Origin of the sequence: Amycolatopsis sp. NPDC051128, from assembly GCF_040682715.1 — a bacterium.
In the GTDB taxonomy this organism is placed as follows: domain Bacteria; phylum Actinomycetota; class Actinomycetes; order Mycobacteriales; family Pseudonocardiaceae; genus Amycolatopsis.
In genome coordinates, this window is the sequence record NZ_JBFBBN010000041.1 from 9,100 (window position 1) to 66,770 (window position 57,671).

Annotated in this window: 23 protein-coding genes (1 of these 23 running past the window's edge); 13 read left to right on the forward strand and 10 right to left on the reverse strand. The window is 71.3% G+C overall.

The genetic code is table 11. The features are described from left to right. Positions 1-460: 460 nt before the first annotated feature. The 5 genes from AB0M82_RS32690 (at position 461) to AB0M82_RS32710 (ending at position 11,050) form a co-directional block, all read left to right on the forward strand. Positions 461-3,514, forward strand: coding sequence for a PD-(D/E)XK nuclease family protein (locus AB0M82_RS32690; RefSeq protein WP_364730247.1), 3,054 nt, complete (start codon positions 461-463; stop codon positions 3,512-3,514). Beyond that, positions 3,511-6,696, forward strand: a complete 3,186-nt coding sequence (locus AB0M82_RS32695; RefSeq protein ID WP_364730250.1) for a UvrD-helicase domain-containing protein — start codon at positions 3,511-3,513, stop codon at positions 6,694-6,696. Before AB0M82_RS32690 ends, AB0M82_RS32695 begins: the two co-directional genes overlap by 4 nt. A gap of 422 nt (positions 6,697-7,118) precedes the next feature. Continuing rightward, complete coding sequence (locus AB0M82_RS32700; protein WP_364730252.1) at positions 7,119-7,346, forward strand: hypothetical protein; 228 nt, start codon at positions 7,119-7,121, stop codon at positions 7,344-7,346. Positions 7,347-7,386: 40 nt separating this feature from the next. Beyond that, the gene (locus AB0M82_RS32705) at positions 7,387-9,486 is read left to right on the forward strand and encodes an ADP-ribosylglycohydrolase family protein (protein WP_364730255.1); all 2,100 of its coding nucleotides are present in this window, start codon (positions 7,387-7,389) and stop codon (positions 9,484-9,486) included. Positions 9,487-9,628: 142 nt separating this feature from the next. Beyond that, positions 9,629-11,050, forward strand: a complete 1,422-nt coding sequence (locus AB0M82_RS32710; protein WP_364730258.1) for an amidohydrolase family protein — start codon at positions 9,629-9,631, stop codon at positions 11,048-11,050. 71 nt (positions 11,051-11,121) lie between these two features. On the opposite strand, the gene AB0M82_RS32715 is transcribed toward AB0M82_RS32710, so the two are convergent. Continuing rightward, a complete protein-coding gene (locus tag AB0M82_RS32715) occupies positions 11,122-11,709 on the reverse strand; it encodes an amidohydrolase family protein (protein ID WP_364730260.1) in 588 nt (195 codons plus the stop codon). Between the two features lie 715 nt (positions 11,710-12,424). On the opposite strand from AB0M82_RS32715, the gene AB0M82_RS32720 reads away from it, so the two are divergent. Then, on the forward strand, positions 12,425-12,874 hold the full coding sequence (locus AB0M82_RS32720) for a MarR family winged helix-turn-helix transcriptional regulator (RefSeq protein ID WP_364730263.1): 450 nt from the start codon (positions 12,425-12,427) through the stop codon (positions 12,872-12,874). Between the two features lie 189 nt (positions 12,875-13,063). Here the strand turns inward: AB0M82_RS32720 and AB0M82_RS32725 are convergent, their stop codons facing one another. From AB0M82_RS32725 to AB0M82_RS32740, 4 genes are all read right to left on the reverse strand, one after another. Beyond that, the gene (locus AB0M82_RS32725; RefSeq protein WP_364730265.1) at positions 13,064-13,465 is read right to left on the reverse strand and encodes a hypothetical protein; all 402 of its coding nucleotides are present in this window, start codon (positions 13,463-13,465) and stop codon (positions 13,064-13,066) included. A gap of 21 nt (positions 13,466-13,486) precedes the next feature. Then, positions 13,487-14,245: an SDR family oxidoreductase gene (locus AB0M82_RS32730; RefSeq protein WP_364730268.1), complete on the reverse strand. Its 759-nt coding sequence runs from the start codon at positions 14,243-14,245 to the stop codon at positions 13,487-13,489. A 34-nt stretch (positions 14,246-14,279) separates the two neighbouring features. Next, positions 14,280-15,299 (reverse strand): sigma-70 family RNA polymerase sigma factor, encoded by a 1,020-nt coding sequence (locus AB0M82_RS32735; RefSeq protein ID WP_364730271.1) that lies wholly within the window; start codon positions 15,297-15,299, stop codon positions 14,280-14,282. Between the two features lie 254 nt (positions 15,300-15,553). Further along, positions 15,554-15,856 carry a hypothetical protein gene (locus AB0M82_RS32740; RefSeq protein ID WP_364730273.1) on the reverse strand — a complete coding sequence of 101 codons (303 nt, stop codon included), beginning with the start codon at positions 15,854-15,856 and terminating at the stop codon, positions 15,554-15,556. A gap of 649 nt (positions 15,857-16,505) precedes the next feature. Here AB0M82_RS32740 and AB0M82_RS32745 point away from each other — a divergent pair. From AB0M82_RS32745 to AB0M82_RS32755, 3 genes are read left to right on the forward strand one after another with little or no spacing between them, the layout of a single operon-like run. After that, on the forward strand, positions 16,506-32,786 hold the full coding sequence (locus AB0M82_RS32745; protein ID WP_364730276.1) for a type I polyketide synthase: 16,281 nt from the start codon (positions 16,506-16,508) through the stop codon (positions 32,784-32,786). Further along, positions 32,787-45,128, forward strand: coding sequence for an SDR family NAD(P)-dependent oxidoreductase (locus AB0M82_RS32750; RefSeq protein ID WP_364730279.1), 12,342 nt, complete (start codon positions 32,787-32,789; stop codon positions 45,126-45,128). It begins immediately after the preceding gene. Beyond that, a complete protein-coding gene (locus AB0M82_RS32755; protein WP_364730282.1) occupies positions 45,040-46,287 on the forward strand; it encodes an activator-dependent family glycosyltransferase in 1,248 nt (415 codons plus the stop codon). Before AB0M82_RS32750 ends, AB0M82_RS32755 begins: the two co-directional genes overlap by 89 nt. A gap of 223 nt (positions 46,288-46,510) precedes the next feature. On the opposite strand, the gene AB0M82_RS32760 is transcribed toward AB0M82_RS32755, so the two are convergent. Both AB0M82_RS32760 and AB0M82_RS32765 read right to left on the reverse strand, forming a co-directional pair. Continuing rightward, on the reverse strand, positions 46,511-46,939 hold the full coding sequence (locus tag AB0M82_RS32760; RefSeq protein ID WP_364730285.1) for a hypothetical protein: 429 nt from the start codon (positions 46,937-46,939) through the stop codon (positions 46,511-46,513). After that, positions 46,936-47,862 carry a diiron oxygenase gene (locus AB0M82_RS32765; protein ID WP_364730287.1) on the reverse strand — a complete coding sequence of 309 codons (927 nt, stop codon included), beginning with the start codon at positions 47,860-47,862 and terminating at the stop codon, positions 46,936-46,938. The genes AB0M82_RS32760 and AB0M82_RS32765 overlap by 4 nt, the downstream gene beginning before the upstream one ends. A 111-nt stretch (positions 47,863-47,973) precedes the next feature. On the opposite strand from AB0M82_RS32765, the gene asnB reads away from it, so the two are divergent. After that, positions 47,974-49,809: an asparagine synthase (glutamine-hydrolyzing) gene (gene asnB, locus AB0M82_RS32770; RefSeq protein ID WP_364730289.1), complete on the forward strand. Its 1,836-nt coding sequence runs from the start codon at positions 47,974-47,976 to the stop codon at positions 49,807-49,809. A gap of 90 nt (positions 49,810-49,899) precedes the next feature. Then, positions 49,900-50,262: a DUF6204 family protein gene (locus AB0M82_RS32775; protein WP_364730292.1), complete on the forward strand. Its 363-nt coding sequence runs from the start codon at positions 49,900-49,902 to the stop codon at positions 50,260-50,262. Positions 50,263-50,421: 159 nt separating this feature from the next. Here AB0M82_RS32775 and AB0M82_RS32780 read toward each other — a convergent pair whose 3' ends face one another. The 3 genes from AB0M82_RS32780 to AB0M82_RS32790 form a co-directional block, all read right to left on the reverse strand. Further along, entirely contained in the window at positions 50,422-51,861 is a 1,440-nt protein-coding gene (locus tag AB0M82_RS32780) for an NAD(P)/FAD-dependent oxidoreductase (protein WP_364730295.1), read from the reverse strand. A 2-nt stretch (positions 51,862-51,863) separates the two neighbouring features. Continuing rightward, on the reverse strand, positions 51,864-53,039 hold the full coding sequence (locus AB0M82_RS32785; protein ID WP_364730297.1) for an LLM class flavin-dependent oxidoreductase: 1,176 nt from the start codon (positions 53,037-53,039) through the stop codon (positions 51,864-51,866). 267 nt (positions 53,040-53,306) lie between these two features. Next, the gene (locus tag AB0M82_RS32790; RefSeq protein ID WP_364730300.1) at positions 53,307-55,592 is read right to left on the reverse strand and encodes an excinuclease ABC subunit UvrA; all 2,286 of its coding nucleotides are present in this window, start codon (positions 55,590-55,592) and stop codon (positions 53,307-53,309) included. Positions 55,593-55,807: 215 nt separating this feature from the next. Between AB0M82_RS32790 and AB0M82_RS32795 the strand changes: the two genes are divergently transcribed. Beyond that, positions 55,808-56,290 (forward strand): MarR family transcriptional regulator, encoded by a 483-nt coding sequence (locus AB0M82_RS32795; protein WP_364730303.1) that lies wholly within the window; start codon positions 55,808-55,810, stop codon positions 56,288-56,290. A 425-nt stretch (positions 56,291-56,715) separates the two neighbouring features. Beyond that, positions 56,716-57,671, forward strand: the 5' portion of a protein-coding gene (locus AB0M82_RS32800) for a non-ribosomal peptide synthetase (RefSeq protein ID WP_364730306.1). It continues 826 nt past the right edge of the window; only the first 956 of its 1,782 coding nucleotides appear in the window; the start codon lies at positions 56,716-56,718; the stop codon falls past the right edge of the window.

Below are 57,671 nucleotides of genomic sequence, written 5' to 3' on the forward strand. Positions count from 1 at the left end.
TCACACCCCTTGTCTGTTATTCTCTATTTGTCTCAATATCTCCCCAAAACGGCCCCACCCACGGCTGTGGGCGAGCGTCTGAAACCGGGCCAATCGGGCCAATCGGGCAGCTTGACAGCTTGCTGCCGCAGCTAACTGCCCGGCCTTGACCCAACGCCGCCTACTTCGTTCACGGGCAGCTCGTGAACGGCCGGACGCTGCGCCACATGACGGTCGATCGGCCGCGCTCACTCGGCTGATGGGAGACGTCACTCCTACGAGCGCGCGGCCATTCTGCCGTTGTGTGTTGGTCCGTGACGATCTGGCCATATCTGGCTTCGTGAAGCTGCCTGGAAGTGCGAGCCGAGATCCGCGCTGACCGATCGAGGATGTCACTCCTTTGAGGACGGGGCACAATCCTGCGTTTGCCCACAGTGGATGGTGCGGTGACGATGGGGCTGACTCAGGGGAGTTGGTGCTGATGGCGGTGACGGTGAGGGCGACCCCGTACGGTGCTGCCGCGTATCGGGTGCTGGCCGAGGTGGTGGCCGTCGCCAAGGCCGGCGATCCTTTGGCGACGGTGACGCTGGTCGTACCGGGCGAGTGGGTGGGTGTCGCCGCGCGGCGTTCGCTGGCCAGGGGAATGGGGACTGGCCCTCCCGGCGTGGCCGCGTTGCGGGTGGTGACTCTGCGTCGGCTGGCTGAAACCCTTGTGGGTGACCGGTTCGCCCGATGTGGTCGCCGCCCGCTCACCGGGCTGGTGCTGGCCGCGGCGGTCCGCTGGGCGCTCGCGTCCGATGCGGGAATCTTCGCTCCGGTGGCTGATCACATCGGGACGGTCCGGGCCATTGCCCGCGCGCACCGTCTGCTGCGCGCTCTTCCGGACACGCTGCTCGACGAAATCTCCGCCGGGAACGAGGTGACCGCCGAGACGGTTCGGGTGCACCGCGTCCTGGAAGAGCGGTGCGCGTCAGCGTTCTTCGACGAGGTGGACCTGCTCGAAGCGGCGGCCGGGATCGTGGGAGAGGGCGGTGTGTCCGGGACGGTGGTGGCGTTCCTGCCGCAGGACCTTGATGCGCCCGAGACGGCGTTGCTCTCGGCCGTTGGTCGTGTCACGACCGTGCATGTGGTGGTCGGCCTGACCGGTGAGAGGGCGGCGGACGAGGGCCCGCGTGCCGTGTGCGGGGCGTTGGGTGTCGACGCCGGTGCGGTTGTGGCCCGGCTGGTGGGTGACGTGGTCTTGCACGCCTCGGACCCGGATGACGAGGTGCGGTGCGTGGTGCGCCGGGTGGTGGCGGAACTGGTGGGTCGGCCTGGGCACCGCATCGCGGTGTTGTACGGGTCGGCTGACCCCTACGCCCGGCTGTTGCACGAGCACCTCGGCCGCGCGGGGGTCGAGCTGTGTGGCAGGGGAGTGCGGCCGGCCTCCGAGGGACGTGTCGGGCGGTCCGTTCTACGGTTGCTCTCTCTGTCGCGTAACGACTTCAGCCGCGGTGACGTCCTCGCGTTCATCGCTGACGCGCCGCTCCGTCACGCCGGTGGCAGAGCACCGGGCTCGGCGTGGGAGAGGGTGTCGCGTGCCGCGGGGGTGGTTCGCGGCGGCGACTGGGCGAGGCTGGAGGATTACGCCGCCCACCGCGACACGTGGATCGCCGACCACGCCGAGGCGGAGACGTGGCGGGTGGACCGCGCGCGGCGTGAGGCCGATACCGCCCGAGAACTACACACATTCGTCACGAGCGTCCGAACTGGACTGTCCGCTGTGGAGCACGCCGGCACGTGGCGAGAGTCAGGCGAGGCCGCATTGCGGATGTGGTCGACCGTCCTGGGCGGCGACGAGATCGGCACTCCGGCCCCGGAGGAGCAGCGCGCGACCGACCGGATCACCGCGACGCTGCGATCGTTGTCGGGTCTGGACGAGTTCGCCGGCGGGCCGGACCCGGTGCTGTTGCGTGAACTTCTCGAACTCGAACTCGCCGACGACCTCGACCGGGTGGGCCGCATGGGTACGGGAGTGCATGTGGGCCGAGTGTCCGAAGGGGTCGGGGAGGACCTGGACGTGGTGTTCATCGTCGGCGCCGCCGAGGGCATGCTGCCGTATCGGGCTGGTGACGACCCGTTGCTTCCCGACCACGTCCGAGAGCTCACCGATGGTGCGCTTCCCACGCTGCGCCACCAGTTGGACCGCCAGCACCGTCACGTGCTCGCCGCGTTCGCGGCCGCCTCCCCGGGAGGCCGGGTGGTGAGCTTCCCCAGGGGAGACTTGCGGCGGGGTGGCTCGCGGGTGCCGTCACGCTGGTTGGCGCCGACACTGAGCCGGCTCGCCGGTGAAGATCACGTGCGGACCGACCGGTGGGAGTCCGTGGCGGGACTGGTCGAATCGCCCTCCTACGCCGGAGCGGTGGAACGCGGGTGCAATCCGGCCACTGAGCAGGAGTGGCGTCAACGCGCGGCGGTCGATCACCTCGCGGACATCCCGGACGGCTCGATACTCGCGCGTGCCCTCGAAACCCGCCGTGCACGGGCAAGCGACGCGTTCACCGTGTTCGACGGCAATCTCGCGGGCGAGAGGCTGCCTGACCCCACGGACGGTGCGGTGGTGTCGGCCACGGCACTGGAAGCGTGGATGCAGTGCCCGCACGGCTATTTCACCAGGTATCTGCTGAGTGTCGTACCGGTCCAGCAGCCCGAGGAGATTGTGCGGATCTCTGCCATGGACCGGGGCACCGTGCTGCACGACGTACTGGAGCAGGTCGTCACCCGTGCCGTCGACGACGGATGGGCACCAGGGCCTGGACAGCCGTGGCCCGAGCAGGCGCTGACCGTTCTGACCCAAGCCGCCGACGAACGGTTCGACCGTGCTCAGGCCGAAGGAGTCACCGGTTTCCCGTTGCTGTGGGAGTACGACAAGACCGCGATGCGCGCGGACCTCGTCGAGTTCCTGGCCCGCGATGACGTGCGGCGTCGCGACTTCGGCGGCCTCGCACCGGTCGCTGCCGAATGGGCGTTCGACGGCGTGGAGTTCCCGCTGGGCGACGGCCGGACCCTGCGGCTCCGCGGCCGCATCGACCGCATCGACCGGTCGGCTGCCGGCATGCTCCTCGTCACCGACTACAAAACCGGCAAAGCCGATCCGTTCCGCCCGATCGTCGGGGACCCCTGCCACCATGGGCAGCGGCTTCAGCTACCGGTGTACGCGATCGCCGCGTGCGCGACATTCGGCGACGAAGCCACCGCGGTGAGATCGGAGTACTGGTTCACCACCCGGCGCGGAGGTTTCGAACGCATCGGGCACACCATCGACGAAGCGGTGCTGGACAGGGCCCGCCTGGCACTGCGCACCGCCGTCGACGGGATCGTCGGCGGTGTGTTCATCGCCCGCGCCAAGGGCAAATCCAACGTGCTCTACGACTGCCCCGGCTGTGACCCCGACGGCCTCGGCGAGTACGGCGTGGCGCAGGCATGGAGCAGGAAAGGCCGCGCACCAGAGCTCGTCGCGTTGCGCGCACTGCTCGGCGAGGCCGTGACACAGTGACACTCGCCGACCAGGCCGCGCGAGACATGATCGCCACCGACCTCGGCTGCTCACTGTTCGTCGAGGCGGGAGCGGGTTCGGGCAAAACCACCGTGCTGGTGCGTCGCATCGTCGCACTCGTCACCGCAGGCCTGCCGTTGCCCGCCATTGCCGCGGTCACCTTCACCGAGAAGGCCGCGGCCGAGCTGCGTGACCGCGTCCGCGTCGGGCTGGAGGAAGCTGGGCAGACCAGGGCACTGGACGACCTGGACGGCGCGGCGATCGGCACACTGCACTCCTTCGCGCGCCGGATCCTCACCGAGCACCCCATCGAGGCGGGCCTGCCCCCCTTGATCGACGTGCTCGACGAGGTGGGCTCGCGGGTCGCCGCCGACCGGCGCTGGGAGGACCTGCAGACCCGGCTGCTGCAGGACCCGGCCGTCGCACCGGTACTGCGGCTGGGGTTGGCCGCGGGACTCACCCTCGACCACCTGCACACCCTGGCACAGCAACTCGACGCCAACTGGGATCTGGTCGAGGAACGCATCGCAACGACGAACTCCCTCGAGCCACCGCGACTGAACCTCACCGCGCTCAGGACCCGGATCGCCACGGTGACCGACTGCCGCGGCGACTGCCGGGACCCCGGCGACAAGCTTCTGGCACAGATCCACAAACTCGACCAGTGGCTGTCGGACACCGGCGGTGCCGACCCCGCCGACCTGCTGGGCCTGCTGACCACCTTGCCCGGCCCCGGAAACGGCGGCAGGGCGGCAAACTGGGGCGGGCGACCAGTGGTCGACGGCATCAAGGACGAGATCAAGAACATCAAAGCCGACGGCGCCGCACTGCGCGGTCACGCCATAGATCGCATCCTGCGGTGTCTGCTGCCCGCGATCGCCGCCGACACCCTTCGAGCGGCCAGGCAACGAGCCGCGGCCGGCCGGCTGCAGTTCCACGACCTGCTCGTGCTCGCCCGGCGACTCGTCCGGCAGTCCGTTCCGGCCCGGACCCAGCTGAGCCGGCGCTACCGCAGGCTGCTGCTCGACGAGGCGCAGGACACCGACCCCATCCAGATCGAACTCGCCGTCCGCATCGCCGCGGGCCAGACCGCGACCGCCCACGACTGGCGCCACGTGGCGGTGCCGGCAGGAGCGTTGTTCTTCGTCGGCGACTCCAAGCAGTCGATCTACCGATTCCGGCGCGCGGACATCCGCACCTACCTCGACGCGAGAAACACACTCGGCGCCCCGGTCTCGCTGACCACGAACTTCCGTGCGACCACCGCTCTGCTGGGTTGGATCAACCGGGTCTTCGCGCGGCTCATCACCGAAACCCCTGGGGCACAACCAGCCTACGAGGCGCTACAGCCTGGCTCGGACGACGGTCACGTGCGCGGCCCGCACGTCGTGGTCCTGGGCGATGACGAACACGCTGACGGACCCAGCGCGGAGGTCGTGCGCACTCGCGAAGCGCACGACGTCGCCGGGTTGGTGGTGCGCGCGGTGCGTGAGGGATGGCAGGTGCGCGGCCGTGCCGGCGAACCGCGTCCGCTATCGCTTTCGGACATCACGATCCTGGCGCCCACAAGGACGTCCATCAGCGGTCTGGAACAGGCGCTCGACCAAGTGGCGGTGTCCTACCGGACCGAGGCGGCCACGTTCGTGTACTCCGCGCCCGAGGTGCGGGAGCTGATGCTGTGCGTGACGGCGGTCGACGACCCCACCGACGAACTCGCCGTCGTCAGCACACTGCGCACACCGATGTTCGGATGCTCCGACGCCGACCTGTGGCGGTGGAAACAGGCCCGTGGCTCGTGGAACCTGTTCGCCCCACCCGTGCACGACGGTGTCGTCGCCGACGGGCTCGCGCAACTGCGACGATGGGCGCGGCTGCGGTCCCGATGGTCACCGTCGAAACTGCTCGAAGACGTACTCGACCGCGGGCGCGTTCTCGAGGCCGCCGTGGACTCGCCGCACTATCGCGAGACCTGGCGGCGGCTGAGATTCGTGGTGGACCAAGCGCGAGCATGGTCGGAGGCCGAGCACGGCTCACTGCGCGAATACCTGCGCTGGGCGGCCGGGCAGGCTGCCGATTCCGCACGGGTGAGCGAGACCGTGCTGCCCGAGACCGACGCCGACGCGGTGCGGATCACCACGATCCACGCGTCGAAAGGACTAGAGTTTCCCTTCGTCATCGTCGCCGGCCTGTCGTCGCCCGGAGCGAAGACCCGGCCGCCGGTGCTGTGGCCGGCGGACGGTGGCTGCGAGGTGAAACTGGGCGCGGACCTCGAAACCCTCGGCTACCGCGACGCCGACGCCGCGGAAAAGACGATTGAGGACTGCGAAGACATCCGGCTGCTGTACGTGGCGTGCACGCGCGCCAAAGACCACCTGGCGGTCTCGCTGCACCGCGGCGGACGCGCGTGCCCGGCAGCGGTGCTCGCCGCAGCGTGCCGCGGAGCCGGCCACGAGAACTGGGCGGCACCCGACGTGCTGGAACCGCTCGACCGGAGGGTCCGGCCCGCGGCGGCCCCGCTGCCCGGATGGCCCGAGTGGACGAGCAACCGCGAGGTCGCACTCGCCAACAGCCGCCGCCGCGAAGCCGAGTCCGCTACCGACATCGCCCACGGCCGGGCAAGCAGCCCGTTGCCGACCTTCGCCCACCACGGCCTGGCCAAACAGCCACGGGATCTCGAACTGCCCGCGTGGGCGAAAGGCCGATACGGCACCGCGATCGGCCGTGCCGTCCACGCGGTCCTGCAAACCGTCGACCTCACCACCGGTGACGGCCTCGACGAATTGGCCGCCTCGCAGGCGCTCACCGAGGGCGTCGCCGACGCCGCGCCGGACATCGCCACGGCCGTCCGCGCCGCGCTCGACTCGCCCACCGTCACCCGCGCCGCCACCAAACCCCACTGGCGGGAAACCTACGTCGGGACAATCGTCGACAACGTCCAAGTCGAGGGCTACGTCGACCTGCTCTACCGCGACGACGACGGCCTGGTCCTCGTCGACTACAAGACCGACACCGCCATGAGCGCCGATGCCCTTGCGGCGTATGAAATACAGCTGCGCGTCTACGCCCGAGCCATCGAAGACGCCTCGACCGAACGGGTCGTTCGGTCGGTGCTGCTGTTCCTCCGCCCAACGGGCGCACTCGAACACGTCATCATGCACCCGGCTGCTCGCCCACGGCCGTGAATGGCACATTGAGGGACATAGAGTCCCTCAATGTGCCATTCACGGCCGTTCCGTTGACCGCTTGCGCGGCAGAGGAATCCTTGACTACCCGGCCTTGCTCGTTGGAGTGGTCTGCCCGCGATCTGCTCTGAACCCGCCGCAACTGCCGTAGCGTGAGCGTGTCCGATAGCAAGATGGTCGGGGTCCGGGGCGGCGGCGTACCGGCCGTGAACCTCCTCGACCGCTCGCCGCACAATGACGCGGTGGCTGTATGGCAGCAGCCCCGGGTTCAGCGCCACCAGCCGCGTTTGACCAGCTGCGAGCCCAGCCGGTCGAGCGGCACGACTTCGACGTAGGCGACGGAGAGCGCCGGGCACCTCGACCGGCAGACGGCCACGAAGCGCCTGGCGCCGCTGGAGGGGCAGCGGGATGCGCTGATCGGCGTGGGTGGGCAACCGCTCGTCCTGGAGGTGTTCGGCTCGTCCGCCGCGCTCGCGGCCCACCTGCCCGGGTTGCTGGACGCGGCGGCCCTCGACGCGGCTTTGCTCAACGCCACACCTGTGTCGGCCCGCGCGGGAATGACGGCGGTGACGGGCTCGCCATCGGCGCGTCCGGCCCGTACCTGGCGGCGCGCGGCATCGTTACCCGCGAGGGTCACCTGGCACACCTGAGCGTCCTGAACACCAAGCACCCCGTGTTGGAGATGACGGCATGAACCTCACCACCGCGCAACGGGACCGCGCCTACGGTGTCTTACTGGCCTCCGCGGCCGGAGACGCGCTGGGCGCCCCCTACGAGTTCGGACCGCCCCTCGGCCCGGAGCTGCCCGTGGGCATGGTCGGCGGCGGCTCCTTCGGCTGGGAACCGGGCGAGTGGACCGACGACACCGCGATGGCCATCGCCATCGCCGAGGTCGCCGCCACCGGAGCTGACCTGCGCGACGCCACCGCGCAGGACGCCATCGTGGCCCGCTGGCACGACTGGGCCACCACCGCTACGGACGTCGGCAACCAAACCCGCGCCGTCCTCACCGCCGCGGGACGGGCGGCACGCCGCGACAACGACGCGATCGGCGCCCGCCACGCCCGTACCGCGGCCGAACATCACCACCACCACGCGGGGCGGTCCGCGGGCAACGGGTCGCTGATGCGCACCGCGCCGGTCGCGCTGGCCTTCCTGCACGACGAACACGCCCTGATCGAGGCCGCCACCGCGATCAGCGCCCTGACCCACTACGACCCCGAAGCGGGCGAGGCATGCGTGCTGTGGTGCCTGGCCATCCGCAACGCCGTGCTCACCGGCAAGCTCGACCTGCGCGCCGGACTGCCGTTGCTGCCCGCCGCGCGCCGGGACGTGTGGGCCCAGCGCCTCGACGATGCCGAGTCGCGGCGTCCGGCGGCGTTCGACCGCAACGGATGGGTCGTGCAGGCACTGCAGGGCGCCTGGTCGGCCATCGCCGGCACGCCCGTGCCCGTCGATGATCCGGCCGCCGGGGTGTTCGTCGCCGACCATCTCCGCCTGGCGCTGGAGGCCGCGGTCCGTGGCGGGCGTGACACCGACACCGTCGCCGCCATCGCGGGTGGTCTGCTCGGGGCCGGGCACGGGGCCTCCGCCGTGCCGGCCGGGTGGCGGCGGGTGCTGCACGGCTGGCCCGGAAACCGCGCCCGCGACCTGATCACGCTGGCGACCTCGATCGTGGAAGGCGGCGCACCGGACCGGTTCGACTTCGGCTTCCGCGGCTTCGGGCGACTGGACGCCCTGGCCCGGCACCCCTACGACGAGGGCCTGTGGATCGGGGCGGTCGGCGCCCTGCACACGCTCCCCCCGGGGGTGGATGCGGTGGTGTCGCTGTGCCGCGTCGGCCCCGACGCCGTGCCGGCGGGCGTTGAACTGATCGAGGTCCGCCTGATCGACCAGGACGGCGCCGAGCAGAATCCGAACCTCGGGTTCGTCCTGCACGACACCACCACCCTCATCCAGCAACTGCGTCGCGAAGGACGGACCGTCCTGCTGCACTGTGTGCAGGCCCACAGCCGCACCCCGGCCGTGGCCGCGCTGTACGGGGCGCGGTGCCGCGCCGTCCCCGTCGACACCGCGTTGGCGGCCGTGTGCGCCGTACTGCCCGGGGCCAACCCGATCGCGAGTTTCCGCGACGCACTGCACGCCATGCACACACCGCCGATGTTCCCCGACGCCCTCGCTGCCGCGACCGGCTACGCCGCCCGGGCGCACGCTGATCAGATCCGCAAACGCGGCCCAGGCGACGACCGGCCCGGGATCCCCTACGTCAGTCACCTGCTCGGCGTGGCCGGCCTCGTCCTCGAAGACGGCGGGAGCACCGAGGAGGTCATCGCCGGGCTGCTGCACGACGTGCTGGAGGACCAGGACCCGCTCCACGTCCGCGCCGCCGAGATCGAGCACCACTTCGGGCTGGATGTCAGACTGCTGGTCGAGGCGTGTTCGGGACCCAAGGAACACGACCCGGGCATGGCCGAGTACCGGACCCGCAAACAACTGTACCTCGATTATCTCGCCGACCAGCACAGCACCGGGGCCATTCGCGTGTCGCTGGCCGACAAGGTGCACAACGCCCGGTGCACCGTCAACGATCTGGAAGCCGACGGGCCGGATGTCTGGGACCGCTTCAACGCCGGCTTCGGTGACCAGTTGTGGTGGTATCGCGCGCTGGTCGCCATCTTCGCCACCCACTCGGACGCCGGCCGCGCCGGCACGGCGCGCGTGGGCGAGCTTCGGCGGCTGGTCGCGCGCATGGCCGAGTTCGGACCCCGCGGGGGCAGCAATGGGAAGTAGATCGACAGCCTTACGGGTCGCCGGATTCATCTCCGAACACCCGGCCGTCCCGGTGCCGTCGCCGTACTAAAAAGGTCCCTTGCTCCCGTCCGAACGGCTAACGTGATCTTGCAACGCTGGTTCCGACTGGGGAGTTCGAACGATGCAACAGCGCAGATCCGTACTGTCCGTCTTCACGTTGACCCTCGCCGTGGTCCTCGGCGCGGCCCTGCTCACCAACCTCGGCCGCACCGCGGCCGAACCCGCGAGCGACGCGGAGTTCACCGGCAGCGGCCGGGTCGTCATCCGCGACGCCGCCATGGTGCTCACGATGGACTCGAAGCTCGGCGAAGGACCGCTCGGCGCGCTCGCCGACGCCGACGTCGTCATGGAAGGCAACAAGATCAAGGAGGTCGGCAAGGACCTCGACGCGCGCGGTGCCCGGGTCGTCGACGCCCGCGGCAAGATCGTGCTGCCCGGCTTCGTCGACATGCACAACCACCTGTGGCAGTCGCTGATCCGCGGCTGTGCGGCCGACAAGGAACTCGTCGGCTGGCTCGGCAAATGCGTCATCCCGCTCTACGGCGCTCCGGTGACCGACGCCGACGCGTATGCGGGAACGAAGCTTTCGGCCGCCGACGTCGTCTCGACCGGGATCACCACGGTCACCGACTGGTCGCACGCCTTCAACATCGACTTCGCCAAGGGCGGGCTCCGCGCGCTCGCCGAGTCGAAGCTGCGGTTCGTCTACTCCTACAACGGGACCACGAACGCCGCGCTGCAGGACGAGATCCGCCGCGTCAAGCGCGAGGTCATCGATCCGAACCCGTTGGCACACCTGCAGGTCGGCACGCATCCGTCGACCGGGAACTTCCCGAGCCTCGAGGCGTCCGAGAAGCTCGCGCGCGAACTCGGGGTTTCGCTGAACGTCCATCTGCTCGAGTCGAAGGCCGATCTGACCGAGGGGCAGATGGACGCGCTCCGCCGGGCGAACGCGCTGCATTCCGGGCTGGTGGCGAACCACGTCATCCAGACCACCGACGCCGACCTCGACGAGCTGGCACGCGCGGGTGTCAGCGTCGCGCACAACCCGCTGTCGAACATGCGGCTCGCTTCGGGCGTGATCCGGCTGCCGGAAATGAAGAAACGGGGCATGAAGGTCGGCCTCGGGCTCGACGGCGGCACCAACGACACGAGCGACATGTTCAACGTGATGCGTGCGGCGGTCGGTCTCCAGCGGGCGACCACCACGGATCCGGCGGTTTACCCGGCGACGGCGGACGTCCTGCGCATGGCCACCCTCGGCGGCGCCGAGGCGCTCGGGCTGGACCGGGAGATCGGCTCGCTGACGCCGGGCAAGAAGGCGGACCTGCAGGTGATCGACGCCCAGTCGGTCAACTTCGCGCCCAAGGTGGACTGGGTCAACCAGCTCGTCTTCAACACCCAGCCCGCCAACGTCTCGTGGGTGTTCGTCGACGGCCGCGCCCTCAAGCGCGACGGGCGCGTTGCCGGCATCGACACGGCGAAGGTCGTCGCCGACGCCCAACTCGCCGCCGACCACCTGAAGAAGCTCCTGCCCCAGTAACCCGCGCAACCTGGCACCAGGGTGCGGTAGTCGGTACGCCGAACTACCGCACCCTGGTGCCATCTTGCGGGTCACGAGACCAGCCGGCTGCCGCGTCGCCAAACCGCACGGATGTCGAGTGTGTCGCCGATGTTCGTCGTCGGGTCGCCGTCGACGAGCAGAAGGTCGGCGCGGAGCCCTTCGGCGATGCGTCCTCGGTCGCCGAGACCGAAGCGTCGGGCGGTGGTCGCCGTGGCGGCGCGCAGCGCTTGGACGGGGGTCAGGCCGGCCTGCACGAGGTACTGCAGTTCGTGGTGGAGGCTGGCTCCGTGCGCCAAGCCACCGAAGAAGGTCTCGGCCATGGAGGCGTCGGTGCCGGCCAGCAGGTCCACGCCCGCCGTGGCCAGGGCTCGGACGGTCTCCAGGACGTCGTCGAGCCTGCCCTGCGGGTAGCGGTTGTAGCTGGACCGCAGGGTCTTCTCCCATTTGTCGTCGAGGCGGCGGGCGACCCGGGGGTCGTCGGCGAGGGTGTTGCCGGTGATGCCCATCATCGACGCGTCGAGGCAGAGGCACGGCACGACGAACATCCCCGCCTCGGCGATCGAGTCCACGATCTCCGCCGTGTGCGGCCGGTCCATGAACACGTGGACGACGCCGTCGACCCCGGCCTCGGCGGCCATCCGGGTGGCGTCGAGGGTCAGGGTGCGCCACGGTGAGGGCGCCGTACTTCTTGGCCTCGGCGACGCCGGCGTTCAGCGTGGCCTGGTCGAGCATGGGCAGTCCGGGGTGTCCTTCGACGCTGCCGTCGTCGATCATGAACTTGATGTAGTCGGAGCCGCGCGCCAGTAGTTGCGGGACGTACGCGGCGGCCTCTTCCGGGGTGGTGGAAAACGGCATCAGCGGCAGTACCGGCGGCAGGTCGCCGGCCGGCCGGAACCCTTCGGGCATGAGCTCGCTGGGGTGACCGCCGGGCGGCGTGATGGCGAAGCCGGCGGATCGGACGTCGGCGACCGTGTCGTCCTCGGTGAGGTGCGCGCGGTTCTCGCGGGTGTTCATGCCCTGCATCTCCAGCTCGGTGGTGACGCCGAACCGCAGGGCCAGTGCCAGGGAGCCGGGACCGGAGTGGACGTGGGCGTCGATCAGCCCGGGCAGCAGGGTCGCGCCCCGGCCGTCGACGACTTCGGCGCCTTCGGGCACGTCGCCGCCGACCTGGCGGATCTTCCGGCCGTCCAGGACGACGGTCTGTACCCCCAGGGTCTTCTCGCCGTCGAAGAGCCGGGCGCCGGTGATGGCGGTGGTGGCCATGGTTGTCTCGCTTCCTCATCGCAGTTGCATACCCAATGCTATGCAGTTCACATCTGGCATGCAAATGCCCGGGGTACTACGATCCGCGGGGTGAGCGGTTCCGCTGAAGACGACCTGCTGGACCAGATCGGCCCGGCCCTGTCCCGGCTGCGCCGGCGCACCCCGGCCTCGGGCCGTGACCTGTCCCGCAACCTGGTGCTGAACGTGGTGGCCGACGCTCCGGGCGAGATGACGGTCGGGGGTCTCGCCACGGAGATGGGCGTCGCGCAACCGGTGGCCAGCCGCACGGTCGCGGCCTGCATCGCCGACGGCCTGCTCCGGCGGGCGGCTTCCCAGGCCGACGGCCGCCGGACGGTGCTCGAGCTCACCGAACGCGGCGAGGCCGAGCGAACCCGTTTCGCCACCGACCAGCGCGCGGCGTTCGAGGACATCACGGCCGGGTGGCCGGCGGAGGAACGCGTCCAGTTCGCGCGGCTCCTCGTCCGCTACACCGCTGACGCCGGCGCGTGGTCCCGCCGCCGCGCCGCGAAAGAGCGGTGACGGGATTTCGCGCGGGGTTTGCGGCTTCGGTGAAGAAGGCAGCGACGAGCGGATGCGGGAGCTCATCCCGCCGGTGCGGACCGCTGGAGCCGCGCTCCGACCGGCGGTTGAGCCTGCCCATCGGCGACGTGACGCTGGAAGTGGTGCTCTGACGTCGCCTGTGCGTGGCGGAAACCAGTCGTGCCCTGGTCAGCCGCCGTAGACTTCGGCTTGGTCTTCGACACGCTGGATGTCGTCGGCGAGGATGCCACCGTTGATCGCCACCGTCGTCAGCGAGTGCTCGTGGAAGAACACCGCGAAGTCCGGCAAGTCGTAGGCGTCGGCCACTGCTCCGTTGATCTTTTTCAGCATGACGCGCTTGGCGTCGATGTTGCCCCCTTGCGGGACGTGCACGACGAACACCGGGCGGGCAGGCTCCGCGCCGAGCAGACCGTTCTGGCTCACGCTTCCGAGCGGCCATTCGCGCAGGAAGATCCGGGTGTCGTCCGGGAACGGGTAGACCTCGCGCATGGCGTCGTAGATTTCCTTCACCAGCGTCTTCTTCGTGTCGACGTCCGCACCGGCGGGGACGTCGAGGTAACCGACAGGCATGTTCGGCCCTTTCTCGAGTGGTCAGGCAGGCGACGTGACGAGCGCTGCCATCTGCTTCTCCACGCTCTTGGGCGAGGACTGGAACTGCTCGCCGAAGGCCACGGCGAACGGGTCCGGGAAGATGTCCTCCTCGCCGGCCCGGACCCCGTCGAGGATCGCGTTGGCGACGGTCGTGGCGGGTGTCTTGGTGAACGCGGCGGGCAGATCCCTCGTCATGTCGGTGTCGACAGGCCCCGGGTAGACGCCGTGCACCGACACGCCCCGCGCGGCCAGCGACGCCCGCGATGCCTGGGTCAGCGAGTGCTGCGCGGCCTTCGAGGCGCTGTAGGTGGGCTGGAGCGGCACGTTGGTCAGGCCGGCGGCCGACCCGATGTAGACGAGCGTTCCGCGGTGGCGCACCAGCGTGTCCTCGAACGCGTGCAGCATTCGCAGCGCGCCGAAGTAGTTGACCTCCATCTCCCGCCGGGCCACCTCGACGATCGCGTGGTCGGCGAGATCGGTCGGCTCGAACGCGCCGGCGTTGTTGACCAGCACGTCGACGTCGGTGGCGGCCTGCGCGACGGCCGCGATCTGATCGGCGTCGGTCACGTCCAGCCGCAGCGGAACGACACGTTCTCCGTGCCGCTCCCGCAACGCCTCGACGGTCCGCTCATCCCGTGCCGTGGCGTAGATCTTCTTCACGCCGCGCGCCAGCAACGCTTCCGTGATGGCGCGTCCGATGCCGCGGTTGGCTCCGGTCACCAGGGCGACCGATCCTTCGAACCGGGTGGTTTCCTGCATTGTTTCCTTCTCCAGTGAGTGATTCGATCAAGGGTCAGCCGCGCTGCGCGCGGCCAGGTATCGAGCGGGGCAACCCGAACGACGGGAGAACGCCACTGTCGAAGCGGGTGAGGGCGCGGATGCGGTCGCCGCTGAGGGTCAGGACGACCAGCCCGGCACCGTGGCGGACACCGGTCGGAGCGCGCAGATAGGTGCCCAGCGCCGGCTGGCCGTTCGCTCGCGTCGGCACGAAGTCGTAGCCCCAGGCGGGATTCAGCATGGTGGTGTAGAAGCGCTCGACAGCCGCCAGGCCGTGGTACTCGAGCGGAATCGGCGGCATGGACACGCAGACGTCGTCGGTCAGCAGGGCCAGGAGGGCCTGGAGGTCGTAGGACGAGTACGCACGGACGAACTTCGTCACCAGCTCCTGCTCGGCCGGTGACCCAGGCGCCGGCGCGGGTTCCCGGCCTTCGTCCGGCGGCCGGCGCGGCAACCCGGCACGGGCGCGTTTCAGCGCGCTGGTGACCGATTCCATGGTCGTGCCGAGCATGTCCGCGACTTCCTTGGCGCGGTAGCCGAGCACGTCCCGCAGGATCAGCACCGCCAGCTGCCGGGGCGGCAGCGTCTGGAGCGCGGTCACGAACGCCAGCGAAATGGCCTCGAGTTGTTCGTACCGGACCGCCGGGCCGGGCTGCGCACCCGAGCCACCGTCGAGCAGCGCGTCCGGGTAGGGCTCGAGCCATGCGACCTCACCGAGCCGGCTCGGCTCCGGCAGCTCGGTGCCGGAAACGTCCCAGTCGACAGCGGGACGGCGGCTCGCCGAGCGCAGCACGTCGAGACACCGGTTGGTGGCGATGCGATACAGCCACGTCCGGATGGACGCCCGCTTCTCGAAGGCCCCGACGTTCTGCCACGCCGACAGCAGCGTGTCCTGAAGCGCGTCCTCGGCGTCTTGGAAAGACCCCAGCATCCGGTAGCAGTGCACGTGGAGCTCTCGGCGATACGGTTCGATCAGCTCACGAAACGCTTCGCCATCCCCGGCACGAGCCCTCCCCAGCAGCTCCGTAGCAGCCATGCCCACTGTCGCTTCCCTCTTCCCTGTCGCGGCCGTCGCAGTACTGACGTCGGCGACGGCCGGAACTGGGCGCTCCAGGACGACTTCGTTTCACGGACGCGGACCGGAACCGGCGATCGCGACTCGGCCGCAGTCGACCATGACCGGCGTGAAGGCACTAGTCCTGACCAGCTATAACGGTCGAGACGGCTACCGGCAAGCAAGACCAGGCGGCCAGCCTGTCATCAGCCGCAGGCTTTCACGCTGCCACTGAGTTACCGGGAACCGTTGCCCATTTCCTTCAGGACAGCCCGCAAAGGCTCCTGGGGGAGCCGTCCCGGTGGGGTGGCGGCGTGGACCACGTCGGCGGCCTTGACGAGCTTTACCTGGTCGAGCGGGATCCAGTAGTCGTTGACCCAGGTCTTCGCCTCGACGTATCGGCCACTGCCCGACGGCTTTCTCGTGCTGAGCGGGACGATCTTCACGGCGTCCGAACCGTCGATGCTCAGGCCGGTCTGGAGGATGACCACCTTCTTGTGGTCGTGCTTCATGATCATGCCGACGTTCATCGATGCCATCCGGCGCCCCCTCCAGGTGGGATGAACCTCGAACATAGGGTCGCTCCGGGTAGTCGGCGAGGCCCGAATGGGCGAACTCGCCACCGGATTGACGAGTGATCATGTGAGCCGGTCACGTTTCCGACACCAAGCCGGGTGGTGAGGCCGCCGGGGATGCGGCGGAAGGCGACTTTGCCGGAACCCTGCCTCGTGACGGGGGAAGCGTACGTCGGTTGCCTGGCGGCGATCACTCTCGCGGCACTGGATCGCCGCCTTGGGCAACGACGTCCCGTTGACTGTATAACGCTCTATACGGTAGGCGATTGTAAGATCGGCATCCGCGGCACCTGTCCGCTCTAAAGACCGCAAAGAACGCGAAGGCGGCCGCACAGTGCGGCGACTTCTCCGTGGTAGACCGGCCTCCCGGGTGGGGAAGTGGCGGTACAAAGTCGCCGGCCTACTCCGTGGGATCGCGTGGCAACGGCTGCTCGACCCGCGAAGCGTCGACACGGAGAAGCTGCGCCACAGCGTCTCGATGTTCCCGTCCGGCCCGCGCGAACGGCACTGGTTGCCCTGGCCCCTATCGGGGGTCGCTAGGGGTGCAGCCGGAATCGTACCAATCGGTATGTTCTTGGCCTGATTCGGACCACATCGCCGGGGGTACGGGTACATGGGGATTTCCGATGGTGTCGCGGTTGTCGGGATGTCCTGCCAGCTTCCGGGGGCAGGCGATCCTGCCGCCTTCTGGCGGCTTCTGCGGACCGGTACCGATGCGGTGACCCCGGTGCCCGCCGGGCGGGTGGATCCGGGCCTGGGCCGGGGTGGATTCCTCGACCGGGTCGGGGACTTCGATCCGGCCTTCTTCGGGATCTCCCCTCGTGAAGCGGCGGCGATGGACCCGCAGCAGCGGCTGATGCTGGAGCTGGGCTGGGAAGCCCTCGAAGACGCCGGGCTGCCGCCGGGCGGGGAGGTGGGCGTGTTCGTCGGCGCGATCCGCGACGACTACGCCGATCTACGGCGTCCGCAGGACATCAGCGCGCATTCCATGACCGGCGTGCAGCGCGGGATGATCGCCAACCGCGTCTCCTACGCCCTGGGGCTGCGCGGTCCGAGCTTCGTGATCGACGCGGCGCAGGCGTCCTCGCTGGTCGCCGTGCACACGGCCTGCGCGAGCCTGCTGGCGGGCGAGTGCACGCTGGCTCTCGCGGGCGGCGTCACTCTCAACCTGAGCGCGGACAGCGCCCTGACCGCGGTGCAGTTCGGCGGGCTTTCCCCCGACGGCCGGTGTCACGTGTTCGACGCGCGGGCCAACGGTTACGTGCGCGGTGAGGGTGGCGCGCTCGTCGTCCTCAAGCGGCTGGCCGACGCCGTGGCCGATGGCGACCTGATCCACTGTGTGATCCGCGGCAGCGCCGTGACCAACGACGGCGGCGGTACGAGCCTGACCGCACCGGAGGGGGCCGCGCAGGAGGAATGCCTCAGGCTGGCCTACGCGCGGGCCGGCGTCGACCCGGCCGACGTGCCGTACGTGGAACTGCACGGTACCGGCACCAAGGTCGGCGATCCGGTCGAGGCCGCGGCCCTCGGCGCGGTTCTCGGCGAAGGCCGCCGCCACGACCGGCCGCTGCTGGTGGGCTCGGTGAAGACCAACATCGGTCACCTGGAAGGCGCGGCGGGCGTGGCGGGGCTGCTCAAGACCGTGCTCAGTCTCGAGCACGGTGAGCTGCCGGTGAGCCTGCACTTTCGCACCCCGAACCCGGAGATCCCGTTCGACGCGCTGAAGATCCGCGTCCAGGACCGCACGAGCGCCTGGCCGGGGGCCGGGCTGGCGGGGGTGAGCTCGTTCGGCATGGGCGGCACCAACTGTCACGTCGTGCTGGCGAAATGGACCGGCGCCGCGGCGCCACGCGGGTCGCGCGTCGCGCCGTGGGTGCTCTCGGCCAAGACCGGTCGAGCGTTGCGCGACCAGGCCTTGCGGCTGCGGGAGCACCTCGAGACCCACCCGGAACTGGACTTGGCGGCCGCGGCGCACTCCACGGCCACGACCCGGTCGGCCCTCGACCACCGCGCGGTGCTGATCGCACCGGACCGCGACCGCGTCCTCCCGGGCCTGACCGCGCTAACGGATGGCGTCCCGTTTCCCGGGCTGACCACGGGAGTCGCGCGGCGCACGGGCAAAGTCGCCTTCGTCTTCCCCGGGCAGGGCACCCAATGGCCCGGCATGGCCGCGGCGTTGCTGGAGTCGTCGCCGGTGTTCGCCGGCCGGATGCGCGAATGCGCCGACGCGCTGGCTCCGCACGTGGACTTCCCGCTCCTCGACGTGGTTCGCGGGGAAGTGCGCGACATCGAGGTCATCCAGCCGGCTCTGTTCGCGATGATGGTCTCGCTGGCCGCCCTGTGGCGGTCCTTCGGCATCGAGCCGGACGCCGTGGTGGGCCATTCGCAGGGGGAGATCGCGGCCGCCTGCGTGGCGGGGGCGTTGTCGCTCGAGGACGCGGCGAAGGTCGTGGCCGTACGCAGCCAGGCCTTCCGCGATCTGCTCGGCGAAGGGGCCATGGCCGCGGTGACCCTGCCGGAGCGGGAAGTGGCCCGCCGGGTGACCGACGGCCTGTGGATCTCCGCGGTGAACGGACCGGACTCGACCGTGGTCGGCGGCGACGTGGCGGCGGTGGAGGCGTTCATCGCCACTTGCGAACGCGACGGCATCCGGGTCCGGCGGGTATCCGTCCGGCACGCGTCGCACTCACCGATGATGGCGCCCCTGCGAGAACCGCTCCTCGCCGCCCTGCACGACATCCGGCCGGTGGCGACGGACGTCGCGTTCGTCTCGACGGTGACCGGCGGCGTGCTGGCCGGCTCGGAGCTGGACGCCTCGTACTGGTACCGGAACCTCTCGCAGCGGGTCGAGTTCGAGCAGGCGACCCGGTCGCTGACCGCGCTGGGCTGCGACATCTTCGTCGAGTCCAGCCCGCACCCCGTGCTCACGGCCCCGGTGCGGCAGGTCGCCGAGGACGCGCTGGTGGTCGGTTCGCTGCGCCGGGGCGATGGCGGGCTGGAGGAGGTCCTGGCCTCGGCCGCCCGGCTCCACGTGCGGGGGCGGGCGCCGGACTGGGGGCGCGCGTTCGACGGCGGCCGGGTCCGGCTGCCGACCTACCCGTTCCAACGCGCGCGGTACTGGCTCGACGAGACCGCGCCCGAACCCGAGGCGCGCGAGGCGCCTCGGGACGTCCTGGGGCTCGTGCGGGCGCACACCGCCGCGGTGCTGGGCCATCCGGCGCCGGAAGCCGTCGCGGTGGACGCCACCTTCCGGGAACTGGGGATCGACTCCCATCTCGCGGTCGAGCTGCGCGACCGGCTCGCCGCGGACACCGGCGAGGACCTGTCCGTCACGGTGCTGTTCGACCACCCGACCTGCACCGACCTGGCGGCCCACCTGACCGGTGGCCGCGGCGAGAACGTGCCCGCCACCCGGTCGGCGTCGGACGACGATCCGGTTGTCGTGGTGGGGATGGCGTGCCGGTTTCCGGGTGGGGTCGCTTCTCCGGAGGACCTGTGGAGCGTGGTGGCCGAAGGCCGGGACGTGGTGTCTTCGTTCCCGGTGGACCGAGGCTGGGGCACGGGGTCCGGCGGGTTCGGCGGGTTCGTTGAGGACGTCGCCGGGTTCGACGCGGACTTCTTCGGGATCTCGCCGCGCGAGGCACTGGGTATGGACCCCCAGCAGCGGCTGGTCCTGGAGTGCTCCTGGGAAGCGCTGGAGCGGGCCGGGGTGGACCCGTCGACGGTGCGGGGCAGCGATCTCGGCGTCTTCGTCGGGGTGATGGGCGGGGACGGTGCCGGGGTCACCGGGCGGGCGGCGAGCGTCGTGTCCGGGCGGGTCGCGTACGTGCTCGGGTCCGAAGGCCCGGCGCTGTCGGTGGACACGGCGTGCTCGTCCTCGCTGGTGGCGCTGCACCTCGCGGCCCGGTCCGTGCGCGACGGCGAGTGTTCGATGGCGGTGGCCGGCGGGGTGACCGTGCTGTCGTCGCCGGAGCTGTTCGAGGAGTTCGCCCGCAACGGCGGCTTGGCGGCCGACGGCCGGTGCAAGGCGTTCGCGGACGCCGCCGACGGAACCGGGTGGGCCGAAGGCGTGGGTCTGGTGGTCGTGGAACGGCTTTCCGACGCCCGCCGCCGTGGCCATCGAGTGCTGGCCGTGCTCCGGGGGAGTGCGGTCAACCAGGACGGCGCGTCGAACGGGCTGACCGCGCCGAGTGGTCGTGCGCAGCGGCGGGTGATCCGGCAGGCGCTGGCGAACGCCGGTCTCCGGCCCGCTGACGTGGACGTGGTCGAAGGACACGGCACCGGGACCCGGCTCGGTGATCCGATCGAGGCGCAAGCGGTGCTGGCGACGTATGGCCAGAACCGGGCCGAACCGGTGTGGCTGGGGTCGGTGAAGTCGAACATCGGTCACACGCAGGCGGCCGCGGGCGTGGCGGGTGTGGTGAAGATGGTGCTGGCGATGCGGCACGGGGTGGTGCCGGCGAGCCTGCACATCGACCGGCCGTCATCCTTTGTGGACTGGGCATCCGGTGCGGTCGAGCTGCCGGCGGAGCAGGTGGCGTGGCCCGAGGTGGGGCGGCCACGGCGGGCGGCCGTGTCGTCCTTCGGGGTCAGCGGGACGAACGCGCACGTGATCATCGAGCAGGCGCCGGAAGTCGAGGCCGCTGATCGGCCGGACGGCGATCTGGTGCCGTGGGTGGTGTCCGCGCGGACGGATGTCGCGTTGCGGGAGCAGGTTTCGCGATTGCGGGACTGGCTCAGGGTGCGACCCGAATCGGGCGTCGATGTCGGTTATTCGCTGGTGTGTGGTCGTGCCGCTCTGGAGCATCGTGCGGTGCTGCTGGGTGATCGGGTGGTCGAGGGTGTCGTCGAGCCGGTGGCGAAGACGGTGTTCGTTTTTCCGGGTCAGGGTTCGCAGTGGGTGGGGATGGCGGCGGAGCTGTGGGAGTCGTCGCCGGTGTTCGCGGAGTGGATGGATCGCTGCGCGGCCGCACTGGCGCCTTGGGTCGACCTGCGGGACGCACTGAACAGCGACCGGGTCGAGGTGGTTCAGCCTGCGTTGTGGGCGGTGATGGTTTCGCTGGCCGGGTTGTGGCGGTCGTTCGGTGTCGAGCCCGATGTGGTGGTGGGTCATTCGCAGGGTGAGATCGCCGCGGCTTGCGTTGCGGGTGCGCTGTCGCTTGAGGACGGTGCTCGGGTCGTGGCCGCTCGGAGCCGGCTCATCGCGGAGAAGCTTTCGGGCCGGGGTGCGATGGCGTCGGTGACGCTGCCGGAAGGCCATGTGTTGGATGACCGGTTATCGGTGGCGGTCGTCAACAGCCCGGCTTCTGTGGTGGTGTCGGGGGATTCCGAAGCGATCGACGAGCTTCTGCGGACTGTTCCGGGCAAGCGGATCGCGGTGGACTACGCCTCACATTCGGCTCAGGTCGAGTCGGTGAGGGACGCGCTTCTCGCAGCGCTGCACGGGATCGCGCCGAGTCAGCCGAGGATTCCGTTCTGCTCCACCGTGTCCGGCACCGCGACCTTCGACGCCGAGTACTGGTACCGGAACCTTCGTCAAACCGTCCAGTTCGAGCAGGCCGTCCAGTCGCTGGGTGACGGTGTGTTCCTGGAGATGAGCCCGCACCCGGTGCTCACGATGCACCTCCCTGGCACCGCCGTCGGGTCGTTGCGCCGCGGCGACGGTGGGCTCGAGCGGTTCCTGATCTCGCTCGCGGAGGCGTACGTGCAGGGCGTCGAGGTCGACTGGACGTCCCTGCTCGCGGACGGCCGGCTGGTGGACCTGCCCACCTACCCCTTCCAGCATCGCCAGTACTGGCTCGAAGCCAGGCCGGCGACCGGGGCGGGACATCCGGTCCTGGCGACCACGGTCGAGCTGGCCGACGGAGCCGGCTCGCTGTCCACCGGCCGGATCTCGCTGCGCGCGCAGCCCTGGCTCGCCGACCACGTCGTGGCGGGCACGGTCTTGTTCCCCGGCACCGGCTTCCTCGAACTGGCGGGCCACGCCGGCGCCCGGCTGCAGTGCGCGACCGTTCGGGAGCTCGCGGTCGAGGTGCCTCTCGAACTGTCCACTCAGGACGTCGTCGACGTGCAGGTGCTGGTGGGTGCGGTCGACGGCTCCGGGTGCCGGCCGGTGAGCGTGCACGCACGGCCGACCGGTGACTCCGAGTGGCGCAGGCACGCGAGTGGATGGCTGGCCGCGACCGAGCCGCCGACGGGGTTCGGCCAAGCGGGGTGGCCGCCGGAGGACGCGGTCCCGCTGGACGTCTCCTACGACGTGCTGGCCGAGACCGGCTTCGAGTACGGGCCCGCGTTCCGGGGACTGCGTTCGGCCTGGCAGTGCGGTGACGAGGTGTTCGCCGAGGTCGACCTGCGTCCCGAGCCGGCCGGGTTCGCCCTGCACCCGGCGTTGCTCGACGCGGCGCTCCACCCGCTGCTGCTCGACGGCGGCTTGCGGGTGCCGTTCGCGTGGGCCGGAGTGCGTTACGAGGCAACGGATGCGACCACACTGCGAGTCCGGTTGACCCCGGCGGGGGAGAGCGCCTTCGCCGTCACTTTGACGGACACTGACGGCAAGCCCGTGGCCACGATCGAGTCCTTGACGCTCCGCCCGGTGGGCCGGGCCCGCCGCACCCTGTACGAAGTGGACTGGCGGCCCGCGCCACTCGGGAAAGCGGCGACAGTCACCGTTTTCGCGTGCCCGCAACCGGACAAGGACCTGGGGCCGGCGGTCCGCGAGGTGCTGGCGCGGGTCCTCGACGTGACCCGGGACTGGCTGGCGAACGAGCACGCGCCGGACGAACGGCTGGTCGTGGTGACCCGGAACGCGACGGCCACCGACCCGAACCTGGTCCACGCCCCGGTGTGGGGGCTGGTCCGCTCGGCGCAGGCCGAGCACCCCGGCCGGTTCGTTCTCGTCGACCTGGACGAGTCCGCCGCCGTACCGGACGTCGTCGGACTCGACGAACCGCAGCAGGCCGTCCGCGACGGCGTGGTCGTGGTCCCGAGGCTCCGCAAACTGACCGCCGAGCCCGGTCCCGCGCTGTACGGGACGGTGCTGGTGACCGGCGCGACCGGGACGTTGGGCGGCTTGCTGGCCCGGCACCTCGTCACCGCGCACGGCGTCCGGCGGTTGCTGCTGGTGAGCCGGACCGCCACGGACGAGCTGGGCACCGACCTGACCGAGCTGGGGGCGACGGTCGACGTGGTCGCCTGCGACCTCGCCGACGGTGCCCAGGTGGGCCGGCTGCTCGCGGACCACCCGGTCGACGCCGTCGTCCACGCGGCGGGGGTCCTCGACGACGGCCTGGTCGAGTCGATGACCCCGGAGCGGCTGGACGCGGTGCTGGCCCCGAAGGTGGATGCCGCCTGGCACCTGCACGACCTGACGAAGGACCTGGCCCAGTTCGTGCTGTTCTCGTCGATGGCCGGCGTGGTCGGCACGGCGGGACAGGGCAACTACGCGGCGGCGAACGCGTTCCTGGACGCGCTGGCGGCCCATCGGCGGGCCCGTGGCCTGCCCGCGGTGTCGATGGTTTGGGGCCTGTGGGACGAGCAGAGCGGCATGACCAGTGGTGTGGGCGAGATCGAACGCCGCAGGCTGGCGCGCGACGGAATGGCTCCGCTGCCCACCGCGCAGGCACTGGAGCTGTTCGACGCCGCGCTGGGCGCCGGCCGCCCCGCGGTGGTCGCGACCAGGATCGATGCGCGCGTCCTGCGTACGGACTCCACCTTGTGGCGCGATCTGGCCAAGCCCGCGACGGCGGACCGTGGCCGGGCGCTCGCGGCCCTCCCCGAGACCGAGCGGTACCAGGCCGCGCTCGACCTGGTCCGAGCCCACGCGGCCGCGGTACTGGGGCACCCGACGCCGGAGGCGCTGGCGCACGGACGTCCGTTCCGGGAGCTGGGCTTCGACTCGCTGACCGGGGTCGAGCTGCGGAACCGGCTCGTGGCGGCCTGCGGCACCGCGCTGCCCAGCACGCTGATCTTCGACTGCCCGACGCCGGAGGCGATCGCCGACCGGCTGCTGGAACGAGCGCCGGCCGAGAAGCCCGCCGAGCGCCGGGTGTCCGACGAGGATCCGGTCGTGCTGGTCGGGATGGCGTGCCGGTTTCCGGGTGGGGTCGCTTCTCCGGAGGATCTGTGGGACGTGGTGGCCGAAGGCCGGGACGTGGTGTCTTCGTTCCCGGTGGACCGAGGCTGGGGCACCGGGTCCGGCGGGTTCGTTGACGACGTCGCCGGGTTCGACGCGGAGTTCTTCGGGATCTCGCCTCGGGAAGCATTGGGCATGGATCCTCAGCAGCGGCTGGTCTTGGAGTGTTCCTGGGAGGCGCTGGAACGAGCGGGTGTCGATCCGTCGTCCGTGCGGGGCAGTGATCTCGGCGTCTTCATCGGCGCGATGCGCGGCGACTACCGGACCGACGGCGACTACGGCTTGACCGGCGGCGCCGGGAGCGTGGTGTCCGGCCGGGTGGCGTACGTGCTGGGGACCGAAGGCCCGGCGATCTCGGTCGACACGGCGTGCTCGTCGTCGCTGGTCGCCCTGCACCTGGCGGCCGAGTCGGTCCGGCGTGGCGAGAGCACGATGGCGTTGGCCGGCGGAGTGACCGCGATGTCGTCGCCGGTGTTGTTCGAGGAGTTCGCCCGGCAGGGCGGCCTGGCCGCGGACGGGCGGTGCAAGTCGTTCGCCGGGGCCGCCGACGGCACGGGGTGGGCCGAAGGCGTGGGTCTCGTGGTGGTGGAACGGCTGTCGGACGCCATCCGCGACGGGCACCGGGTGCTGGCGGTCCTGCGGGGCAGCGCGGTCAACCAGGACGGCGCCTCCAACGGGCTGACCGCGCCGCACGGACCCAGCCAGCAGAGCGTGATCCGGCAGGCGCTGGCGAACGCCGGTCTCCAGCCGGCCGAAGTGGACGTCGTCGAAGGACACGGCACCGGGACCCGGCTCGGCGATCCGATCGAGGCGCAGGCCGTGCTGGCGACCTATGGCCAGGACCGGCCCGAACCGGTGTGGCTGGGGTCGGTGAAGTCCAACATCGGCCACACCCAGGCCGCGTCCGGGATGGCCGGCCTGATGAAGATGGTGCTGGCGATGCGGCACGGAGTCGTGCCGCCCACCTTGCACGTGGACGAGCTCTCGCCCGTCGTGGACTGGGATTCGGGCGCGGTGACGCTGGTGCGGGAGCCGGTGGCCTGGCCCGAGGCGGACCGGCCGCGACGGGCCGGTGTGTCGTCCTTCGGGATCAGCGGGACGAACGCGCACGTGATCATCGAGCAAGGTCCGGCTCTCGAGGAGGGCGACCGGCCGGAGGGTGAGCTGGTGCCGTGGGTGGTGTCCGCCCGGTCGGACGTCGCCTTGCGGGAGCAGGTTTCGCGGTTGCGCGACTGGCTCGGGACGCGCCCCGAACCGGCCGTTGATGTCGGCTATTCGCTGGTGTTCGGTCGTGCCGCTCTGGAGCATCGCGCGGTGCTGCTGGGGGATCGGGTCGTCGAGGGTGTCGTCCGGCCCGTGGGCAAGACGGTGTTCGTCTTTCCGGGTCAGGGTTCGCAGTGGGTCGGGATGGCGGCGGAGCTGTGGGAGTCGTCGCCGATATTCGCCGGGTGGATGGATCGGTGCGCGGCCGCGCTGGCGCCTTGGGTCGACCTGCGGGACGCACTGAACAGCGATCGGGTCGACGTGGTTCAGCCCGCCTTGTGGGCGGTGATGGTCTCACTGGCCGGGTTGTGGCGGTCGTTCGGTGTCGAACCCGACGCGGTGGTGGGCCATTCGCAGGGTGAGATCGCGGCTGCTTGCGTTGCCGGAGCGCTATCACTCGAGGACGGCGCACGGGTTGTGGTGGAGCGCAGCCGGCTCATCGCCGAGAAGCTTTCCGGCCTGGGCGCGATGGCATCGGTCACGCTGCCGCAAGGTCACTTGCTGGACGACCGGTTGTCGGTGGCGGTGGTGAACAGCCCGACTTCGGTGGTGGTGTCCGGTGATCCCGAGGCGATCGACGAGCTTCTGCGGACTGTTCCCGGTAAGCGGATCGCGGTCGATTACGCGTCTCACTCGATTCACGTCGAGTCGGTGCGAAACGAGCTTTTGGCGGCTCTTGGGGAAATCACGCCGAAGCCACCCCAGATCCCGTTCTGCTCCACCGTGTTCGACACGGCGACCTTCGACGCCGAGTACTGGTATCACAACCTCCGCCGGACTGTGCGGTTCGAGCAGGCCGTCCGGTCGCTGGGTGATGGCGTGTTCCTGGAGATGAGCCCGCACCCGGTGCTCACCATGCACCTCCCCGGCACCGCCGTCGGGTCGTTGCGCCGCGGCGATGGCGGGCTCGAGCGGTTCCTGACGTCGCTCGCGGAGGCGTACGTGCAGGGCGTCGAGGTCGACTGGGCGCCCCTGCTTGAGGACGGCCGGCTGGTGGACCTGCCCACCTACCCCTTCCAGCACCAGCGGTACTGGCACCGAACCGAAGCATCCACAGTGGACGAGTGGCGGTACCGGATCGCGTGGCGGAAGGTGCCCGAGACGCAGCACGCCCTGACCGGACACTGGCTCGCCGTCGTGCCCGATGACGGCACCACTGGCATTGACCTGGGGCCGAACGTCGAAATCGTCGCGCTGAGCCGGCTTTCCGAGCGCTTGGGCGAGGCCGTCGGCGTGCTGTCGTTCCTCCCGGTGGACGACACCCTGAAGCTGGTCCGGCTGCTGGAGGACGCGGAGAGCGACGCGCCGCTGTGGCTGGTGACGTCCGGCGCGGTCGCGGCGGTACCGGAGGACGTCGTGCGCCTACCGGAGCAGGCGCAGCTCTGGGGTCTCGGGCTGACCGTCGGGCTCGAGCACCCCCGCCGCTGGGGTGGCCTGGTCGATCTGCCCGAGGACGTGGACGACCGCGTGCTCGGCAGGCTGGCCGCCGCGCTCTCCGGCGACGAGGACCAGGTCGCGGTGCGTGCCGACGGGACCTACGCGCGACGTCTCGTGCGCGCACCCCGCAGCCGGCCGGGGCGCGTCTGGCGGCCGCGGGGAACCGTGCTGGTCACCGGGGGAACCGGCGGACTCGGTGCGCACGTGGCCCGGTGGCTGGTCCGGACCGACGCCGAGCGGGTGGTGCTGGCCGGACGCCGGGGTCCCGGGACCCCCGGCGCGGCCGAACTCGCGGCCGAGCTGGGTGACAAGGTCACCTTCGCGGCCTGTGACGTGGCCGACCGCGCCGCGGTCCGGGACCTGCTCGCGTCGCTGCCGGACCTGACGGCCGTCGTGCACGCTGCCGGAGCCGGCCAGCACAGCACACCCGTGACCGAGATCGACGACGCCGCCGAGGTGATGCGGGCGAAGGTCGCCGGCGCGGCCAACCTCGACGCCCTGCTGGACCACGACACGCTGGACGCCTTCGTGCTGTTCTCCTCCGGCGCCGGGGTGTGGGGCGGCGGCGGGCAGGGCGCCTACGCGGCGGCGAACGCCTACCTGGACGCGCTCGCCCGGCAGCGCCGGGCCGCGGGCGGCAACGCCACCTCGATCGCCTGGGGCACCTGGGCGGGCGACGGCATGGCGCGAGGTGGCGTCGGCGAGCGGTTCCGCCGGCTCGGGCTGTCCGAAATGGACCCGCGGCTGGCGGTGCGCGCGCTCCAGCAGCTCGACGAACCGTGCCTGGTCGTCGCCGACATCGACTGGCCGGTGTTCGGGCCCGCCTACTCCGTCGCGCGCAGGCGTCCCTTGCTGGCCGAGGTCTTCGAAGAGCCCGAAGCTCCGCGCCCGGTCGTCGGCGATGCCCTCCCGCTGGTCCGGGCGCAGGTGGCGGCTGTGCTGGGGATGGAATCCGGGGACGCGGTCGACGTCCGGCGGGCGTTCCGGGAGCTGGGCTTCGACTCGGTCACGGCCGTCGAACTGCGCAACCGGTTGAACCACGCGACCGGTCTGGCCCTGCCGGCGACGGTCGTGTTCGACCACCCGAACTGCGCCGCGCTCGCCGCCTACCTGACCGGGCCCGCGCCGGAGCCGGCGGCGGCCGCCACACCCGTCGGCGAGGAGATCGCGATCGTGGCGATGAGCTGCCGGTTCCCCGGCGGGATCACCTCGCCCGAGGACCTGTGGCGGCTGGTCGCCGAGGGAGCCGACGCGATCTCCGAGTTCCCGGCCGACCGCGGCTGGACCGTTTCCGGCAGCGGCGGGTTCCTCTACGACGCCGCCGAGTTCGACGCGGGCTTCTTCGGGATCTCACCCCGCGAGGCGACCGCGATGGACCCGCAGCAGCGGCTGATGCTCGAGTGCTCGTGGGAGGCCTTCGAGCGGGCGGGCATCGATCCGGAGTCGGTACGCGGCAGCCGGACCGGGGTGTTCGTCGGCGCGCTGGCCCAGGACTACGGCCCGCGGATGCACCAGGCGCCGGCGGACTTCGCGGGGTACCTGGCCACCGGCAGCACCGGAAGCGTCCTCTCTGGCCGGATCGCCTACACCTTCGGGCTGGAGGGCCAGGCGGTCACCATCGACACCGGCTGCTCCTCGGCGCTGGTGGCGTTGCACAACGCTTGCCAGGCACTGCGGCAGGGCGAGTGCTCGATGGCGCTGGTCGGTGGCGTGACGGTGATGTCCAGCCCCGGCGCGTTCGCGGAGTTCGAAAGGCTGGGCGGGATCGCCGCCGACGGCCGCTGCAAACCGTTCGCGGACGCCGCCGACGGCACCGGCTGGAGCGAAGGCGCCGGGATGCTGCTCGTCGAGCCGTTGTCCGAGGCCCGCCGCAACGGTCACCCCGTACTGGCGGTGATCCGGGGCAGCGCGGTGAACCAGGACGGCGCGTCGAACGGGCTGACCGCGCCGAGCGGGTCCGCGCAACAGCGCGTGATCCGGCAGACCCTGGCCAACGCGGGCCTGGCGCCTGCCGACGTCGACGTCGTGGAGGCACACGGGACCGGGACCCGGCTCGGTGATCCGATCGAGGCGCAGGCGGTGCTGGCGACGTATGGCCAGGACCGCACGGAGCCGGTGCTGCTGGGGTCGGTGAAGTCGAACATCGGGCACACGCAGGCGGCCGCGGGCGTGGCCGGTGTGGTGAAGATGGTGCTCGCGATGCGGCACGGGGTGGTGCCGGCGAGCCTGCACATCGACCGGCCGTCGACCTTCGTGGACTGGACGGCCGGCTCGGTGTCGTTGGCGCGTGAGCAGGTGGGGTGGCCCGAGGCGGACCGGCCGCGACGGGCCGGGGTGTCGTCCTTCGGCGTCGGCGGCACCAACGCGCACGTGATCATCGAGCAGGGACCGGTGGCCGAGGTCGCCGACCGGCCGGACGGCGGTCTGGTGCCGTGGGTGGTGTCCGCTCGTTCCGCGGACGCGCTGCGGGAACAGATCCGACGGCTGTCCGAGTGCCCGGGGACGGCTGTTGACGTCGGCTATTCGCTGGTGACTGGTCGTGCCGCCTTCGACCATCGTGCGGTGGTGCTGGGTGATCGGGTGGTCGAGGGTGTTGCCGAGCCGGTGGCGAAGACGGTGTTCGTTTTTCCGGGTCAGGGTTCGCAGTGGGTGGGGATGGCGGCGGAGCTGTGGGAGTCGTCGCCGGTGTTCGCGGAGTGGATGGATCGGTGTGCGGCCGCGTTGGGGCCGTGGGTTGATTTACGGGACGCGCTGAACAGCGATCGGGTCGAGGTGGTTCAGCCTGCGTTGTGGGCGGTGATGGTCTCACTGGCCGGGTTATGGCGGTCGTTCGGTGTCGAGCCCGATGTGGTGGTGGGTCATTCGCAGGGTGAGATCGCCGCGGCCTGTGTTGCGGGTGCGCTGTCGCTTGAGGACGGTGCTCGGGTCGTGGTCGCTCGGAGCCGGGTGATCGCGGAGAAGCTTTCGGGCCTGGGTGCGATGGCGTCGGTGACGCTGCCGGAAGGCCATGTGTTGGACGGCCGGCTATCGGTGGCGGTCGTCAACAGCCCGGCTTCTGTGGTGGTGTCCGGTGATCCCGAGGCGATCGACGAGCTTCTGCTGACTGTTCCGGGCAAGCGGATCGCGGTGGACTACGCCTCCCACTCGGCTCAGGTGGAGTCGGTGCGGGACGAGCTAGTGGCGGCTCTCGGCGATATCACGCCGAACCCGCCCCAGGTCCCGTTCTGTTCCACGGTGTTCGACGAGGCCGCCTTCGACGCGGAGTACTGGTACCAGAACCTCCGGCAGACAGTTCAGTTCGAGCGGGCTGTGCGGTCGCTGGACGATGCGGTGTTCCTGGAGATGAGCCCGCACCCGGTGCTGACGATGCACATCGAGGGGACCGCCATCGGCTCACTGCGCCGCGGCGACGGTGGACTCGAGCGGTTCCTGACCTCGCTCGCCGAGGCGTACGTGCAGGGCGTCGAGGTCGACTGGACGTCCCTGCTCGCGGACGGCCGGCTGGTGGACCTGCCCACCTACCCCTTCCAGCGGCAGCGTTACTGGTTGAACGCCGACGACACGGACGCGACCCTGCACGATCACCCGTTCATCAGCACGGTGACGGCATTGGCGGACTCGGCCACGACGGTGTTCACCGGCCGGCTCGACCCGGATCGGATGCCCTGGCTCGCCGAACACGCCGTCGGCGACACGGTGTTGCTGCCCGGCACGGCCTTCCTCGACCTCGCGTTGTGGGCCGGCGGCCAGGTGGGCTCTCCGGCGGTGGCCGACCTGACGCTCGAGTCCCCGTTGGCGTTGCCGGGTTCCGTCACGGTCCAGCTCACGGTCGACGCTCCGGACCAGTCCGGTCGACGGCCCGTGCGGATGTACTCCCGGGCCGCGGACGACGCGCCGTGGACCCGGCATGCGTCCGGCGTCCTCACCGCCGGGGCCTCCGCGTCCGGCGAACCGGTGGTCTGGCCGCCCGCGGAGGCGGAACCCATCGAAGTGCCCGAGCTGTACGACAAGCTGGCCGGACTCGGCTACCGCTACGGCCCCACGTTCGGCGGCCTGCGGTCGGCCTTCCGGGCGGGCACGGACCTCTACGCCGAAGTGGCGCTTCCCGGGCGGCTGCGGCCGGAAGCACGCCGGTTCCGGCTGCACCCGGCACTGCTCGACGCGGCGCTGCACGTCATCGGGGCCGACCGGACCAAGCCGGCCCTGCCGTTCTCGTGGACCGGGGTCTCGCTCGCCGCGCCCGGAGCGTCCGCGCTGCGGGTCAGGATCTCGCCGCGCGACAACGACGTCGTCTCGATGCGGCTGTCCGACGACCACGGCAACGAGGTCGGGCGGGTGGACGCGCTGGCGCTGCGCTCGCCCACCCCGCACGACCGGCTGTTCCGGGTGGACTGGAGCACGGCCCCTGAAGGGGCGCCGGAGGGATCGCACACGGTCGTCACGGACCTGGCCGACCTGCGGGACATCCCCGCGACCGTCTTCCTGGAGGTCCGGTACACCGTCGAAACCGTGCGGGAAGCCACCGTCGGGATGCTGGCGGTGCTGCAGGAATGGCTGGCCGACGGCCGGTTCGCCGCTTCGCGGCTGGCGATCGTGACCCGGGGCGCGGAACTCGCCCGCGCGGCGGTCCACGGCCTGGTGCGCTCGGCCCGCTCCGAGAACCCGGACCGGTTCGCCCTCGTCGACCTGCGCGACGGCGACCTCCCGGTGCACGCGGTCCTGGCGGCGCTGGCCGCCGGGGAGACGGAGTGCGAAGTCCGGGACGGGAGCGTCCGGGTGCCCCGGTTGACCCGGGTCACCGGAGAACCCGCGACCGCGGTCTGGGACACCGCGGGCACGGTGCTGATCACCGGCGGCACCGGAGTGCTGGGCGGACTGGTGGCCCGGCACCTCGTCGCCGGGCACGGCGTCCGCAGCCTGGTCCTGGTCGGCCGGCAGGGGCACGCTCCCGATCTGGTGGCGGACCTGGAAGCCGCCGGCGCGCTGGTGACGGTGGCCGCCTGCGACGTGTCCGACCGGGACGCGCTCGCTCGCGTGCTCGCCGGGGTGCCGGCCGAGTTCCCGTTGCGGGGTGTGGTGCACGCCGCCGGGGTCGTGGCCGACGGGGTCATCGGTTCCCTGACCCCGGCGGGGATGGACGCGGTCCTGGCACCGAAGGCCGACGCGGCCTGGCACCTGCACGAGCTGACGAAGGACCTCTCGCAGTTCGTGCTGTTCTCCTCGGCGGCCGGCGTGTTCGGTACCCCGGGACAGGGCAACTACGCGGCGGCGAACGGGTACCTGGACGCGCTGGCGCGCCACCGCCGGGCCGCCGGGCTGCCCGCGGTGTCCCTGGCGTGGGGGATGTGGGAACCGCGCAGCGGGCTGACCGGCCGGTTGGGCGAAACCGACGTGGCCCGGATGTCCCACTGGGGCGTGCGCCCGCTGTCCCCGGCCGACGGGCTCGCGTTGTTCGACGCCGCCTGCGCCCGGGACGAGCCGGTGCTGGTCCCGGTCCGGCTGGACGTCACCGGTGCCGGGGAGGTGCCCGGCCTGCTGCGGGGACTGGTGGCCGACACGGCGCCGGTCCAGGTCGAAACCGGGCTCGCCCAGCGCCTGGCGACGCTGCCGGAAGCGAGTCAGCACCGTGCGCTCCTGGACCTGGTGCGGGCACACGCGGCGGCGGTGCTCGGCCATCCCGCGCCGGACCTGGTCGAGACCACCCGGGGGTTCCTGGACGCGGGCTTCGATTCGCTGACCGCGTTGGAACTGCGTAACCGGCTGGCGGCGGCGACCGGCGTGCGGCTGCCCACCACGGTGCTGTTCGACCACCCGACCCCGGTCGCGCTGGCCCGGCGCCTGCACGGCGAGCTGGTGGGCGGCCCGTGGTCGCCGCTCGACGAACTGGACCGCCTGGAAGCCCGGCTGCGTGAGTCGGCCGACGACGACACGCGGCTGGCGGTGGCGGGCCGCCTGCGGTCGCTGCTGGCGGGCCTCGGCGGCGGCGCGGACACCGCAAGCCTCGACTCCGCCACCGACGACGAACTGTTCGAGCTGGTCGACGACGATCTGGGGATTCTCTAGATGGACAACGAACAGAAGCTGCGCGACTACCTCAAACGGACCATCGCCGACCTGCAGCAGACCCGAAGCCAGCTGCGCGAAGCCCGGTCGGCGGCCGCCGAGCCGATCGCGATCGTCGGCATGGGCTGCCGGCTGCCCGGTGGCGTGGCGAGCCCGGCGGACCTGTGGCAGCTGGTCTCCCAGGGCGTCGACGCCGTCTCGGAGTTCCCCGCCGACCGCGGCTGGGACCTCGATGCCCTGTACGACGCGGACCCCGGCCGGACCGGCACGAGCTACACGCGCCACGGCGGCTTCCTGCACGACGCCGCGATGTTCGACCCCGGCCTGTTCGGCGTGTCACCGCGCGAGGCGCTGGCGATGGATCCCCAGCAGCGGCTGGTGCTGGAGACCACCTGGGAGGCGTTCGAGAACGCCGGGATCGACCCGCTTTCCCTGCGGGGCAGCGACACCGGCGTCTTCACCGGGGTGATGTACCAGGACTACGCCAGCCGCCTGCACCGGATCCCGGACGGGTTCGAAGGGCAGCTCAGCATCGGCAGCTCGCCCAGCGTCGTGTCCGGCCGGGTGTCCTACACCTTCGGCCTCGAAGGCCCGGCCGTCACCGTGGACACCGCGTGCTCGTCGTCCCTGGTCGCCCTGCACCTGGCGAGCCAGTCGCTGCGACGCCGGGAATGCTCGCTGGCCCTGACCGGTGGCGTGGCGGTGATGGCCACGCCGGGCACGTTCATCGACTTCAGCCGGCAGGGCGGGCTGGCCCCGGACGGCCGGTGCAAGGCGTTCGCCGCCGCGGCGGACGGCGCCGGGTTCGCCGAAGGCGCCGGCGTGCTCGTGCTCGAACGGCTGGCGGACGCCCGGCGCCACGGCCACCCGGTGCTCGCGCTGGTGCGGGGGAGCGCGGTGAACCAGGACGGCGCGAGCAGCCGGCTGACCGCGCCGAGCGGGCCGGCGCAGCAACGCGTGATCCGGCAGGCCCTGGCCGACGCGCGGCTCACGCCCGCCGACGTCCACGCCGTCGAGGCACACGGAACCGGCACCACCCTCGGCGATCCCATCGAGGCGCACGCCCTGCTGGCGACCTACGGGCAGGACCGGGCCGAGCCGCTGTGGCTGGGCTCGGTCAAGTCCAACATCGGGCACACCCAGGCGGCCGCCGGGGTGGCGGGCGTGATCAAGATGGTCCTGGCCATGCGGCACGCCGCGCTGCCGAAGACCTTGCACGTGGACCGTCCGTCGGCGCAGATCGACTGGTCGGCGGGTGCGGTCGAGCTGCTGACCGACCAGCGCTCGTGGCCCGGTCCGGTTCGCCGGGCCGCGGTATCGTCGTTCGGCGCCAGCGGGACCAACGCGCACGCGATCCTGGAACAGGCCCCGCCGCCGGAAGAAGCCGGCGACCGGTTCGCCGGGCCCGTGCCGTGCTTGCTGTCCGCCCACAGCGCGGCGGCGTTGCGCGCCCAAGCCGAACGTCTCTCGGCGCACCTGACCGGGACCGACGTCGACGTGCTGGACGCGGGGTACACGCTCGCGCGCCGGGCGGTGCTCGGCGAACGCGCCTTCGTGGTCGCCGACGACCGGGACACCCTGATCACCGAACTCGGCCGGATCGGCGGCGAAGCGGCAGCGGAGGCCGGCGGAGCCGCGTTCCTGTTCTCCGGTCAGGGTTCCCAGCGGGCAGGCATGGGGCGTGAGCTGTCCGCGACCTTCCCGGCGTTCGCCCGCGCGTGGGACGAGATCGGCGCCCACCTCGACCTCCGGACGGACGCCGAGGCGCTGGAACAGACCGGGTTCGCTCAGCCCGCCCTGTTCGCGCTCGAGGTCGCCCTGTTCCGGTTGCTGGAGTCGTGGGGGCTGCGCCCGGACGCGGTGCTGGGACATTCGGTCGGCGAGGTCGCGGCGGCGCACGTGGCGGGCGTTCTGTCCCTTGTGGACGCCTGCGCGCTGGTGTCCGCGCGGGGCCGGCTGATGCAGGAACTCCCCGTGGGCGGGGCGATGGTGGCGGTCCGGGCCACCGAGGAGGAGATCCGGCCGTTGCTGGGCGAGGGCGTCGACCTCGCGGCGGTCAACGGCCCGGCGTCGGTGGTGCTCTCCGGTGACGAGGACGCCGTGCTGGCCGTGGCCGCCCGGTTCGAGGACTCGAAGCGGCTGCGGGTGAGCCACGCGTTCCACTCGGCGCGGATGGAGCCGATGCTCGCGGACTTCCGCCGGGTCGTCGCGGGCCTTTCCTTCCGGCAACCCGAGATCCGGATCGTGGCCGGTGCCGTCACCGACCCGGAGTACTGGGTGCGGCAGGTGCGGGAACCGGTCCGGTTCGCCGACGGGATGCGGACGCTGCTCGACCTCGGCGTCCGGTCCTTCGTGGAGCTCGGGCCGGACGGGGTGCTGTCGGCGATGGGCCAGGACAGCGTGGGGGAGACCGGCGCGGCCCTGGTGCCCGCCCTGCGCCGGGACCGGCCGGAACCGCACTCGGTCGTCACCGCGGTGGCCCGGGTGCACGGGCGGGGTGTCCCGGTCGACTGGACGAAGTACTTCGCGGCCACCGGGGCACGCACGGTCGAGCTGCCCACCTATGCGTTCCAGCGCAAGCGGTTTTGGCTCGACGCGCCCCGCGAGGCCGATGACGTCACCGCGGTCGACCTGGCCGGAGCCGACGGTCTGCTGCTGACCAAAAAGCTGTCGCTGCGGACGCACCCGTGGCTGGCCGACCACGCCGTGCGGGGATCGGTGCTGCTGCCGGGCACGGCGTTGCTGGAGCTGGCGGTGCGGGCCGGTGACCGGGTGGGCCGCGGCCGGGTCGCCGAGCTCACCCTGCACGCCCCGATCGTCCTGCCCGCGACCGGCGAGATCGAGCTGCAGCTGCGGGTGGACGAGCAGCGGGCGCTGACCATCCATTCCCGCGACGGCGCCGAGTGGGTGCACAACGCCAGTGGCTTGCTGTCCGAGGGCGCGCCCGAGACGTTCCGGCTCACCGACTGGCCGCCGGCCGAGGCCGTCGCTCTCGAGGTGACCGGCCACTACGACCAGCTCGCCGACGCCGGACTCCGCTACGGGCCGGCGTTCCGGGGTCTGCGGGCGGCCTGGCGACGCGGCGACGAGGTGTTCGCCGAAGTCGCGCTGCCGTCCCAGGACGCCCACCTCCCAGCACTTCTCGACGCGGCCCTCCACGCCATCGGGCTGGGGCCGCTCGGCGACTCGGGTCTCGCGCAGCTGCCGTTCGCCTGGCACGACGTCGAGCTGTACGCCACCGGCGCTTCGGCGATCCGGGTCCGGATCACCCCGGCCGGCCCCGGCGCGGTCGCCCTCGAGATCGCCGACGGCACCGGGCTGCCGGTGGCCTCGATCGGATCGCTGACGCTCCGGCCCGCCGCGGTGGAGTCGAAGCAGAACGGCATGTACCGCGTCGGCTGGGTCCCGGTGCCGGCCGGATCGCCTGTCACGGACGTCGTCCTGACGATGTTCGAAACCGGAACAGAACTTCCCGGAGGCGGGAGGCAGGCGGCCCACCGCGCGCTGGAGCAGGTGCAGCGGTGGCTCGCCGAAGAACGGCCGGAACGGCTCGCGTTCGTCACCCGGGGTGCCGTGGCCGTCGGCGCCCAGGACGTCGCGGATCTGGCGAACGCCCCGGTGTGGGGCCTGCTGAGGTCCGCGCAGAACGAGCACCCGGACCGGTTCCTGCTGGTGGACGTGGACGACGACCCCGAGTCGACGCGAGTCCTTCCGGAACTGCTCGGCGCCGGTGAACCACAGCTCGCGATCCGCGCCGGGATCGGCTACGCACCCAGGCTCACCCGGTTCACCACGGGCAGAAAACGCCTCGACGTGTCCACGCCGGGCACGCTGGCCGGCCTCGCCTGGGTTCCGGCACCGGAGGCGGAGCGGCCGCTCGGCCCCGGCGAGGTGCGGGTCGAGATGCGTGCCGCCGGCGTCAACTTCCGCGATGTGCTGGTCACCCTCGGCATGTATCCGGGAACGGCGGCGGTTGGCTGCGAAGGGGCCGGTGTGGTCACGGAAGCCGGACCGGGCGTGACCCGCTTCCGGCCCGGCGACCGCGTGTTCGGGCTGTTCGCGGGTGCTTTCGGCCCGCTCACCGTGACCGATCAACGGCTGCTGGCGCCGATTCCGGCCGGCTGGACCGCCGAACAGGCCGCCGCGGTGCCGCTGGTGTTCCTGACCGCCTACTACGGGTTGCACGACCTCGCCGGAGTCCGGGCGGGGGAACGGGTGCTCGTGCACGCGGCGGCCGGCGGGGTCGGGATGGCGGCGGTGCAGCTGGCCCGGCACTTCGGCGCCGAGGTGTTCGGCACCGCTGGCCCGGGCAAGCAGGCCGCCTCCGGCCTGGACGACGACCACTTCGCCTCGTCGCGGGAGCTGGGCTTCGAGGCGAAGTTCGCCGGCGGCGGCGAATTCGACATCGTGCTGAACTCGCTGGCGCGTGAGTTCGTGGACGCGTCACTGCGGCTGCTGCGGCCCGGTGGCCGGTTCCTCGAGATGGGCAAGACCGACATCCGTGACCCGGCTGAGCACCCCGGGCTGGGCTACCGGGCCTTCGACCTGTTCGAAGCGGGCACCGACCGGCTCGGGGAGATGCTCGGCGAGATCACCGCGCTGTTCGGCCGGGGTGTGCTCAGCCACCTGCCCGTGACCACCTGGCCACTCGGCCGGGCCGAGCAGGCGTTCCGGTTCCTCGCCCAGGCGAAGCACGTCGGCAAGGTCGTGCTGACCGTGCCGAAACCCCTCGACCCCGACGGCGCGGTCCTGATCACCGGCGGCACCGGGGCGCTGGGCGGCCTCCTCGCCCGGCACCTGGTGACCACACACGGCATCAGGCACCTGGTGCTGGCCAGTCGCCGGGGCGAAGCCGCCGAGCTGTGCGCGGAACTGACCGCCCTCGGCGCCGACGTCACCACGGTCGCCTGCGATCTGGCCGACCGCGCGGCCGTCGCGCGGATGCTGGCCGCGATCCCGCACCGGTTGACGGCGGTGGTGCACGCCGCCGGGGTGCTCGCCGACGCCACCGTTTCCGCCTTGACGCCGGACCGGCTCGACGAGGTGCTGCGGCCCAAGCTCGACGCCGCCTGGCACCTGCACGAGCTGACCGGCGATCTCTCGGCGTTCGTGCTGTTCTCCTCGGCGGCCGGAATTCTCGGCGGCGGCGGCCAGGCCAACTACGCGGCCGGCAACGCTTTCCTCGACGCCCTCGCGCAGCATCGCCGGGCCCACGGCCTGCCGGGCGTCTCACTGGCCTGGGGGTACTGGGGACAGTCCGGCGGCATGGCCGGTCAGCTGGACGAACGCGAGCGCGGCCGCATCAGCGGCTCGGGCATCGCGGCCTTGTCCGAGCAGGAAGGGTTGGCCCTGTTCGACGCCGCGCTCGGCGCGGAGGAAGCGCTGCTGGTGCCGGTCCGGTTCGACCCGGCCACGCTGCGCTCGGAGTCACCGTTGCTGCGACGCCTGGTGCGTGGCCAAACCCGCCGGGTGGCCGAGGTCGCCACCGGCCCCGCCTTGGACCGTTCGAAATCCGCGCTGCTGGACCTGGTCTGTGAGCACGCGGCGATGGTGCTCGGCTTCGGCTCGGCGGCCGAGATCGACCGCGGCCGGGCCTTCCGGGACCTGGGCTTCGACTCGCTCACCTCGGTCGAGCTGCGCAACCGGCTGGCCGCCGCCACCGGTCTGCGGCTGCCGTCCACGCTGGTGTTCGACCAGCCGACCCCGAACGCGCTGGCGGCTCTGCTGCACAAGGAACTGGCCGGCGCGCCGGCCGAGGCGGCGCCCGCCGTCCGAGCCGCGCCCGCCGACGAGCCGATCGCCATCGTGTCGATGAGCTGCCGGCTGCCCGGCGGAGTGGACTCTCCCGAGGACCTGTGGGAGCTGGTCGCCGCCGGCCGGGACGCCATCGCGGGGTTCCCGGTCGATCGCGGCTGGGACATCGGCGGGCTCGGGCCCAGCGGGGGCGGATTCCGGTACGACGCCGCCGAGTTCGACGCGGGCTTCTTCGGGATCTCCCCGCGGGAGGCACTCGCGATGGACCCGCAGCAGCGGATGCTGCTGGAAGGGTCGTGGACGCTGTTCGAGCGGGCCGGGCTGGATCCCGCGTCGCTGCGCGGTGCGCCGGTCGGCGTCTACGTCGGCGCGATCAACAACGGCTACGCCGAGAGTCTGGGCGGCGTCCGCGACAGCGTCGAGGGCTATCTGGTGACCGGCACGATGAACAGCGTCGCCTCGGGCCGGCTGGCCTACACGTACGGGTTCGAAGGCCCGGCGATCACCGTGGACACCGCGTGCTCGTCGTCCCTGGTGGCGATCCACCTGGCGGCCCAGGCACTGCGCCAGGGCGAGTGTTCGCTGGCCGTGGCTGGTGGCGTGACCATTTCGGCGACCCCGGACATCTTCGTCGAGTTCGGCAAGCAGCAGGCGCTGTCCGCGGACGGGCGGTGCAAGGCGTTCTCGGCGGCCGCCGACGGGTTCGGGGTGGCCGACGGGCTCGGCCTGGTGTTGCTCGAACGGCTCTCCGACGCCCGGCGCCACGGCCACCGGGTCCTGGCGGTGGTACGCGGTTCGGCGATCAACCAGGACGGGGCGTCCAACGGGCTGACCGCGCCGAGCGGGCCGGCGCAGCAGCGGGTGATCAGCCAGGCGCTGGCGAACGCCGGCCTGCGACCGTCCGAAGTGGACGTCGTCGAGGCGCACGGGACGGGCACCCGCCTCGGGGACCTGATCGAGGCGCAGGCCCTGGCGGCCGCGTACGGGCCGGTTCGCGTGGGATCGGTGAAATCCAACATCGGGCACGCCCAGGCGGCCGCGGGCGTGGTCGGTCTGATCAAGGTGGTGCAGGCGCTGCGCGAGGGTGTGCTGCCGAAGACCCTGCACGTCGAGACCCCGCTGCCGGAGCTGGCGGAGCTGCGGTTGCTGAGCGAGGCCGAGGAGTGGCCGGCGACCGGCCGGCCGCGCCGGGCCGCGGTGTCGTCCTTCGGGATCAGCGGCACCAACGCGCACCTCGTGGTGGAGCAGGCACCTGCTGATCCGTTTTCACCGGCCACTTCGGACGCTCCGGCGCTGATGCCGTGGGTGGTGTCCGCGCGCAGCGCGCAGGCGCTGCAGGCGCGGCTGGACCAGCTGCGTTCGCACGTGCTGGCGCACCCCGGGCTCAGTCCCGCCGACGTCGGCTTCAGCCTGGCGACCGGCCGGTCGGCGATGCGCCACCGGTCGGTGGCGATCGGCGAAACCCGCGAGGAACTGCTCGCGAACCTCGGCGGGGTGACCGGCGACGCGCCGGCGTCATCCGGGGCGGTCTTCGTGTTCCCGGGTCAGGGCTCGCAGTGGACCGGGATGGCGACCGAGCTGCTGGAGTCTTCGCCAGTGTTCGCCGAGCGGATGCGGGAGTGCGCGGCGGCGATCGGGTCCATTTCGGACATCGACGTCCTCGCCGCGCTGCGGGACGAATCGGCACTGGGGCGGGTCGAGGTCGTACAGCCCGCGTTGTTCGCGGTCATGGTGTCGCTGGCGCGGCTGTGGCAGTCCTCCGGCGTGCGGCCGGCCGCGGTGATCGGCCACTCCCAAGGCGAGGTCGCGGCCGCCTGCGTCGCCGGCGCGTTGTCGCTGGCCGACGCGGCCCGGGTCGTCGTGACGCGCAGCCGGTTGTTCGCGGAGACCATGGCGGGCAAGGGAGCCGTGCTCGCGGTGGCCCGGCCGGCCGGGGAGGTCGCGGGCGGGCTGGCCCGGTGGGACGGCCGGCTGTCGGTGGCCGGGATGAACGGGCCCGCGTCCTCGACCGTGGCCGGTGACCTCGCCGCGCTGGCCGAGTTCGCCGACGAATGTGCGGCGGCCGGGGTGCGGACCCGGATGGTGCCGGGCACGATCGCGTCCCATTCGGCCCAGGTGGACGAAATCCGTGACCGGCTGCTGGCCGCCTTGGCCGACGTGACACCCCGGGCCGGCGAGGTGCCGTTCTACTCCACGGTCACGGGCTCCCTGCTCGATCGGATGGTCTTGGACGCCGAATATTGGTACCGCAACGTCCGCGATCCGGTCGACTTCGAAGGCGCCGTCCGGGCGGCCATGACCGACGGGCACGCCGTGTTCGTCGAGGCCAGCCCGCATCCGGTACTCACGATGAGCATCGCCGACATCGGTGCCGTCGCGGTCGGCTCGCTTCGCCGCGGCGAAGGGCACCTGCGGCGATTCCTGACCTCGCTGGCCGAGGCCCACGTCCACGGGGTCGAGGTCGGCTGGGAATTCCCGGCCGGCGCGCACCTCGTCGACCTTCCGACGTACCCCTTCCAGCGCGACCGGTACTGGCCGGACGGCACCCGGTCCGCCGACGTGCGGTCGGCCGGTCTGGACGCCGCGGACCACCCCTTGCTCGGCGCGACCGTGACCCTGGCGGAGTCCGACAGCGTGGTGTGCACCGGGCTGCTGTCGCCGGGCACCCAGCCTTGGCTGGCCGACCACGTGGTGGCCGGCACGGTGCTGTTCCCCGGCACGGGGTTCGTCGAGCTGGTCCGGCACGCGGGCGACCAGGTCGGCTGCGGCACGCTCGAACAGCTGACCTTGACCACGCCGCTCGCCTTGCCCGCCGGGGAAAGCGTGCAGGTGCAGGTCACGGTGAGCGCGCCGGATCCGTCCGGGGCCCGGCCGGTGACCGTCCACTCCAGACGGTCGGACACCAGCTCCTGGGCCCGGCACGCCACCGGCCTGGTGACGTCCGAGCCGGCGCGGTACTTCGAGCTGACCCAGTGGCCGCCCGCCGACGCGGTCGCGCTGGACCTGGCCGGGCTCTACGAACGGCTGGCCGGGGCCGGTCTGGCGTACGGCGACGCGTTCCGGGGCCTGGGCGCGGCCTGGCAGCGCGGCGACGAGCTGTTCGCCGAAGTGTCGCTGCCCACGGAGATCCGCGACGCCGGCCGCTACGGCCTGCACCCGGCCGCCTTGGACGCCGCGCTGCACGTCCTGGGCGTCGCCGACCGGGGCATGCTGCTGCCGTTCGAATGGTCCGGGATGTCCCTGCGCGGCACCGGGGCGTCGACGCTCCGGGTGCGGCTGGTGCCGGTGGGAACCGATGCGTTCTCGCTGGAGCTGGCCGATGCCACGGGTTCGCCGGCGGCGTCGGTGGCGTCGCTGTCGTTCCGGCCGGCCACGAGCGTGCGACCGGATTCGCTGTACCGGCTCGACTGGGTACCGGTGCGTGCGGCCGGGCCGGCGGCCGAGGTCGTGTTCGCCGAGAACTTCACCGGCCCCGCGGACGCGCTCGGCCTGATGCAGGACTGGCTGACCCGGGACACCGCCGCCCGGCTGGTGTTCGTCACCAGGGCGGCGGTGGCGGCCCGGCCGGGCGAGGACGTCACCGACCTGACCAGGGCCGGAGTCTGGGGGCTGGTCAGGTCCGCGCGGTCGGAGCACCCGGACCGGTTCGGTCTGCTGGACCTGGACGGGGAGCTGCCGGAAAGCGCCGTCGCCGCGGCCTTCGGCGCCGGCGAGACGCAGCTCGCGGTCCGCGGCGGCGAACTGCTGGCGCCCCGGCTGGAACGGCTCGCCGACGAGCCGCGGCCACCGGCAGGCACCTGGCGGCTGCACAGCGGCAAGGGCTCGCTGCGAGACCTGTCGTTCGGCGCGGCGCCCGAGGCCGACCGGCCGCTGGCCGCCGGTGAGGTGCGGGTCGCGGTCCGGGCGGCCGGGGTGAACTTCCGGGACGTCCTGGTCGCGCTGGGCCTGGTGGCCGAGGGCCACCGGGCGATCGGCGCCGAAGCCGCGGGCCTGGTCGTCGAGATCGGCCCGGACGTCACGGGCCTGGCGCCGGGCGACGCCGTGCTGGGCCTGTTCTCCGGCGCGTTCGGACCGGTGGCGGTCACCGACCACCGGATGCTGGCGCGGATCCCGCGAGGCTGGTCCTACGCCGAGGCCGCCGCGACCCCGGTCGCGTTCCTGACCGCCTGGTACGCGCTCACCGACCTGGCCGGGGTCGAACCAGGGCAATCGGTGCTGGTGCACGCCGCGGCGGGCGGGGTGGGCATGGCCGCCGTGCAGATCGCCCGGCAGCTGGGTGCGGAGGTGTACGCGACGGCGAGCCCGGGCAAGTGGGACGCCCTGCGATCGCTGGGCGTGCCGGACGACCACATCGCCTCGTCCCGGGATCTCGGGTTCGAGACCCGGTTCCCCGCGGTCGACGTCGTGCTCAACTCGCTGGCGAACGAGTTCGTCGACGCCTCGCTCCGGTTGCTGCGACCGGGTGGCCGGTTCCTCGAGCTGGGCAAGACCGACATCCGCGAAGCCGCCGACCACCCCGAAGCCGGCTACCGGCCGTTCGACCTGGCCGAAGCCGGCCCGGAGCGGATCGGCCGGATGCTGGCCGACGTGCTGGCGATGTTCGCGACGGGACAGCTGCGACCGTTGCCCACCAAGCTGTGGGACGTCCGCCAGGCGCGGGAGGCGTTCCGGTTCATGGCGCAGGCCCGGCACGTGGGCAAGGTCGTGCTGACCGTGCCGCCGCCGCTCGACCCGAAGGGCACGGTGCTGATCACCGGAGGCACCGGCACCCTCGGGCGCCGGATCGCCGAGCACCTGGTGGCCGAACACGGCGTGCGGCACCTGCTGCTGACCGCGCGCCGCGAGGACCACGCGCCGATCGGCGTGGACGCCGAGGTGGTCGTCTGTGACGTCGGCGACCGCGCCGACCTGGAGCGGCTGCTCGCGCGGATCCCCGCCGAGCGCCCGCTGACCGCGGTCGTGCACGCGGCCGGGGTGCTGGACGACGGCGTCATCGAATCGCTGACGCCGAGCCGGTTGGACCGGGTTTCCCGGCCGAAAGCCGAAGCGGCCCGGCACCTGCACGAGCTCACCCGCGAGCTGGACCTGGCCGCGTTCGTGCTGTTCTCCTCCAGCGCGGGCGTCCTCGGCGCCGCCGGCCAGGGCAACTACGCCGCGGCGAACACCTCTCTGGACGCGCTCGCCGCGCACCGGCAGGTGCGGGGACTGCCCGCGGTCTCGCTGGCCTGGGGCCTCTGGGCGGACGAAAGCGGGATGACCGCCACCGCGGACACCGCGCGGCTGTCCCGGTCCGGGCTCGAGGGCCTGTCCACCGCGGAAGGGCTGGCGCTGTTCGACGCCGCGCTGGAGACCGGTCTGCCGCTGGTGGTTCCCGCGAAGCTGGAGCGGCGGGCGCGGACCCCGCGCCCCGCCGTACGGTCCGATGTGGACGGTCTCACCCGCCGGCTGGCCGCCATGCCCGCGGCCGAGCGGGAGAAGACCCTGGTGGACCTGGTGCGTGGCCACGCGGCCGCCGTGCTCGGCCACGCCGGGCTCGCGGCCGTGGCGCCGGAGCAGGCGTTCCTGGAGGTCGGGTTCGACTCGCTGACCGCGATGGAGCTGCGCAACAGCCTCAACGCGGCGACCGGCCTGCGGCTGCCCGCCAGCGCGGTGTTCGACCACCACACCCCGGCCGGCCTCGCCCGGCACCTGCTGACCGAACTCGGCGCCGAAGCACCCGCGACGACGGACCTGCTCGGCGACCTGTTCCGCCGGGCCGTCGCGGACGGCCGGGTACCGGAAGGCCTGGAGCTGATCAAGGCAGCCGGCGGCCTGCGGCCCACCTTCACCTCGGTGGCACAGCTGGCCCGGCTCCCGCGGCAGGTGCCGTTGGCGACTGGTCCGAACCCGACCGGCCTGCTCTGCTTCCCGTCCCCGATGGTGATGGGGGGCGTCCAGCAGTACGCCCGCCTGGCCGCGCACTGGCGTGACGTGCGCGAGGTGCGGGCCGTGCCGGTGCCGGGCTTCGACGGTGGCGAACCGCTACCGGCCACAGTGGACGCTCTGGCCGGCGCACTCGCCGAATCCGCGCTGAGTCAAGGTGATCCCCGCGGGGAGGTGCTGCTGGGCTACTCCTGGGGCGGGATGCTCGCGCTGGCCACCGCGGAGGCGTTGGCGCGGCGAGGTTCCCGGCCCGCGGGGGTCGTCCTGCTCGACACGCACGTCGGAGAGGTCGACGGGCTCTTCGAGCGCGTGCTGCGGGGCCTGCTGGAAAGAGAACCCCTGTTCGGCCCGTTCACCGGCACCCGGCTGTCGGCGATGGGCAAGTATCTCCGGCTGCTCGGCGGGTTCCCGCCACCGGAGATCACCGTACCCGTGCTTTTCGTGCGGCCCGAGGGCTCGGCCGGTCTGCGGCCGGGCTGGCCCACGGTGCTGGACGTGCCCGGTGACCACTTCACGATGGTGCAGGAGCACGCCGCCGACACCGCACACGCGATCGAAGAATGGTTGGGAGAGTTCGATGCGAGTCCTGTTCACGACGTTGGCGGCGAACGCGCACCTGTACAACCTGGTGCCGATGGCCTGGGCGCTGCGCGCGGCCGGTCATGACGTCCGGATCGCCGCCCAGCCGGACCTCACCGACGCCATCGTCCACACCGGACTGCCGGCGGTGCCGACCGGTCCGGCGCTGGACCTCGCCGGGCTGAGCCGCAAAGCCCAGGAACGGCCGGCCGCCAAGACCGTCTTCGGCTCCGAGTTCGACGTCACCGAGATGCGGCCGGAACGGCTCACCCTGGACTACGTCCGCGGCGTGTTCACGACGTGGTGCTCGTTCGGACTGGAGCGGCTCGCCCAGGACGCGGTGCTCGACGACGTGGTCGGGTTCGCCCGGGCCTGGCGGCCGGACCTGGTCATCTGGGACGCGCTGACGTACATGGGCCCGATCGCCGCGCGAGCCAGCGGCGCGGCGCACGTCCGGATGCTGTTCGGGCTCGACCACTGGGCCCGCATGCGCGCCCTCTTCACCGAGCTGGGCGGCACCGGGGGAGCCGACCCGATGGCGGAGTGGCTGTCGGGCAAGCTGGCCCGGTACGGCTGCACGTTCGACGAGGAACTGGTCCTCGGGCAGCGCACGCTCGACCCGCTGCCGCCGTGGACCCGGTTCCCGACCGGCGTCGACTACCTCCCGGTGCGGCACGTGCCCTACAACGGCCCGTCGGTGGTGCCGTCGTGGCTGTCCGAGCCGCCCGCCCGGCGCCGGGTCTGCGTCACCCTCGGCATGTCCCGCCGCGACCTGTGGGGCGCGGACCGCTTCTCGGCCGACGACCTGTTCGACGCGGTGGCCGGCCTGGACATCGAGGTGATCGCGACGTTGACCGCCCGGCAGGCTTCGGCGGCCTCGGCGGTGCCGGAGAACGTCCGGCTGTTCGACTTCGTCCCTCTGGACGCGCTGCTCCCGACGTGCGCGGCGGTGATCCACCACGGCGGCGCGGGCACGACCGGGAACGCCGTGGTGCACGGGGTGCCGCAACTGGTGATTCCCGGCAACATGTGGGACAAGGCCGGGCTGGCGGATCTGCTGGCGGAGCAGGGAGCCGGTTTGGTAATGGAGCACGAGCAGGTCACCGCCGAGCAGCTGCGGGCGCAGTTGGTCAGGTTGCTCGACGAGCCGTCGTTCGCGGTGTCCGCGGAGAAGGTGCGGGCGCAGGTGGCGGAAACCCCTACGCCCGCGCAGGTCGTGCCGACGCTGGAACGGCTGGCGCTCTGACCGCGAAGGTTCACCGGGTCGGCGACCGGCTCAAACGCCCCAATGTGGCTTTGGGTGCGTCCAATGCACCGAATGCCACTTTGGGTGCGTCCAATGCACCGACTGCCACTTTGGGTGCGTCCAATGCACCGACTGCCACTTTGGGTGCGTCCAATGCACCGACTGCCACTTTGGGTGCGTCCAGCGCAACCAACGCCACATTGGGGCGCGTCCGGTCACCGCACTAGCGAGCGTCGAGGACTGAGGGTTGCCGCTCGCCGGCGGACACGCCCCAGAACAGGGGAGTGGCGTCGTCGAGCAGCAGTCCCGCCGCCCATCGCGGGTCCACCAGCAGGACGTCGCCGTCGCACTCGACAGTCCACTCCGGACAGCAAGCCAGCACGACGAGGAGATCGCCGTCGGCTTCCGGCACGACGTCGGGCTCGGTCATCAGGGCAAACGTCACCGTGGCCGCCACCGGGTGCCGCATCGTCAGCGACAGGCCCGCCGGATGTGGGGACAACTCGAAGTCCGGCCCGCCGTCCAGCTCCCGCGCCTTGGCCAGCCACCGCACCAAGACGTCACTCCACTGCGCGCCGGGGGCGAAGCGGGCCGGCTCGGACTCGGCCGCCAGCGGCACGGACAGCAGCGCCAGCACGTAGTCGCGGATCATCCGAGCAGGCCCACGTCGAGAAAAGCTTTCGACACCGGAGGATCCGCGAACACCCCGTTGTCCCGGAGCATGCGCAGCGTCGGCGTCGCGTTGCGCAGCACGGCCTCGCGAGTCCGCGCCGACGTGGACATCTCCGCCACGACCCGCACCGGGTCGTCGAATTCGCCGGGCATGCTGCGCAGCACGCTGGTCAGCGCGGGTTCGTCCGGCCAGAGGAACGCGAAGATCACCCGGGGCAGCAGCGCGCCGATCTTGCGGCGCAACGGCAGCGGCATCCTCGGCCAGAGCTGTTCGAACAGCTGGCGGAAGAACGCGTGGTGCCGGCCCTCGTCCGCGGCGTGGTCCTGCGCGAGCTCGCGAACGGCCGGCTGCACGGACGGATCCTTCGGCAGCTTCGTCAGGGTACCGGTGATCAGGGTCTCCGAGACGATCGCGAAGAACAGCTTGACCAGCGGCCGGTACGCGGGCAGCTCGGCCGAGTACAGCGCGGCGAGCTCGGTGAGGAACCGCGGCCGGTGCTCGATCGGGACCACCCCGGTCTCGGCCATGACCGCCGACTTGAGCGTGTTGGACATCTCCGCGTGGCCGGCTTCGTCGGTGTAGATCCGCAGCACGTCGTCCTTCATTCCGGCCGGCAGCCACGGCAGGAAGTCCGGCGACCTCAGCAGCGCGCAGATCTCGTTGACCGGGCCCATCTCCAGCCGGACAGTGAACTCCAGGTGCAGGTAGAGGCTGTGGACGAGGATCGCCTCACGGACGACGGCCGGTGCCGCAAGCACTCGCGGGCACGCGGACAGCGGGCACAGATCCGCCGAGAAGTAGTGCCTGCCCGCGGTGAACGGGGAGTCCCGGTGGGGCTTCGACCGCACCCACGACCGCCGGTCCCACTCGGTGAACCTCGACCGGTACTCGCTAGCTGTCAACGGATTCACCTCCTGCCACACTCCACCACGCACGACCCGCGAGCCCCACCCCTATGTTCGTTGTCGCCGCCCGCGAGCCTGGATACGCTGCGCTGCAACGGAGGGAGCAACATGTGCGGAGTTGCCGGCTGGGTGTCGTTCGACCGTGACCTGACCAGGGAACGGCCTGCCATCGAGGCCATGACGCACAGCATGCGGCAGCGCGGCCCGGACGAATGGGGGATCTGGACCGGAACGCACGCCGCCTTCGGCCACCGCCGGCTGTCGATCATCGACCTGCCCGGCGGAACCCAGCCGATGTCGGTCGACACCCCGGATGGCGAGGTCGTGCTCACCTACAGCGGTGAGACGTACAACTTTGTCGAACTGCGCGACGAGCTGCGCCGGCGCGGCCACCGGTTCCGCACCGCGAGCGACACCGAAGTGGTGCTGCGCGGGTATCTGGAGTGGGGCGAGGCGGTCGCCGAGCGGATGATCGGCATGTGCGCGATCGGGCTGTGGGACGGCCGGACCGAGCGCCTGGTCCTCATCCGTGACCGCCTGGGCACGAAGCCGTTGCACTACTTCCCGACCGAGGACGGCGTCCTGTTCGGCTCCGAGCCGAAGGCGATCCTGGCCCACCCCCTGGCGGAGCCGGTGGTCGACACCGACGGCATCCGCCGGCTGCTGCTGGGCTTCCCGACGACCGACGAAGGCGTCTGGTCCGGCGTGAAGATCGCCCGCCCGGGCACGATCATCACGGTGGACCGGTCCGGCCTGCGCGAGCACACCTACTGGCGGCTGACCGCCGAGCCGCACACCGAGGACCGGGAAAACACGGTCCGGACGGTCCAGGCGATGATCGAGGACAACGTCGCGCACGAACTGGTGGCCGACGTGCCCAGGGGAGTGCTGCTGTCCGGCGGCCTGGACTCCAGCGTGCTCACCGGTCTGGCCGACCGCAGCCTGCGTCCCCGCGGCGAGATCGTCCGCACGTTCTCGGTCGACTTCCCCGACCAGACCGAGAACTTCAAGCCCGACACCATCCGGGGAAGCGCCGACGGCCCCTACATCGCCGACGTCGTGGCGCACGTCGGGACCGAGCACCACCAGCTCGTCCTCGACCACCGCGCCCTGTCCGACCCCGAGGTGCGCCGGGAAGTCGTGGCCGCCTGGGACGCGCCCTACGGCATGGGTGACATGAACAGCTCGATCTTCCTGCTGTTCAAGGCCCTCAAGGAACACGTCACGGTGGCGTTGAGCGGCGAGGCCGGCGACGAGATCTTCATGGGCCACCTCTGGCACCACGCCGAAGCGGTCTACTCGGGCGACAACTTCCCCTGGTTCGTCGCCTGGCCCCAGCTGGACACCTCGTCGTACATGACCCGGGAGTTCATCGACCTGATCGACCTCCCCGGGTTCACCAAGGACAGCTACCACCAGGCGCTCACCGAAGTCCCCCACCTGGACGGCGAGGACACCCGCCGCCGCAAGCAACGCGAGATCGCCTACCTGGGCCTGACCCGCTTCATGCGCACCCTGGAAGACCGCCTGGACCGGATGGCGATGCGCGCGGGCGTCGAGACCAGGGTCCCGTTCTGCGACCATCGCCTGGTGCAGTACCTCTACAACGTCCCCTGGCCGATGCACACGTTCGACGGCCACGAGAAAAGCCTGCTCCGAGCGGCGGCCCGAGACCTGCTCCCGGACTCGGTGGCGGCCCGCCGCAAGAGCGGCTACCCCTCGACCCAGGATCTCCGGTACGTGGCCGCCCTCCAGCGGCAGGTCCTGGACGTCCTGGCCGAGCCGAACACCGACGCGTTGTTCATGTGCGACCCGAAGAAGGTCGCCCAAGCAGCCGGCCGGAACCCTGCCGACGTGGACCCCGCGGCCCGCTTCACCTTCGAGCGGATCCTCGACGTCGCCGCCTGGCTGGACATCGCCAAACCCGGCATCAAACTCTCCTGACCACGGCGTTTTCGGGCAAAACACAGTGCTGGTCCGCCGACCGGAAAAACCATGCCGCCCGGACGGGGACCGATGGGTATGTTGACGCTCATGCCGACCTATCGCGTCCTCGTCCGCGGCAAGTTCGACCGTCCCGGCGAAGTGGCCCGTGAGAAGCTCCTCAGCGCCCTGGGCACCGGCGGCGACGACCTGACCGGGCAGGTCTTCAGCCCCGAAGGCACTCTCACCTACAGCCCGCACCTTGGTGGCTTCAGCTACCGGGTCGAGGTCGACGTCGACGCCGGTGCGGAGGCCGCTCAGCAGGCCCACGACCACGCCGAGCTGATGGTCATGGAGCTGATGGACCGCGAGGGCTACCCGTATCGCGATCTCGTCGTCAGCTCGACCTGCCTGGACGACCTCCGCGCCCGGCGCCGGGGTCAGGCCGCGCGCACCAGCTCGTCGCCGGGGTAGGGCCCGGGCTTCGGGCGCCGGCGGCTCCCCAGCCTGCGACCGGCCGCATCCGCGGCCACGAGCCAGGGATGAACTACACCGATCCCGCCGACCGGCCAGTACGCCGGTCCCGATCATGAAGCATTCCTCCGCGGGCCGGCGGAGGCGTACCTCAGCGGCTCAAGCCGCGGTGCTCAGCTCGACGAACGCCCGGACCCCCGACTCGAGCGCGTAGTTCATCGACCCCCCGTTGGGTTCGAAGCTCGTGTGCTCACCCGCGAAGTGGATGCGGTTCTCCGGCGCGCGAATGGCGGGCATCAGCTTGCTGTGGCCGCGCTCGGGCAGGACGTACGACCCTTCGATCCACGGCTCGTGGTCCCACGCCACCGAAACCCCCAGCTCGAACTGCTCGTGCGCCCCCGGGAACATCGTGTCGACGTGGTCCAGCACGAACCGCACGCGCTCCTCATCGGTCATCGCCGCGATCGCGCGGGCGCGCCAGCCCGTCATCAGGACCTCCAGGATCCGCCTCGGGCCGGGCTGGTTCGCCGTCGCGTCGCGGACCCAGCGGATCGGCAGGTCCGTCGACACCGAGACGTTGTGCCCCTTCCAGAACTGCTCGCGCACCTGCAGGTACACCCGGACGATGGACGCGTACCGCAGCTTGCGCGTCGCCTCGATCTTGGCTTCGGTCAGCCGCGCGTGGCTGACGTCGACGTGGCGGATCGCGCTGAACGGCACCGTGACCACGACCCGGTCGGCGGTGGCCCGGGCCAGCCGGCCGTGGTCGAGGTAGGTCACCGTGGCCGAGTCGTCGTCCTGGTCGAGCCGCACGACCGGGGCGCGGTAGCGGATGCGGTCGCGCAGCTCGTGGGCGAAAGCGCGGGGCAGCTCGTCGGTGCCGCCGGCGATCTTGCCCCACCCTTCGGTCGAGGTCAGCATCGAGCGGTAACCGCTTTCATGCCGCAGCCACGACAACGCCGACGCCGAAAGCAGGTCGCCCCCGCGCATCTCCAGGAACATCGGTTCCATCAGGTCGATCGCCGTCTGTGAAGCGCCACGGGCGCGCAGGACTTCGTCCACAGAGGATTGATCGAGCTTCTCGAGGTCGGCCGAGGGCGCCCAGTGCGGCGCGGTCAATTCGGCGCCGAGCTCGTCGGCCGCCGCCGTGACGTACCGGGCGATCAGCTCCGGCACGCCGAGGCCGCGCTCGTGCTCGGCGAGCGGAAGACCCGCCGCCGCCAGGGAATCTGCGTCCGGCCGGACGAACTGGCCGTCGACGAAGTAGGAGAAGTCCTGGTCGAGCAGGTCCGACCGGTCGAGCCCGACGCCGAGCCGCTGCCGGTAGTGGGTGACGTAGTGGCATTCCGGGGTCACGGTCATCGCCCCGGCCTCGACGTGCAGGCCGTCGGCGAACGGCTGCCGCAGCGTGCGGGCCCGGCCACCGGCGCGTTCGGTGGCTTCGAGCACGGTGACCGCGCAGCCGGCCCGGTGCAGCTCGTACGCGGCGGCCAGGCCGGCCAGCCCCGCCCCGACGACGATCGCCGTCCGGGGCGGGCGCAGGCCGCGCAGGTCCTCGCCGAGGTGCCGGAGCAGGTCGGCGGGTGCGGGCGCGGGCATCGTCACCAGCTCCAGCCGCGCTCCGCGGGCGGGGTCCAGACGTTCGCCTTCTCCAGGTACGGGAAGACCTCGCCCATCAGCTCGATCTGCTCGGCTTCGTACATCACCGGCAGGAACATGAACCCGCGCACGCCGGTCTCACGGTGCAGGTCCAGCAGCTGCCCGGCGACTGTCTCCGGCGACCCGACCAGCACCTTGCTGCCGCACGCGAGGCCCAGAGTCCGGGCGATGTCGTCGAACTCGCCCTCGTAGTTCTCCTGGTAGGTCTCGCTGCCGCCCATCAGCTCGGTCGCGATGTCGCGGGCGGCGCCCATGTCGAGCGAGTCGCGCACCCACGAGAACTTCTCCTGGGCCTCGGTGTCGGTCTTGCCGAGCAGCACGCCGACCGCGCCCGCCATGTTGACGTCGAGGGGGTCCCGGCCGGCGGCTTCGGTGCGCTCGGCCAGTGACTCGACGGTCCTGCGGACCTTCGAGTAGTCGTCGGGCAACGGCGTGAACGCGAAGTCGCAGGTCTCGGCGATCAGCTGCTGGCCCGCGGCCGAGACGCCCGCGTTGAACAGGCACGGCCACGGCTGCTGCTCGATGTGCGGGCCGATCAGGCTGCCGCGCAGGTCGTGGTACTCGCCGTGGAACTCGACGTGCTCGCCGCGCGAAGCCCACAGCGTCTTGACGGCTTCCACGGCCTCGGTGGTGATCTTGTAGCGCAGGTCGTGGTCGGTGTCGGTGGGCGCGCCGAGCAGCTCGGCTTCCGGCGTTTTCCAGCCCGGCACGATGTTCCAGCCCCAGCGGCCGCCGCTCAGGGCGTCCAAGTTGGCGCCGAGGCGGGCGATGACACCGGGGGAGAGGTACCGGGTGTGCATGGTGGTGACGACGCCGATGTGCTGCGTCGCCGCCATCACGACCGGCGCGTAGATCGGCGCCGAGATGTGCGGCTGGGCGTGCCCGATGCGGGCGCTGTTCTCGCCGTGGGTGATGTAGCCGTCGGCGAAGAAGACGTAATCCATGCCGATGTCTTCGACGCGGCGGGCCAGGTCGATCTGCGAGGCCGGGTCGAGCGAGTCCGGGTTGCGGTCGGCGACCGCTTTGGACGTCGCGGTGGGCGTCGGCGAGCTGAGCCACATGAAGCCGAATCGCAGCTGCCCGTCGGGGAGGCGGTCCTTGGTCGTGCCACGGGACATGCGCATCTCCTATCCGATGGTTGCTTTCAAGCAACCATGGTAATCATGCTATAGGGTGAAGTGTCAACCGTTTGCCTTGTGGATCAACTAAAATCCACAAGTTATTGAGTCCTTTGTGGACAATTAACGAATACGCCGGGAAATCATTTTGCGATCAACCGGTGTGGCGGCCGCGCGGCCGCGCCGAATGAGTCATTCAGGACCTCCGAAGACCTGAATGACTCATTCAAGACGTTCGCACTCGCCGAACCACCTGGGCGCGCGGCACTAGGCGTTCTCGAGATCCGCCCGCAGGTATTCGGCGGTGTAGGACTTGCGGTCCTTCAGCAGCTTCTCCGGCGTGCCTTCGAACAGCACGCGCCCGCCGTGGCGCCCGGCTTCCGGGCCCAGGTCGATCACCCAGTCCGCGTGCTTCACGACGTCGAGGTCGTGCTCGATCACCACGACCGTGTTGCCGCCGTCCACCAAGCGGTCCAGCAGGTCCAGCAGGTGCCCGATGTCGGCCATGTGCAGGCCGGTGGTCGGTTCGTCGAACAGGTAGACGTTGCCGGTCTCCCGCAGCCGGTGCGCGAGCTTGACCCGCTGCCTTTCCCCGCCGGACAACGTCGACAGCGGCTGCCCGAGCGTCAGGTACGAGAGCCCGACCTCGGCCAGCAGCTCCAGCTTCCGCGTGATCGCCTCTTCGGAGAAGTAGTCCAGCGCCTCTTCGACGGTCAACGCCAAGACGTCGACGATGTTCTTGCCCCGCAGCGTCTTGTCGAGCACCTCGGGCCGATAACGCCGGCCTTCGCACGCTTCGCAGATCGTGGTCACCGGGTCCATGTACGCCAGGTCCGTCTCGATGACGCCGCGGCCCTTGCACTCCGGGCACCCGCCTTCGGAGTTGAAGCTGAACAGACCCGGCTGCGCGTTGTTGGCCTCGGCGAACAGCTTCCGGATGACGTCCATGACGTCCAGGTAGGTCGCCGGCGTCGAGCGCGTCGACACCCCGATGGCCGACTGGTCGATCATCACCGCGCCGGGGTGCTGCTGCCGGAGGGCCCCCGACACGAGGGTGCTCTTGCCCGACCCCGCCACCCCGGTCACCACGGTGAGCACGCCGGTCGGGATGTCGACGGTCACGTCGTGCAGGTTGTGCAGGGCCGCCTTCTTGATCGGCAGCTGCCCGGTCGGCTCGCGGAACTCCTCCTTGAGCACAGGGATGTGCGTCAGGCACTTGCCGGTGAGCGTCGACGCTCGCCGCAGCTGCTTGACCGTGCCTTCGAAGACGACCTCGCCGCCGTGCGTGCCCGCGCCGGGGCCCATGTCGACGACGTGGTCGGCGATGGCGATGACGTCGCGGTCGTGCTCGACGACCAGGACCGTGTTGCCCTTGTCCCGCAGCGCGCACAGCAGCTCGTTGAGCCGGTGCACGTCCCGCGGGTGCAGCCCGACGCTCGGCTCGTCGAAGACGTAGGTCAGGTCCGTGAGGCTGCTGCCGAGGTGCTTGACCGTCTTGAGGCGCTGGCCCTCGCCGCCGGACAGTGTCGAGGTCTCGCGGTCGAGGCTCAGGTAGCCCAGCCCGATCGACTCGACGCGTTCGAGCGCCGCGAGCGCGCCGGCCAGCACCGACTTCGCCGCCGGGATGTCCAGCGACTTCAGCTCGGCGATCAGCTCGCTGACCTCCATCGCGCAGTGGTCGGCGATGGACTTGCCGTGGATCTTCGACGCCAGTGCGGCCTTGTTCAGCCGGCCGCCCTTGCACACCGCGCAGGGCCCTGCGACCACGATCTTCTCGACCTCACGGCGGTCGCGCTCCTTGAGCGTGTCCAGGCCGTTCTTGAGGTAGCGGCGGGTGAGCTTGGCGACGACGCCTTCGTATTCGTTCGAGTAGTTCTGCCGCCTGCCCGAGCGGTCCACCCGGAACCCGCCGCCGTGCAGCAGCAGGTCCCATTCCTTCTTGGTGAACTTCTTGAGCGGCTTGTCCGGGTCGAACAGCCCGGACTGCGCGTAGAGCTGCCACATGTAGGTGCCGATCGCGAACAGCGGCGAGTCCAGTGCGCCCTCATTGAGCGACTTGTCGTAGTCGATCAGCAGGTCGAGGTCGAGTTTCGTGGTCTTGCCGAGGCCCTGGCACTCGTCGCACATGCCCTGGGGGTCGTTGAACGAGTACAGGTTCGACGACCCCGCGCTCGGCTTGCCGTACCGGGAGAACAGCACGCGCAGCATCGCGTGGATCTCGCTCATCGTGCCGACGGTCGAGCGGGCGTTGCCGCCGATCGGCTTCTGGTCCACCACGATCGCCGTGGACAGGTTGCTCATTCGCTCCGCGCGCGGGCGCTCGTGCTTGGGCAGCCGGTTGCGGATGAACCAGCTGAACGTCTCGCTGAGCTGCCGCTGCGACTCGACCGCGATCGTGTCGAACACGATCGACGACTTGCCCGAGCCCGACACGCCGGTGAACACGGTGATCTCGCCCTTGGGGATGCAGAGCGAGACGTTCTTCAGGTTGTTCTCGCACGCACCCTCGAGCTCGATGTGGCCGCCGGTGCGCCGGGTCTGCTCGTTCGCCATGACCTGCGCCTCCTCGTCCCGGGACGGCGCGTGCCCGACACCGGGGTCGATCGGACTATTGGTTTCCGTTCGGCAATCACTTTACCAGCCCGAGTCCTTCGCGGCCGCGCGAGGAGAGCCGTGTCGCGAGGGTGACCTGTGGGCGAGCGGGAAGTGATATCCTCTGATGATCTTCCGACTGCGGTGCGCTTTTCCCTCGAAAGCTGAGGTGGGTAATGACGAAGTTCCACGGTTCCCCGACCGCCCCGCCGGGCCGTCCCGGCGAACTGGAGAACGCGCTCTCCTACCTCCAGTGCGTGCTGGTGGCGCGGCGCACGCGCGCCACCCCGGAGAAGGTCACCTGGTCGCAGTACGACGTGCTGGAGACGCTGCGGATCCACGGCCCGATGACGCCCTCGGCGATCGGGGAGTCGCTGGGCATCTCGCGCCAGAGCACGTCCAAGCTGCTGCGGGTACTCAAGGACCAGTTCCTCATCGAGCAGGCCTCGCGCGGCACCGACCGGCGCGAGCAGACGACGTCGCTGACCGAAGAGGGCGAAGAGTTCCTCATGCGCGCAGCTCAGGGCCGCCGGGAGACCGCGAAGGTCGCCGGCGCGGCGCTGACCGCGGGCGAGGCGAGCCTGTTCGCCGAGCTCTGCCGGAAGGTCGCCGACTCGCTGCACTCCACTCCCCAGCCTTTCCCGCTCCGCGACGTCTGAGCCGCGCCGGTCACGCCCGGCCCCCAATCGTGCACACCGTGTGGCGGATGCCCCGGTGCCTGGGTGCCCAAACGCGGCCGCGGCGATGTCACCCGGCGTGCACGCCGGGCCGCCCGCGCCCCCGTTGCGCCGATCGGAGCAGCGCGCACCGCTGATGGTCGTCAATCCACACCGGATCCCCGGACCCGAGTTGCGCCACTCGCCGTGGCCAGTACGGTTCGCGCGCGAATTCACGGCTATTCACATTTTTCTCAAGTAATCGATTTCTTCCGATAATCGCAACCCTGGGTTATTTGAGTTTTCGACGATTTCCGGCGGGTTGACAGTCCTTCGGGCCCTTTGCATACTGGTTGCTGAGAGGAAATCATCTCATCCCAATTGATCATTGATGCCGCCGTGCGCGGCAGCATCGGACAGGGGGATCCATGCCCGTCGACGGAAATCCGGCCGGGCGCGAAGAACTCGTGCTGCCGCGGCTGTTCGAGCGCGCCGCCGCCGACCATCCACATCGGACGGCCCTGAGCGGCGACGGCCCCGAAGTGTCCTATGCGGACTTGAACGCCCGCGCCAACCGGCTCGCCAGGACCCTGCGCGTGATGCAGGTCCGCGACGGCGCCCCGGCCGGTCTCTTCCTCGACCGCTCGACGGACCTCGTGGTCACGCTGCTCGCGGTCCTCAAGGCCGGCGGCTGCGTCGTCCCGCTCAACCCGGCCTACCCGGCCCGGATGATCCGCCACATCGTCGAGGCGACCGGCCTGCGGACGGTCGTCCACCAGGGGCAGCCGTCGCTGGCCGAGGCGGACCTCCCGGTCCGGCGGGCGCACGTCGCCGACCTGGTCGAGGAAAGCGCATCACACGAGGACGGCAACCTGCCCACGGCCCCGGCCGCCGGGGACGACGCGTTCGTCCTGTTCACCTCCGGGTCCACCGGGCGGCCCAAGGGCGTCCGGCTGGCCCACCGCGGCCTCGCCCGGCTGGCCGTCGCCGACCCGAAGCTGACGATCACCCCGGACGACTGCCTGGTGCAGCTGGCCGCGTTCTCCTTCGCCGCCTCCGGCAACGAGTTCTGGCTGAGCCTGCTCAACGGCGCCGAGCTCGTCCTGCTGCCGCCGGGCCTGCCGTCGCTGTCCGATCTGCGGGACGTCGTCGGGAAGCGCGGGGTCAGCGTGCTGAGCCTGCCTTGTGGACTGTTCAACCTCTTGGTCGACAACGAACTGGACGTCCTGCGCGAGCTGCGCGTGATCATGGTCAGCGGCGACTTCCCGTCCCCGGCGCACCTGGCGACGGCCGCGGAGCACACCACCGCCGCGATCTTCAACGGCTACGGCTGCACCGAGAACTCGGCCATCTCGTCGCTGTACCCGGTCACGCCCGAGGTCCG

Excerpts from the sequence above, each read along its gene's own strand:
- AB0M82_RS32690 (WP_364730247.1), top strand. The coding sequence starts at position 461 with ATGGCGGTGACGGTGAGGGCGACCCCGTACGGTGCTGCCGCGTATCGG.
- AB0M82_RS32705 (WP_364730255.1), top strand. The coding sequence starts at position 7,387 with ATGAACCTCACCACCGCGCAACGGGACCGCGCCTACGGTGTCTTACTG.
- AB0M82_RS32710 (WP_364730258.1), top strand. The coding sequence starts at position 9,629 with ATGCAACAGCGCAGATCCGTACTGTCCGTCTTCACGTTGACCCTCGCC.
- AB0M82_RS32715 (WP_364730260.1), bottom strand. The coding sequence starts at position 11,709 with ATGGCCGCCGAGGCCGGGGTCGACGGCGTCGTCCACGTGTTCATGGAC.
- AB0M82_RS32725 (WP_364730265.1), bottom strand. The coding sequence starts at position 13,465 with ATGCCTGTCGGTTACCTCGACGTCCCCGCCGGTGCGGACGTCGACACG.
- AB0M82_RS32730 (WP_364730268.1), bottom strand. The coding sequence starts at position 14,245 with ATGCAGGAAACCACCCGGTTCGAAGGATCGGTCGCCCTGGTGACCGGA.
- AB0M82_RS32735 (WP_364730271.1), bottom strand. The coding sequence starts at position 15,299 with ATGGCTGCTACGGAGCTGCTGGGGAGGGCTCGTGCCGGGGATGGCGAA.
- AB0M82_RS32740 (WP_364730273.1), bottom strand. The coding sequence starts at position 15,856 with ATGGCATCGATGAACGTCGGCATGATCATGAAGCACGACCACAAGAAG.
- AB0M82_RS32745 (WP_364730276.1), top strand. The coding sequence starts at position 16,506 with ATGGGGATTTCCGATGGTGTCGCGGTTGTCGGGATGTCCTGCCAGCTT.
- AB0M82_RS32750 (WP_364730279.1), top strand. The coding sequence starts at position 32,787 with ATGGACAACGAACAGAAGCTGCGCGACTACCTCAAACGGACCATCGCC.
- AB0M82_RS32755 (WP_364730282.1), top strand. The coding sequence starts at position 45,040 with ATGCGAGTCCTGTTCACGACGTTGGCGGCGAACGCGCACCTGTACAAC.
- AB0M82_RS32760 (WP_364730285.1), bottom strand. The coding sequence starts at position 46,939 with ATGATCCGCGACTACGTGCTGGCGCTGCTGTCCGTGCCGCTGGCGGCC.
- asnB (WP_364730289.1), top strand. The coding sequence starts at position 47,974 with ATGTGCGGAGTTGCCGGCTGGGTGTCGTTCGACCGTGACCTGACCAGG.
- AB0M82_RS32775 (WP_364730292.1), top strand. The coding sequence starts at position 49,900 with ATGCCGACCTATCGCGTCCTCGTCCGCGGCAAGTTCGACCGTCCCGGC.
- AB0M82_RS32780 (WP_364730295.1), bottom strand. The coding sequence starts at position 51,861 with ATGCCCGCGCCCGCACCCGCCGACCTGCTCCGGCACCTCGGCGAGGAC.
- AB0M82_RS32785 (WP_364730297.1), bottom strand. The coding sequence starts at position 53,039 with ATGTCCCGTGGCACGACCAAGGACCGCCTCCCCGACGGGCAGCTGCGA.
- AB0M82_RS32790 (WP_364730300.1), bottom strand. The coding sequence starts at position 55,592 with ATGGCGAACGAGCAGACCCGGCGCACCGGCGGCCACATCGAGCTCGAG.
- AB0M82_RS32795 (WP_364730303.1), top strand. The coding sequence starts at position 55,808 with ATGACGAAGTTCCACGGTTCCCCGACCGCCCCGCCGGGCCGTCCCGGC.